This window comes from Bacteroides intestinalis (genome assembly GCF_003464595.1).
GTDB classification, from domain to species: domain Bacteria; phylum Bacteroidota; class Bacteroidia; order Bacteroidales; family Bacteroidaceae; genus Bacteroides; species Bacteroides intestinalis_A.
In genome coordinates this window covers 1-57,671 of record NZ_QRZF01000016.1, presented here as the reverse complement: position 1 = coordinate 57,671, position 57,671 = coordinate 1, and the positions used below count along the sequence as shown (strand labels likewise).

The following is a 57,671-nucleotide window of genomic DNA, read 5'->3' as shown; positions in this document are numbered from 1 at the left end:
ATTTGGCAGGCTGAATACCCCATACATCACATGCACCCTGTTTATTGTCATTCAACCAACGATAATTAACACAAGTTACGTTTAAACGTTGGTCTTGTTTGTCGAAAGAACAAGCATAGTACGGAGTCAAGTTCGTATAACTGGTTCCGGCACCTCTTGAACTTGCTACTACACTTAAGCCGTGACACCAGCCAATGTCACCCCCAGAGTTAGGTACAAAACCCATTTCAAACAGTACGTCACCATTAGCAGGATTACACCCGTTGATTTCATTATCGAAAATTGTCTTGAAGTTTGTTTCCAGACTACGATCTTTCAATTTGATTAATTTAAGAGCATATGCTTTCGCAACTTTGTAATAATCGTCAGCAGAAGATGCAGTTTGGCTAGCTCCGTTTTCATCGATATAATTGATAGTATATTCTTCACCAGTTTGTGTGCAGCGTGCCATTGTTCCATCAGCCTGCATAGAATATCCTGCACGGAACATTGCCAACTTAACAATGAAACCTAGTGCAAACTCGCGGTTCATATATTCCACGGTCATATCATTGCTCCACATCATTTCTTCTTCTACATTAATCAAATCCTGAATACATTGAGAATAGATAATGTTTTTGTCTGTACGTGGGTCGTTATGCATATTATCTTTGGTAGTCGGAGTAGTTGCATATGGAACGTCTGCCCAGAAGTTACACATTAACCAATACCAATATGCACGTAAACAATAGGCTTCACCGTGAAGTTGTTTCATATCTTTATTTCCTTCCAGATACATAGCACTGTTTTCAATACCTTCTATACATTGGTTAGCAAAGTCGATAGCTTTTAAGCTATTATCCCAGCAGTTTTTTATATCAGAGAATTGTTTCATATCCAATCCCCACACACTACGACGGTCGGCAACTGCGACTTGTGCTTTTGTGATGAAACCGATTTCAACGTCTGTATTTTGCATCCAGTTGGTACTCATACGTGAAGTATAGGTATCCTCACAGAAAAATGAATAAACGTGTGCTATCATTTTGCGAGTATCTGTAGGATTGGAACAGAGATATTCCAAGTTATCGGTTGAAAGGGACTTTGTATCCAACATATCTTCACAAGAGGTTGTGAAGGACAATCCGCAGATTAAAGTTACTATATATAAAAATTTCTTTTTCATGTTATTTCTTTTTTGGAAGTTAGAATGTGATATTAACACCGGCTGTCCAAGAGAATGATTTAGGATAGGCTGAATAGTCGGCACCAGGGGTTAATCCGCTTGTTTTACTGTTGCGGATAGCAGAGTTTACTTCTGGGTCGTAGCCATCATAACCGCTTAGGCAGAATACATTGTTTAAAGTGCAATATAAACGGAGTTGGCTGCATGCGAACTTTTTAGTCCAGTTCTTTGGCATGGTGAATCCTACTGTTAGATTCTGTAAACGCAAGAATGAACCGTCTTCAATAGCCCACGATGTAGGAACTGGATTATTGTCTGACATTGTTGCACCAGACCAATATGTTGCATTGGCATTCATCATTTTCAATGTTGCATAATCGGTAATGATTTCTCCTGTTGCATGATCCAAGTATGTCCATGCTTTTCCACCCAATGTTACTGGCACCATATCGGCACGGAGGCTTGCATAAGTATTACGATAGGATTGAGAAGATACCATCTTATCCATGTTATATACATCGTTGCCAACAACAAAGTTGAAGTTAGCAGCAATATCAAACCACTTGTAAGTGGCATTCAGACCGAAACCACCAGTGAATTTAGGTTGTGTTTTACCGATAATAGTACGGTCTTTGTCTGCTGAAATGCTACCGTCACCGTCTAAGTCTTTTATTTTCATAGCACCTGGACGTAAACCACCGTAGGAACCACTTGTTGTATAAGAATTGTCAACTTGGCCTTCTTTTAATATATAGTTACCAGACTTGTCGAATTGGAATTGAGTGTTTCCATTGGCGTCTACATAAGTTTCGAAATCATCAACTCCATAAATGCCATCATATACGAATCCCCAAACCAATCCTAAAGGTTGACCTACAATTACACGATAGTCATCCTGTCCACGCATATCTGTTGAGAATGCACCAGAGTTGAAAGCCATAGAAGTTACACCTTCGGACAGTTTATCAACTTTGTTTTTGTTGAAACCAATGTTGAAGTTGAAGTTCAAAGAGTAATCTTTCTTCTGGAGGATGGCAGCGTTCAATGATAATTCGACACCACGGTTAGAAGTTTGACCAATGTTCTGTTGCATGGAAGTATATCCAATAGCAGTGATAGGTATTTCAATTAACAAATCTTTCACTGTATTCCAGTAATAATCGATACTACCTGAAATCCGTTCATTGAAGAAACCGAAATCCAAACCAACGTTACGGGTAATTGTTGTTTCCCATTTCAAGTTAGGATTAGCAAGCTGAGAGTTATTCAACGTATAATGCGGATTCTGTTCATTTCCGGCACCATAGTATTTGCCACTTGAATAGGCTTTATAAGTTGTTTCGAACATAGCACTTCCGATACGATTATTTCCTGCTGTACCATAGGAAAAACGAAGTTTTAGATTAGACATGAGGTCTTTCGCATTTTCCATGAACGGTTCTTCCAAAACACGCCATGCTACGGCTGCTGCAGGGAAGTATCCCCAACGATTTCCTCTGGCAAATTTAGAAGAACCGTCAGCACGCATTGTTACGGTTAACAAATAGCGATCAAGTAAGCTATAGTTTGCACGACCGAAGAAAGATATAGTTCTGTCTTCCTGTCCCAAGGTTGAAGATATGGTTTGAGCACCTGTACCTTTAGAATTGTTAGCCATGCTGGCAAACATTTTGTCCGGTTGAATATCTTTCTGAAAATATTTACCAATCATATTGTTCGTTTCACTGTTGGAAGCAACATATTCCTGGCCTAACATAACATTCACATCATGAATCTTGTTGAAAGTTTGTTTCCATGTCAAAGTATGTGCAGCACGCAATTTCCAGGAATCTTTCTTTTGCCATTCACCCATAGGTAAACTACCGCCATCTTGAACGGCTTTATTACTTTTAGGACCAAACCAGTCTTTCTGTTGGAAGAACGTATAGTCGTATCCACCTTCGGCACGGTAAATGAAATTCTTGGTAATATCCCAGTTGATTGCAGCGTTGAAGTTATAACGGCGCTCATTTTTTCTTCTCCAATAATCGTTTACCTGATCTTTCAATGTACGTGTTGCATTGACATATTCTTCGTATTCTTCTTCGGGAAGAGTAGAAGGATCAATATCTATCTGATCATACAGTCCGAAAACAGGAGCCTTCATAATAGCGTCGTATGAACGTATCTTATAGGTTCCACCACCAGTTCCCATACCTTGGGTTTCAGTATCAGCTACACGCGCACCAAAATCTAAATTTAGGTTCTTATACAACTCATGTCTCAGTTTAAAGTTCATGTTATAACGTCTGTAACCATTGCCTTCCATCAGACTCTTATCATTGGCATATGAACCACTTAAAGTGAATTTGGTCTTATCGTTGCCACCAGTGATATTGATGTTATGTGATTGGGAAAGTTCGTCATTACCAAACATTTCTTCTTGCCAGTCATGACCTGACTGATATTTGTATAAATCCAAGTCACCATAAGCACCATAGCGTTCTTCGAAGCCTCTGATTGCAGAAGAACCTCTGAGAGCCTGTCTTTCATAATTGTACATTACGAATTGGTATGGGCTCATTGTATCCAATTTCTTGCTGATACTTTTCCCTTGTATATATCCGTTGTAACTAACAACTGTCTTTCCTCCCTTAGCACTTTTTGTAGTAATCAAAATTACACCATTGGCACCTTGTGCACCATAAATAGCAGTTGAAGCTGCATCTTTCAACACTGTAATATCTTCGATATCCGATGGGGAAATATCCCCCATACTTGAAACAGGAAAGCCATCAACGATGTAAAGAGGGGAGTTATCACCAGTGATAGAACCACCACCACGTACTTTGATAATCATTTCAGCATCCGGAGATCCATCTGTAGTAGTAATTTGCACACCCGCTAATTTACCGGTTAATGCTTCTGCTACATTAGTTACAGGTACTTTAGCTAATTCTGCACCTTTCACCGTGCTGACCGCACCAGTCAAGTCTTTCTTCTTAGCCGTACCGTAACCAATAACCACAACTTCTTCCAAAGCCTGGGCATCGTCTTCCATTACAACATTGATTTTTGTTTTGCCTTTTAGGGCTATTTCCTGAGGTGTCATTCCCACATAAGAAAATACTAATGTGGCATTGGCAGGAACACTAAGGGAGAAATTACCATCGATATCGGTAATAGTACCGTTGCTGGTATTTCCTTTCTGTACTACGGAAGCACCGATAACGGTTTCTCCCGTCTTGTCTGTCACAGTACCTGTTACGGTTACATTTTGCGCTGATACGCTAAGCGATATCACGGCTACTAAAAAGAATAGTAGCGCGGCGCGCATGTTTTTCATCTTGTTAGACATTCTTTGCATGTTATTAATTAAGTATGATTTTTTTCGTTAGTGTGTTCGTGCACACTGTTAATTCTTTGCTGCAAATGTATATGGATGTAAAAAGATAAATGTGTAATATCTGTTTTTAGGGTGGTATTTTTTGTTATTTGCTGTCTAATATGCTTTTGTGAATAACCTATATGATGTTATATAACAGAAAAGAGGGGAATTTATTGTTCCCCTCTTGACACTTTAACATATGAACGGCTCACTTGAGTCGCTATCTCCATGTTTTTGATAACTATTTATTTTATTGCTCTTTTGATGTTAGAATGTACTCATTCCCTGCACTTGTTTCAATGTCATAGACATAAGTCTGTGCATATTCCGGTATGCAAATTGGAGCATTAGCGGCAATTAATGGCTTACGGATGCTCTGTGATTGCAAAAGCGGGTTGTCGGACACTTCTTGCGTAGTTGGGCTCAATTTTTCCCCATTCAGATACAAGGGAGTCTGAGTGCGGATACGGAGTGTACCACCAATATTGGAGGCGATAACGGCGGTTTGTAACTTACCGTTTTCCCACTTCATTTCATTCACAGTAAATCCACCACGGCAACGGATACCTTTCAGCGTTCCTTCTTTCCATACGTCAGGTAGAGCAGGAAGAAGATGGATAGCACCGTCATGGCTTTGAACCAGCATTTCGGCAATACCGGCAGCACAGCCAAAGTTACCGTCAATCTGGAAAGGCGGGTGAGCATCGAACAAGTTTGGATAGGTGCCACCATTTTGCCCCTTTTCATCAGTGGTGGGGTGCAGTTGGTCTGTAATCAGTTTATAAGCATGGTTACCATCCAGCAGACGAGCCCATAAGCAAACTTTCCATCCCATCGACCAGCCCGTAGAATGGTCACCACGTCCAATCAAAGACTTCTTGGCAGCTTCAAACAGGACAGGGGAATGATAGGCGCTGATCTGGCGTCCCGGATACAGTCCCCAGAGATGGGAAATATGGCGGTGACGATCTTTAGGATTATCCCAGTCGTGCATCCACTCCTGTAACTGCCCCCAACGGCCTACCTGCATCGGTGCTAAATTGTCGACAACAGTCTGCAGACTGTCGGTGAAAGCGGTTGTTTCGTTCATTAGCTTGGCTGCGGCAATGGTGTTGTAGAAAAGATCGTAAACCATCTGATTGTCCATAGTGGTACCGGCAACAACGACAAATGTGCGTTGTCCATTTACTACAGGACTATTTTCCGGAGAGTAGGAGGGGGCAACTACCAACCAGTTGTTTTCCGGTTCGCGTACCAAAAAGTCGAGGTAGAACTCACAGGCACCACGCATCAGAGGGTATGCTTCGGAGAGATAGTTCTTATCACCGGAGAATAAATACCGGTCCCAAAGATGCTGGCAGAACCAGGCATTACAGGTAGGCCATACACCATAACTTGGTCCGTCGACAGCACCTGTGCTGCGCCAGATGTCTGTGTTGTGATGCAGCGTCCAGCCACGACAACCGTACATGGCTGCACTTTCACGTCCTTGTATGGCTACTTCTTTCACTAATTGCAGGAAAGGTTCGTGCATTTCGGGCAGAGAAGTGCTTTCAGCTGGCCAATAGTTCATTTCAACGTTGATGTCAGTGGTATATTTGCCATCCCAGGGAGCACGCAGTTGGTAGTTCCAGATACCCTGCAGATTGGCAGCCTGTCCACCCGGTTGGGAACTGCATATTAAGAGATAACGTCCGAATTGGAAGTACAAGGCAGCCATCTGCGGATCGAAACTACTGCTGAACTCTTTTACACGTACATCCGTCGGCTTATTGATCTGAGCATTACTTCCCAAGTTCAGAGATACACGGTTGAAGTATTTCTGGTATGCATTGATATGTGAAGTCTTACTCTTTGTGTAGTTCTTATTAACCTGTTTCAGATATTGTTGTGCGCTATTGAGGGCATCACCCGAAACGTCTTTATAATTCACGAAGTTGGTTCCGATGGAAACATACAGTACAACACTGTTCGCGTCTTTTACCTGTAGAGTGCTGTCTGATAGCATTTCCAACTTTCCACCGTTGTTTTCTATACGGGTAAGTGCGGTAAATTCTACTTTTCCTTCAATGCCTTCATGATCGTTGGCTTTTCCATTCAGTTGCAATTCCTTGCGGGGGGAGATACAGCGTACCACACCACTTTTATAAGGAGTGCTGTATTTAACTGTGAATGAGATACTTTTCTTTTGTGAAGCCGTCAGCCGGATCACTAATACCTGATCGGGGAAGGAGGTATAGGCTTCTCGCGTATAAGTCACACCATTGGCTGTGAAGCGGGTGGTAGCAATTGCCTTTTCTATATCCAGATCGCGGTAATAGTCATTATATTCATTGATACCGTCGAAGTCCAGATGCAGTGAACCTACTGTCTGATAAGGCATTCCATTGGCTGATTGCGAGCAAATGGTAGGGCCGCAAAGCGCTTGTGCTTCTTTGTTCTTACCTTCGAAGATGAGCTGGCGGATACGAGGCAGGGCATCTTTAGCTTTGGGGTTGGTGTTGTTGTGGGGAGAACCGCCCCACACAGTTTCTTCGTTCAACTGGAACTGTTCGTGTACCGGATCGCCGAAAACCATGGCGCCTATACGTCCGTTACCTAATGGCAGAGCTTCCACCCATTGTGTGGCGGGTTTGTCGTACCATAGTTTGAGGGTTTGATCTTCTTGCTGTGCCTGTAGATTAGTTCCGGCACAAACAACTGTGAAGCATGCTAATAACCATTTCTTTATCATTGTTTTTCATTTTTGGTATTTCGATTGCAATGTTAGGCAGTTTAAGGCATTCTGAGGGGTAATAATTGGCTAAAAAGGAGTAAAAATGACGCAATACGGAAAAGAAAGGAAGTTGACAAGGGGACAAGTTGACAAGGGAACAAGGGGCTGCGCAATGCTTCTATGCCGCATGGAACCTTGTCCCCTTGTCAACTTGTTCCCTTGTCAACTTTCCCTCATAACCCATAAGAAACGAATATAGATCCCCTTTTATCTAAAGACTATTTCCAAAACCTCTTCAGCCTTATCTATAATATAATTCGGGTGGAAAGTTTCCAGTTCGGCACGCGGGCGGAATCCCCAGGTTACACCGCAGGAAGTCACTTCCGCATGAATGGCAGTCTGCATATCCACACCGGAATCTCCTACGTAGAGAACATCTTCTTTGGAAATCTGTGCTATCTTCAGGATATCATATACCACGGTAGGGTCAGGTTTCACATTGACGCCTTCACGTTGGCCGAATACTGCGGTAAAACGGATATTGGGGAAATAGTGGGCAATAAGTTTTTCGGTAGCCGCTTGGTACTTGTTTGAAGCAACGGCCACTTGCAAACCTTTGGCTTGCAGTTCGTCCAAAAGTTCTGTAATGCCGGGGTAAGGACGACTCTTGTCGGCATTATGCTGGTCGTAATAAGGGACAAATTCTTTCCGTACACGCAAAACATTCTCTTCCGTTTTCTCCCCTTCGGGCAAAGCGCGTTCAAACAGCTTATTGATACCGTTGCCAACCATAAAGTTGTACTCTTCTTCTTTGTGGGTGGGGTATCCTAATGTTGCTAATGCATGGTTTGTACTTTGTGCCAAATCGGCGATGGTGTTTAGTAGGGTTCCGTCTAAATCGAATATTACTAATTTCTTCATACTTCTTTTTCTTTAATGAACACAAAGATACGACATTTCGTTCAAACAACCTGTTGATACAGATCAAAAGACGGTAACCCTACAGGGGAACTTAGGTTACCTTACAGTATAACTTTGTTAACCCCACACGGTAACTCCATTTACATATCGAGGTAAAGGTCGTTACATCCCGGGGTAAAGAGCGTTACATCCCGGAGTAAAAGCCGTTACATCCTGCGGTAAAAGCCGTTACATTATGTGGTAAATAGAATGTAAATGCAAGGCTTTGATAATTAGCTATATAAGCATTGTGGTATAGATTGCGGTGAATGTAAAACAGAGTGGAAATGAAAATTCCTCCTTATTGAAAACAAAGTTTCAATAAGGAGGAATAGATTGATTAGCTAAAGAGCCGATTATTATTTCTTTGTGATACGGAACCAGTCTACATCCGACCATCCGCCATCATTGGTCGTAATTGCCGGACGTGTACAGAAAGTACCTACCTTAACGCCGATCCATTTACCTTCTCTTGCCTGGAAGGGTTTGCCAAGTGACTGGTATTTCTTACCGTCGAGGCTGTAACTGAAGTCGCACATTACCAACAGGTCGTGTCCACCTTCGCTCTTGGAAATCTTTTTGCCGTCGCTGGTGAATTTTACTTTCAGGTAAATTGTGTTATCTGTCAGGTCTACTGTACCGTTTACTTCTTCCGGTGTGCCCTTGTCAGCTTTCAGGCAGGATACTTGTGAGAGTACCAGACCTTTATCCGTATTCTCAAGGATCAATCCGGCGTAATCCATACCCATTACTACCAGTCCGGTACGTTCACCTTTATATTTCTCTACCGGTTTGAAGGTCAGCTTCATAGTAGCGGTGAAGTTAGGTGCAGGAGCTTTTTGTAATAGCAGATTGGCTACATCAAACAGGTTCTTGTATTCCTTTACAACGGGGTAAGAATAAAGACGGACCATACTCTGATCACCGGCATAATATGCCCATTTCTCATTGATATTAGCATGCCATTGCCACTGTGGTGACAAAGTGTATCCATCAAATTCATCACTTTCCTGCGGAGTACAGATAGGATATGTCTTGCCTACATTCGGTTTCTTGTAAGTCATTACAGGTTCACCACAACCGTCACCGTCTTTATCAATGCCGATTACGGGCCAGTCATTTACCCACTTCATAGGTTGCAGATGTACCAAGCGGCCATAAGCGCCTACATCTTGGAAGTGCAGGAACCAGTCTTCTCCGGTCGGAGTATCTACCCATGCACCTTGGTGAGGACCGTTGACAGGGCTATCACCTTGTGCCAGCACTGTTTTCCATTCGTACGGGCCGTATACGTTCTTGGAACGCAGTACTACCTGCCAGCCTGTGGGTACGCCGCCTGCCGGATGGAAGATATAATAATATCCGTTACGTTTGTAGAACTTCGGACCTTCACAAGTCTGGTGTGCTTCATGACCGTCGAATACAATGCGCGACGGGGTGATGGCTTTAGTTGCCTCGGCATTTAGTTCGCAGATGGTGATCACACTTTTCAATTCGGCGCGGCTGCCTGCATAAGCGTGTACCATGTATACTTTACCGTCCTCGTCCCAGAATGGGCAAGTGTCGATGATACCTTTTCCCGGCTTCACCAGCACAGGCTCGGTCCACGGACCTTTCGGGTCTTTGGCTTTCACCATGAAAGCACCCTGATCGGGGTCTCCCCAGAAGATGTAAAACTCCCCGTTGTGATGACGGATGGCGGGCGCCCATACGCGGTTACCGTGTTCGGGACGTTCGGGAGTTTCAATAGGTGGCAGTGCATAGGGTACGGCAGCACCAATGATACTCCAGTTCACCAAATCTTTGGAGTGAAGTATCTGAAGTCCGGGCAGACAGTTGAAACTGGAAGATGTCATGTAGAAATCATCTCCTACACGGCAGGCATCCGGGTCGGAATAGTCTGCATAGAGTACCGGGTTCTTGTACTTACCGTTTCCTTGGTCGGCTACCCATACTTCGGAAACATAGTTCTTTTGCTGTGCCGCCAGTGGCAAGGCGAGCAACAGACAGAGACTCATTAGGGTCTTTCTTGCTTTCATGTTTTTAGTGATTAGTTATTAGTGATTGGTTATTTATCACTTTTTCACTTTCACCACTGCCGGATGTTCCAGCTCGTCCTTCCACTCGCGGATGTAGGCAAACCAATCTTCGGGTGTTTTATATCCGAAGGTTTCCTTCATGGAAGTAAAAGTGATGTTGTGCGTGAAATAGTTGTTACCTTTGGCGCTGATGGTGTACAGATAATTAGCTTTATCTTTCACTTCATCCTTTACATATTTCTGGGGGATGTATGTGGCCAGGCCTACGGTTTCTTTGGCATACTTTACGGTGTCATTCACCGGCCAGTCAGTTCCCCAGCAACCTATCAGACCTTTGTGGTCGGAGTAAGATACGGAACCTTTGATATCTACCACACCTGTGCAGAAGACTTCGTCCTTCAACGGTTCTTCAAAGAATGTTTCTACGAATACATCGCGGTGTCCGCCGTAAAGGGTATAGCGGTTCGTCATATTCAGTTCCGAACCCTGATATTGCCAGTCGGCTACTTCAATTTCGGAGATCGTGCGCACCGGGCCATAGGCGATGATACGCTCAGTGAGTGTGGCAACGGGGGTGATATGGGTAGCTTTTTTGCCGTCCCAACCTTTCAGTGCACCTACACCACAACTGCCTCCTACCATGAGGACATCATCACCAAAGCCGCGTGCCAGTTGTTCGTCGGTTGGGTAGAATTGTGATTCTTTGATTTCAAAACCTTTGTTGAATTTACCATAGATGTCAACAGTCTGTTTGTGGTCGAAATACAGACGGTATGCCACCAGTTCGGATTCGAAAGCCGGACCGTGGTGGTGCATCTGGTTGTAAATGTTGCTGGTGCCCGGGATGGTTACCGACTGCACAGGCACATGTTTTCCTCTTTTGTCGCTGACCAGCATTTCTGCATATACGCGGGCCGGATAAGTCTTGTCGCTTTTGGCGGAAGATAAGGTAACGGTCAGCGTTTTTTTACCTTTGGCAGGCAGGTCGACGAGGAATGCCAGTTCGTCCGGACGGCGGTCGCCGTTCAGGTCATCCAGTTGCGAGGGGATTTCTTCATTACCGTTCATGACAACAGCCGAGCGTACACGAAACTGAGGATTGATTTCACTCAGTTTGATCACTACCGGTTCGTCTGCTTTTGCCTTGTTCCAGGTGTTGCTTACTTCCACTGTAAAACTCTTTTCTGTCTCTTGTGCCTCTGCTGCTATAGAGAGAGTACACAACAACAGCAATGCTGTAAAGATTTTCTTCTTCATGGTTTTTAAGTATATAACTAATTTGCTACAAAATTAGTGCAAACCTCGCGTAATTCCTTTTTTATTTTGATATAAATACTATCAGCTTTGGGGGTTATTCCTACCAATCAGCTTCCTCAAATGAGGTGACTTCCAATTGTTGTGGATCAAGGCAGGCATATTTGATGCGTTGCCTTCTCCAAGTATATACAATGTGTACTTTCCCGTCTTTGCCTTGTATGACCGAGGGATAAGAGTATTGATTGATAGGAGAATCCTCCAAAATGGTTGCTACTTTCCAATGAAGTCCATCGTTACTGATGGCTACATTGATAGGGGTGCGTTCTTTTCGCTTTCCTTTGATGTAACGGTAATGATTGTATACCAATAAATGGCGGCCATCTTTTAGCGTGATCCCATCTATTCCGGAATTGTTATTGGGCAAATCTATAAATGTAATTTCGCTCCATGTCTCTCCGTTGTCATAGCTCCAACTTGTGGCAACCGAACCATTATTCTGAGTGCGGCATAAAGCCTGTAGTTTCCCATCCTGATGTACCAGGATAGTGGGCTGAATCACTTGTATTGTTTTCTGTTTCGGATTGCTGAACTTTACTTTGTCTGTTTCCACAATTTCAGAAGCCGGTATCGGGCCTGTTGTTCGCCAGGTTCTTCCTTCATCGTCGCTGATTTCAAAGTGAATACGCCAACCATTCTCATCTTCCGTACTGCTGGGGCAAATCATTCGTTTCCCTATCCATACAGGTTTGTTCTTGATAGGTCCGAGGAAACCTTCGGGTAATGCTCTGGAACTACTCCATGTTTTTCCTCCGTCTTTAGAGGTAATGACATGGCCGCTCCATCCGGCTACATTGACTCCTATCTTATAATAAAGTTGCAGTTCTCCTTTCGGGGTTTCAGTCAGTACGGGATTCCAGCAAGCATACTTTGTACCATTCAGTACACCATCTGCTACCATTTGTGGTTCCGTCCATCCTGTCCGGGTCTTGCGACTCACCCAAATGCAGCAATCGGGGTTTTTCTCTTTTGTTCCGCCAAACCAGGCTGCTACTATCCCGTGTCGTCCTTCTACTATTGTTGCGGCGTGACTTTCGGGGAAAGGTGGTTTCCGGCAGATAAATGCATCTTCAAGAATCCCTTTTCTCCCTTTTCCGTATGAGATGTTTTTCTCTATCAGGAAATTGTAGTTTCCTGAACCTATCTTACAAACAGTATATCCGTTTTCTTGGCGGAGCACTTGCAATCCTTCGGCTTGTTTCAGGGATTTATTGTTTTCTTTTATGGCTTTCGTATCTTCATTGGGTAGCCAGATTGTGGCTGTACTATTAGCTGGCACACTGATTTCCCAGGAAAATCCAGTATCTGTTTGCGACCAGTTACTGATTACTTTCCCGTAAGACGTGATATGGGAAGCGCGAACATACCCCACTTCTTCCTGTTCAAAGGCAGGCTTCATATCTATTTCTTTAAAACCGGGAGCAGCACTCCGGATACCAGCCAGATGTTGATAACAGTAAGGAAGTAAGTCACCCAACAACATGACGTGATTACCACTGTTCATGGCCGGGTCGGCTGTATTCCCATTCCACAGTTCCCAGATAGTGGTGGCTCCGTTGGCAACCATATATCCCCATCCGGGGTATTGAGTATGGGTAGCCAGAACGTATGCCACATCTGTGCGTCCCATTCTTACAAGTTCCCTCATCAACCATTGCACGCCGATGACCCCGCATTGAATGGTGGCGTTGTAATAATTGACTGTTTTGTGAATGATCTGCCGGGTCACAGTTTCTCTTTCCGCATCCGGTATCATGTCGAATGCCAATGGGAGCAGATTGGCTGTTACGGTGTTATTGCTATAATATCGCTTCTCACTGTTCCAGAAAGTCTTGTTAAAACCTTCTTTTACTTTCTCTGCCAGTGTCTGATATCCCCGGATATCTTGTTCTAACTGTTGACGATGCAATGCTTCGGATCTATCATCCCTGCAAGGCATGTCCAGCTGTAACTGTGCAAACTTTATCATGTATTGCAGCAACTTGTAATAATAAGCGGTAGCTATTAATTTTCCGTCAGTGATGCGTGCCGGATCTTTGGAGTGAATCAGTTCGGGAGCTTCGGGAGGAAGACACCAGTCTCCGTAACGATCACGGGTGATGATATACGATTGATCCATAAATTCCGTACGTATATGGTCCATCCATAACTTCATACCGGGATAGTGCTTGCAGATAGGTTCCGTATTTCCGTATTGTTCATACAACATATTACTGATCAGTATGAAAGCTGATGGCCAGGTTACGTTATCCGTATAGTAGTAATAGTATGCCGGAACCACATCGGGGATACATCCGTCTATTCGCTGTGCATCGCGGATATCATCCATCCATTTGGCATATAACGGTCCGTTTTCCATCAGGAAGCTTTCTCCTAATGCTCCGGTGGTACGGTCGCCCAACCAGGGTTGGCGTTCATCCCGTTGGGGGCAGTCGAGTGGCATCCCTTTGTAATTACCACGGATTCCCCAGAAAGCATTTTTCACCAGTTGGTTCAGAACAGGATTGTCACATTCGAATGTTCCGGTAAGGGGCATATCATCATTCACTACTTCCCCCACGAAATTGGTAAGGGTAGGAGTACTCGGAAATTCGCTGACTTCCACATACCGGAAGCCATGATAAACAAAGCGGGGAGCCCATTCTTCGGTTCCTTCGCCTTTTAAAATATAAAGGTCGGTTGCTTGAGCATCCCGTAAATTGGCGGTATAGAGTTCACCGTTCTCCTGCAAGGTTTCTGCAAAGCGCAGACGTACAGAGTCACCGGCTTGTCCTTTGACCTGAATGCGTACCCAGCCTACCATGTTTTGTCCCATGTCGAGGATATATCCTTTGGCAGATTTGCGGATGGTTTCAGGATGGATTCTTTCTACTACCTTGATGCCTGGCATCATTTGTCCTTTGGGATAACCGGAAGGAATAGAAACACGCTCTGCTTGCATCCAGCGGCTATCATCATAACCGGGCTCAGACCATCTGCCCAATTCTTTACGTGCATCATATTCTTCACCATCAAATTCGTTGTTGCTGAGGATAGGGCCATCGGCTGTCAGTTTCCAGTCCGTATTCGTATCGACTGTTTGCCTGCTGCCGTCTGTATATTCCACTATCAGGTTCATCCGCACTTTGGGATAACCGAAATTCTGGATTTTGTATGTGCGGTAATGTTGGCGCATAAAGTGATAACGACCATTGCCCAGAGTGATACCTATGGCATTGTCAGCTTCGGAACGGAGTAGATCCGTTACATCATAGCTGTTATAAAATACGGTCTTCCGGTAATCTGTGGGGGCGGGTGCCAGTGCCAGGTCACCCACTCGTTTTCCATTGATGAGGCATTCGTAAACTCCTAACCCACTGATGTGCAGGGTCGCTTCCTTTATTGTTTTATTGAGTTTGAATTCTTTGCGTACGTACCGGGCGGACAGGCGTGAAAACATCGTTTCACTATCCCAGGACATAGGACGGTCAACGCCTATCCAGCGTCCTTTCCAATGGGTTTCTCCCATCAACCCCATTCCCCAGAATGCAGTTTCGCTCCAGGTACTCTCATCGGTGTTGGTTTTTACCCATACTTTCCAGTAGTAGCGTTTGTTGGGTTGCAGGGGAAGTCCCTGGTAGTTTATCCAGATGGATGTGTCAGAACATACTTCTCCCGTATCCCACACATCCGCCTGATTCTCGTTCAGGAGTTCTGGAGAAGATGCAACCAGCAAACGATAGGTTGTCTGTATTATGTTGCGTTTCTCACTCCCGATACGCCAGCTGAAACGGGGCTGTGGGGTGTCCAGACCTAAAGGATTAGTAAGTTGCTCCGTGCGAAGGTCCGTTATGAAAAGAGTATCGCCCTGTGCTGCTTGGATAAACAGACAGCACAGAGCGACTAGTATGATTACTTTCTTTTTCATACGGTATTATACATACCTGGTTATAAATCTATATTCAGAGCTTTAGCCGCAGAGTTATTGTATGTCTTTCCGTTTACTTTCAGGCCTTTGGCTTTCTGTACCTGCAAGGGTGTACCTTTAGTCTCTATCTTTACATTTTCGATAGATATATTTTCAGCCTGACTGATGACGATACCTTGTTTGGCATCTGTAACTACAACGTCTTTTACATGTACATTGCGGATAGGCATTTCGGGCAGACCATTGAAGAACATGGCACGTCCGGCACCTTTACAGGTGACATTCGTAATGTGAATATCACGGAAAGCAGGAGTCTCCTCTGTAACAGCCGGAATAGATGATTTCATTCTTCCTTCCAGATCCTCTTCCGATTCTTCTCCCGCACCTTTACCGCCATAGAAAAGGTCGAACAGCAGTGCTTCGTGAGGAATGTCAATCATATTGATATTGTGGATGTAAATGCCTTCCACTACACCACCGCGTCCGCGAGTACTCTTGAAACGCAAACCTACATCTGTGCCGAGGAATGTACAGTCAGTTACATAGACATTCTTTACACCACCGGACATTTCACTTCCTACGACGAAACCACCGTGACCATGCAATACGGTATTATTCTTAACAATCACATTCTGGCAAGGCTCGCCACGTTTGCGACCGTCTTCGTCTTTTCCCGACTTGATACAAATAGCATCGTCACCGGCATCAAAGATATTGTTGATGATCAATGCATTCTTGCATGATTCCAAGTCCAGCGCATCTCCGTTCTGAGAATACCAGGGATTGAATACTTTCACATTATGGATGGTGATATGTTCGCAGGATAGCGGATGCAGACACCAGCTGGGGGAGTTTTTGAAGGTAACCCCTTCTAGTAACACCTTTTTACTCTTAACGATATTCAGTAATACCGGACGCAACCATGGACGGATTTCATTCCATTCTTCATCCGTTTCAATGCCTTCGGGATTATTGAAGTCCTTGGTAGCCATAGCGCCTTTCAGTGCACCTGCAGTAGGGTACCAGATACTACCTGCTTCATCGACTACTCCACCCGAACTAACCAGGCTATTCCATTGACTGGAAGTTAGTTTACCCTTCTTTACCGGGCGCCAGCTATCACCTGAACCATCGAATACACCATTTCCTGTAATGGCTATGTTTTCTGCATTCCAGGCGGAAATAGGAGATTGACAACGACGTGTATTTAATCCTTCGAAAGAAGTTTCAATAATAGGATAAGCTTCAAAATCATCAGTAAACAGTATCAGAGCATTCATTTCCGTATACAGATTGACATTGCTCAACAATTCGATAGGACCGGTCAGCCATAAACCTTCGGGGATGACTACCTTACCACCACCTTTGGCATTTACCGCCTTGATGGCATCGTTGATGGCCTTGGTATTCAATACGATACCATCTCCTTTTGCTCCAAAGTCTATAATATTGACTGTATAATCCGGAAAAGCAGGTTGTTCTACTTTCGGCATATCGAAAGGTAAATTCTCATAGATACTTTCATCTATATAGTTTCCGTTTTGGGCGTTTACCGTATTCTGTACAGGTAATAACGGAAGGGATAGCGCTGTTAGCACCAATAGTTTTTTGACAAATGTGTTCATCCGTGATACTATATTTTAGTTATAAGTTATTCTTTATAAGTTATTCGTTGCGGATTAACAGGTTTCTTCAATTTCCAACTCTTCATTTTTATTATCCTCCCGCAAACGGCTCTCCCGAGTGGTTTGCGAAAGAAATAATAAGTTAACCTAATTCTAACCTTAAATAAATATTATGAAAAAACCTCTTAATTACCGTTTGCAAATGTATCGGGCTTTAGCTGAAACCATGTGCACAATTTGTTGGTTTAGGTGGATTTTTTGTGGTTTTGGCCTTTTCTTTGCACACTTTCGGGGTTTTTATGCAGGAAGTTCATATCTTTAAATAAGATAGGCGGCATTTCAGCATAGCAAAAATAAGCGAGCTTATTTTGCTATGCGTTCAATTTGCACTATCTTTGCGGCCTCAAAAAACAGTAAACGAGGTGATAAGATACAAGTCGACGGGGAAGGGTACACAAAAGTAATACCTTGTTGGCTTGCCTGCTGAAATCTCGCAAACTTTAATATTATAGGTATGAGTTACAATTTGTTGAAAGGAAAAAGAGGCATTATTTTCGGTGCTCTGAATGAGCAGTCCATTGCCTGGAAAGTAGCTGAAAAAGCTGTAGAAGAAGGTGCAACAATCACCTTGTCAAACACTCCGGTAGCAGTTCGCATGGGCGAAGTTTCTGCACTGGCAGATAAATTGCAGTGTGAAGTTATCCCTGCTGACGCAACCAGCGTAGAAGATTTGGAAAATGTATTCAAACGCTCCATGGAAGTATTGGGCGGTCCAATTGATTTTGTACTTCACTCTATCGGTATGTCTCCGAACGTTCGTAAGAAGCGCACATATGATGACCTGGATTATGATATGCTGGGTAAGACTCTTGATATTTCTGCCGTATCTTTCCATAAGATGATACAAGCAGCTAAGAAACTGAATGCAATTGCCGATTATGGTTCAATCCTTGCATTGAGCTATGTGGCTGCGCAACGTACTTTCTACGGATACAATGATATGGCTGATGCAAAAGCATTGTTAGAGTCTATTGCACGTAGTTTCGGTTATATCTATGGTCGCGAACATAATGTACGTGTCAATACCATTTCACAGTCTCCTACGATGACAACTGCCGGTTCCGGTGTGAAAGGTATGGATAAGCTGTTCGACTTTGCCAACCGTATGTCTCCATTGGGGAATGCATCGGCAGACGAATGTGCTGACTATTGTATCGTAATGTTCTCCGACTTGACTCGTAAGGTAACTATGCAAAACCTGTTCCATGATGGTGGTTTCTCCAGCGTCGGAATGAGTTTGCGTGCTATGGCTACTTATGAAAAAGGACTGGATGAATATATGGATGAGAATGGAAACATTATATACGGTTAATATATAATGATTAACGGTTAGTGATGAGTGATTAGTGACTATGCAACATGATGTTGTAGGGAAATTAATCACTCATCACTTCTTTTTTATCACTTATCACTAATAATTAATCATTTATCAACGTGGAAACTGCTCTTTATCTTTTGCCCGTTACTTTGGGTGATACACCGATTGAAACGGTATTGCCTTCCTATAATAAGGAGATTATTTTAGGTATTCGTCATTTCATCGTGGAGGATGTGCGCTCTGCACGTCGTTTTCTGAAGAAAGTGGATCGGGAAATAGATATTGATGCATTGACTTTTTATCCGTTGAATAAACATACTTCGCCTGAAGATATTTCCGGTTACCTGAAACCATTGGTAGCAGGGCAGTCTATGGGAGTGATTTCTGAGGCCGGTTGTCCGGCTGTGGCTGATCCGGGAGCAGATGTGGTGGCGATTGCACAGCGAAAGAATTTAAAGGTGGTTCCTCTGGTGGGACCTTCTTCCATAATCATGTCTGTGATGGGGTCAGGCTTTAATGGACAAAGTTTTGCTTTTCATGGTTACCTTCCTATCGAACCGAGCGAACGTGCTAAAAAACTAAAGACTTTGGAACAACGGGTCTATGCTGAACAGCAAACCCAACTTTTCATTGAAACTCCTTATCGCAATAATAAAATGGTGGAAGACATCCTGAGTAACTGTCGTCCGCAAACCAAACTCTGTATTGCTGCAAATATTACGTGTGAGGGAGAGTATATCAAAACCAAGACCGTGAAAGAGTGGCAAGGCAAAGTACCTGATCTTTCTAAAATTCCTTGTATTTTTCTCTTGTATAAATAACATCTTTCAGGTGTTCGTATTCGTTCTCGAAGCAACAACTGAAAAAGTTCTTGTCTAAATTGTGTTCTATTTGCTGGAAGGTCCAGAGCTTTCCATCTCTGGTTTGTTTGTCCCGCAAAAGATTCTCGTCTTCTATTTCAATAAGGAAAAGATAAATCAGGCGGTTAGTCACTTTATTCTCGAAATGATACATGATGTTGAACTGCAAATCCTGTATGGGAGCTTGCGGAAACGATTGTTTAACAAGTCGCACAATGGCTTGTTCCAAAGTCTCTCCATATAAAAGATAACATTCTAAGGGTATATCTGTTTTTCCGGCATCCAGCATACAACGCTGAGGTCTCGGACGGAGATACAACATGCCGTTGTGGGAAACGGCGATACGGATCACCGGGTTGATATATTCATTCTTCCGGTTAATGGCATCCACTGCCAGACTTCTGCCTATTACATCTCCTTTGGTATTCACTATAGGAACAAAAGCTGTATGCTTCATCATGATATTGAAGTACAGAATACCAAACTGGTTGCACAATATGCTTAACAGGAATACAGCAGGTGGGCAATAGCGGAACAAGACATTACGGGATGTTTCGCTCAAGGGGCCTGGTAGTAGAATTGCGATGAAAATGGCAAAGAAATGAAGGAAGGCAATGATTATGGTTACCCTTGTAGAGACAATAGCGGATTCTGCCCCTTGTGCAAAAAGTTGTTTGCTACATTTTTTTGATTGGGAAATCTGGTGGGCGAGAAATCTTTTTCTATTCAGGAAGATGACAACTATCGGTATCAGAGCACTGATTTCCAATGTCAGTGGTAGCATTTCATGCGAACTGCAATCGCCAAATAATAGGGTCGTAAAAGTTAATAGCAGGAGCATTCCTGTAGTACAGTAAAGCAGAAAGTTTGGAATCTTGGCCCCTTTACCCCATATTGTATATAGGCTATAGAGGACTCCAACACCTGCACCGATGTAGATGGAAATGTCCTGAGTCGTAAATTCGCATAATACAATGGATACGATAACAGGGATGAATCCCAAAGACATGTTAAACTTTGATGATAGAACTCCTTTTTTAGACATTGCTAACTTTATTTTGCCGTTACTTCATACATAACAAATAAGTAGAGCAATTGGTTTTTATTCTGTTTCTTTTTTATAGAACCGAATTTGTTTCTCGGCATGATAAGAAGAACGCACCAGCGGTGCACTCTCCACCTGGTCGAAACCTTTAGCAAGTCCTTTCTCTTTATACGAAACGAATTGTGCAGGAGTAACGTATTCTGCCACAGGATAATGCTTATGCGAGGGTTGCAGGTATTGGCCGATAGTCAGTATCTGGCAGCCCGTCTGGCGCAAGTCATCCATCAACTCTTCCACTTCTTCCGGTGTCTCTCCCAGTCCTACCATAATACCCGATTTAGCAGTTGTTCCGCTTGCAGCTACCTGGCGTATAACTTCCAGACTTGTTTCATAACGGGCAGCACTGCGAACCAGGGGACTGATGCGCTTTACAGTCTCCATGTTGTGGGAGATGATTTCCGGTCGTGCTTCAATAACTTGGGCTACCAATTCTTTTCTTCCTTGGAAATCGGGGATTAGTACTTCTACCGTCGTCTCCGGGTTGAGGCGTTTGATTTCCCGAATGGTACGTGCCCAATGTGCGGCTCCGAGATCAGGTAAATCGTCCCGGTCCACGGAAGTGATTACTGCATGAGATAGCTTCATCAATGCCACGGATTCAGCCACATGAGTGGGCTCATTCGGATCCAATGGCAAAGGTCTGCCTGTTTGTGTGTTACAAAATTTACAGCAACGGGTACAGATATCACCTCCTATCATGAAGGTGGCGGTTCCTTTTCCCCAGCATTCGCCCATATTGGGGCAACGTCCACTGCTGCAAATGGTGTGCAGGCAGTGGGAGTCAACGATACGTTTGGTTTCTGTATAACGTTCGTTGGCTCCAATGCTTATCTTGAGCCATTCGGGCTTACGTACTCTGTCTTTCATTTCAGCTCTCTTTCAAAGAAATTCGTCAGTTTCGTATACAGATGATAACGGGTGTTTCCACCATAGATACCATGGTTGCGGTTGGTATACACCTGCATATCGAACTGCTTGTTCAGTTGTACCAGATGTTCTGCGTATTCTGCACAGTTCTGGAAGTGAACATTGTCATCAGCCATACCATGCACCAGCAAGAGGTTTCCGTTCAACTGATTGGCACGGGTGAAAGCGGAGGAACTTTTATAGCCTTCGGCATTTTCTTTGGGAGTACGCATGAAACGTTCTCCGTATATCGTATCGTAATAATTCCAATCGGTAACGGCTGCTACGGCAACTCCGGCTTTGAATACGGGAGTACCTTCACTCATACTCATGATGGTCATGTATCCGCCATAGCTCCATCCCCAGATACCGATATGGTTCTTGTCTACATAGGACTGGCTACCCATATACTGGGCTGTTGCTACCTGATCTTTAGCTTCCTTCACACCCAGGTTCAGGTAAGTGCATTTCTCGAAGTCTGCACCACGTCCGCCTGTACCGCGTCCGTCTACACAGACCACGATGAAGCCACGGCTTGCCATATAGGTTTCCCAACTGATGCTCCATGTGTCGAGCACTTGTTGTGAACCGGGGCCGCTGTATTGATACAGTAATACGGGATATTTCTTGGATGCGGAGAAATCAGTAGGTTTCATCATCCAGCCGTTCAAAGTTACTCCGTCCTGAGTCTGGAAGGTAAAGAATTCCTTTTGAGGTACGTTGTATTGTGCCAGGGTCTTTTTCAGATTATCATTGGTAACAAGTGTGCTCAGCACCTTACCGGCATTGTCGTTCAGGGTAATGACGGTAGGAGTGCTCAGATTAGAGTAACGATTCATATAGTACTTCATGTTCGTACTGAACTGGGCAGTATTGATACCGGGTTGTGCAGACAATTTGGTCTTTTTCCCTTTACGGTCTATCTTGTATACAGCTTTCCGCAGAGGGCTTTCTTCATTACTGGTGTAGTAGAAACTGTCATCGTCGGCATCCCAGCCTAAAAAATCTTTCACTTCATAGTTTCCGGCAGTAACTTGCTTAAGCAGGTTGCCACCCATGCTATACCAATATAGATGATTGTAACCACTCTTTTCGCTCACAAAACTGAAATTCTCCGGATAGAAAATTATATTATCAAATACGGCTTCCTTAATATAAGCATCGCTTTCGTCGCGCAGCACTTGTTTGCAAACAGTGGAACGTGGGTCACCAAAGTACATGTCAAGGCGGTTTTGGTGACGGTTCAGCGTTATAATAGCCAATTTGTTAGGATCATGTGTAAAGCGGATGCGCGGAATATATCCATCGGCATCCATCGGCACCTGCATTTTACGTGTCACTTTCGATTTGATATCAAACGTATGTACGGACACTTTAGAGTTAGCTTCTCCGGTCTTTGGATATTTATAGGTGTAATCTCCCGGATACTTTTCGAAAGCTGTGATATGAGGATTGCTTCCTGCGAAGACGGGAAAACTGTAAGAGGGCACCTCTGTCTCATCAAAACGGATATAAGCAATCATCTTGCTGTCGGCACTGAATTCCAGTGCACGGTTGAAGGAGAACTCTTCTTCATATACCCAATCGGGGATACCATTCAGTACGGCATTACGTTTGCCATCCTCCGTTACCTGGCTTTCGCTGTTGCCAAACAGGAACTTGACCAGATAAATATTATTATCTCTCACGAAGGCAACCATAGTTCCATCCGGTGAGAATACCGGCACCTGCTGCGGACCACCGTCTGAGAGCTTTTCTACAATGTTATTGATTTCTCCGTTGATATTTCGTTTCAGACTGTATATATAATGTACAGCCGTATAAGAATGGCGATAGATTGGTGTTGTTTCTGTTGCAATAAGTAATTTGGTGCCATCCGGTGAGAAACTATAGCTATCGAATGTCTTGAATGTGCACTCACGGGCAGTGGCAGCATCAAACAATACTTCCACCGGTTTGCCTGTTTTGAAAGAGTATTTGATGATCTGTGTTCCTTCCGGATTCATCTGTGAATAGTGTTCTCCGTCTCCGGGAATGGGAATGACTCCGTAAATGTTTTCTGCGCGGAATTTCCCCGATACAATGTCTTTTAAATCAAGTGCCTGGCCGCCTTGTGCGAAACTTGCCAATGTGCAGAGGCAAAGAAGAATTGCAATACTTATCTGTTTCATAATTCTGATTGATTTCTTTAGGGGAGCAAATATAGGGATAAAAACCGAAAAGATATAGATAAATAATGTTTCCTGATGTGTAAGGCCGAAAAAAGCCCGTCCAGCTTTGTGGGGGCAAAGCTGAAACGGGCTACCGTCACTCATAGATAATGATTGAATTTTCTACTGGTTAGAGGATTTTTACTTTCTTTTGATATTCGGCAATAGCGGCATCCAGTCGTTCGTGGGCTGTCGTGTCTCCCGGAACGTTATGAGACGGATGGATATATAGATGCACACCGCGATCTGCCAGGATCTCGGCAACTGTGGTGATAGTCATCCATACCATGGTAACGAAACTCAGGGTTGACAACGGACCTACTTTATCGAAATGATTCTTCAAAGGTACGGAAGCGTCTACTAAGGGCACGCAAGAGTCTACTACAATATCAGCAAGCTGGAACAGGTTCTTACCGCTGGAATGGCGGCTTGCTTTGTCACCTGTTTCTCCTGCCGAGCCGTAAACAATTACTTTCATGCCACGTTTCTTGGCTTCCAATGCGATGTCGATATTTACTGCATTGATACCTGTGTGAGAAAATATCCAAATGCAATCTTTAGCGTCGAAATCATAGTTCTTCATAATTTCCTGTCCGTATCCTTCAGCTCTTTCCAAGAACAGAAACTGGTGGATACCCATCTGGCCGATGATTTGTGTAAAGAATGTCAGCGGGAGTTCGCACAGCGGGTGGAAACCTACGAAACTACCGATACGCGGATACATTTCCTCAACAGGGATAGTGGCATGGCCGCATCCGAACGTGTGTACCCAACGACCGGCTTCGATAGAATCTGCCATAACGGTGGCTGCCTTTTTGATATTCTCCAATTGCGTGGCTTCCAGTTTTTCCATGATGCCATGCGCGTTTTTTAACCATTCAAGTGCTAACATAATTTTCTGTTTTTTAGGGGGTAAATAATTTCTTTTATTTGAGTGAACGTTTAAACAATAGAAGCATAATCAGCAGTGAAACTATCATCATATATGGGTATACAACGATGCTGTATCCCTGTGAGATAATTCCGGTGAGGCTGTTCAGCAGTGTCTGTCCGATAAGAGCGATAACAAGGGCTACACTGAATGCCGTTCCCGATAAGGAGGCATAACGACTGCCGATAATGCTGAGTATGACCGGGAAAGTGGATGCCAATCCTGCCCCGATAAGTATCATACCTATGGCAGCACGTGCAAAACCGGGTGCGAATGTCAGTAGTGCAAATCCAATCACAGCCGTAATTAAGCTGGTTCGCAGAACCGTCTCTTGCTTAATCTTCTTGAAAAGGACTACCAGCAACAAGCGGGCAACGGTCAATCCGGCTACCATACAAGTCAACGCTATAAGTGCCCGGTTTTCGGGGATGCTGGTGGTTTGTCCCAAATAAAGGGTAGTCCAGTTGTTACAAACTCCTTCGATGCCACTTTGGAAAAAGAGGATGAAGCTAAGCAATAATAAACTGCTTTCCTTTAATAGTCCCAATCCTTCCTTAATAGGAAATCCTTGCGGTTGTTTCGGGGCGGGGAAACGTATGCCAAGACAGAATAAAATGCCAATCAGCATGACCATACCTGTACCTTGCAGGATGATTTCAAAAGAATAGTATTCAGACAGGAAGCTTAACAGTACAGGAATCCCCAATGCACCGATGCCATAGAACGCCCCGAGCAGACTGAGACGTGAGCCTTTTTCTGCTTCGTCGGAGATGTCTGCTACCAAAGCATTGGTTTCACCATTCAGGATGCCACCTCCCAATCCGATTCCTATAATAGAGACCTGTAATAGCGGAATACTTGTGAAGAAAGCGATTCCTTCCAGTCCGAGGAGCACAACCAGACAACTGAGTAGTAGTAGCGCTTTATGGCCGAAGCGGTCTACAATAGGACCGAAAAGCAGGGAACCTCCCAGTAAGCCGAGAGGCAGGAACGTCACCAGTGCAGTTGCCTGGAGGTTATCCAGAGCCAGTTTAGTGGTGAGGGATGGTAGTACCGCCCCCAGGGTGATCATCGAAATGCCAAAGAAGCACATGCCGATGCACGCAGCCGTAAATACCAGATTCTTGTTGTAACTACTCATATCAATAAAGATGATAAAGTGATAAAATGATAAGGTGATAAGGGGATGAGATTACTCATACAGGTGCTTTTTGATAGCAAGAAAAGCAGCTCCTATCAGTCCGGCATTACCGGACAATTGAGAGGCAACAAATTCCACCTGTTTGATGCTGAGCGGTTGTGCCCATTTGCAGGCTTCTTTGTAGATATCGTCTATGAAGATGGAGGCAGGACCGAATACACCGCCTCCCCAGATTATTTTCTGCGGGTTTAGTAAGCTGACCAGGTTAGCCGAAGCCATTCCCCACATTTCTATTGCCTTGTGCAAGACAGAAACAGCAATCGGGTCACTTTCATTGTATGCACTGAATACATCATAAGCAGAAATCCGGCAGATCGGTTTCTGGCGCAAGCGCCCTTTATAAGCTTTGTTTGCACGGACTGCATCCCGCACTCTGGCTCCGATTCCATTTCCTGAGGCGTAATATTCAAAACAGCCGCAGGCATCATATGCTTCTTTATAAGGTGGTTGCAATGCCATCCAGCCGGTGGCGCCGATGATATCGTTTGCTCCGTGCAATACGTGTCCGTCAATGATGATTCCTGCACCTATACCTGTGCCTACGGCAATGAACACTGCGCTGTGGCATTCTTTGGCTGCTCCCTGCCACATTTCTCCATACATATAGCAGGTGCGGTCACTGTCGATGTAAATTTCAATACCCGGCGCAGTCACGGTACGCAGCACTTCCTGTAGTGGATAGTTTTCCCAGCCAGGGATATTCGGAGCCCACACGCGTCCCGTTTGCGAATAAACGATGCCGGGTACACATACGCCGACACCATCAATTTGAATACGGCTTCTGCGGGCAATGGTCAGGAGTTTGGCAAGAATTTCTGCAGCAAGCTTGCCTACTTCATGTCCTGTTCTTCCTTTCAGCAGGCGCTTCCGGTTGAACAACATACTTCCGTCGGGGAGGAAAATAGCACTGGCTATTTTGGTGCCGCCTATATCGAGAGCGATAGTAGCCATGGTAATTATAGTATTAATAGGTTGATTGATCGAGGTTTTAGGCAAAGCTATGAATTTATTTCGTTTTCCATGCCTGTAAGTGGAGGAAAATGTGTGTAAAATACGTCACCAATCATTAAATAGTATTTAATGAAGATACTCTCCTACGTATGTTCTATAAGGCAGAATGCTGATAATCTGTAGGGATAACATTTTTTAGTACAGGTGAAAAAGAATCGTTTTATGTTCGTTAACAAATGAGTGGTGCGCGTTCTATGAGATTATGATAGGGTGGTGTCTAAGCTATAAAATCTATTCCTGACTTGTTTTCTCTATACCTTCTCCCTACCTACTCCTTATCTACTCCCTACCTACTCCTTATTTGCTCCTTCTTTATAGGAAGGAGAAGGTAGGGGATAAGTCAGACTTAAACACAGTTTAAATCTGAGGAAGGTATATCGCTGTGAACACTTCTGAATTATTCCTCTATTTGTAAACACAAAATAGCCTACTATTCGAAGAAAAGCCTTATTTTTGTCATTAAATAACAGGGGTATGGACACCGCACCTATATTATATAATGAATTTCCACTCTTTCTGAAGCGTTATTTTCCGTATAAGGTACAGAAGATATCGCTCAATGCCGGTTTCACCTGTCCCAATCGAGACGGTTCAAAGGGATATGGTGGTTGTACTTACTGCAACAACCAAACTTTCAATCCTGAGTATTGCCGTACGGAAAAGTCCGTTACCCAGCAACTGGAAGAAGGGAAGATATTCTTTGCCCATAAGTATCCTGAGATGAAGTACCTTGCTTATTTCCAGGCGTATACTAATACTTACGGTGAGTTGGAAGCCTTGAAGCGGAAATACGAAGAAGCGCTCACTGTTCCCGATGTAGTCGGTCTGGTCATCGGTACCCGGCCGGATTGTATGCCGGATGCCCTGCTTCATTATCTGGAAGAGGTTAATAAACATACTTTCCTGTTGGTGGAGTATGGTATTGAGAGTACGAATGATGTTACACTTCGTCGTATCAATCGAGGACATACTTATCAGGATACGGTAGATGCAGTAGAACGCACTGCCGGCTGTGGTATTCTTACCGGTGGGCACGTCATACTGGGACTTCCCGGAGAAAGGCATGAAGATTTGGTGGCACAAGCTTCCACTCTGTCACGTATCCCCCTTACCACCTTGAAAATGCATCAGTTACAACTGATACGTGGCACCCGGATGGCACATGAATATGAACAACATCCGGAGGATTTCCATCTGTTTGACGTAGAAGAATATATTGACTTGGTAGTGGACTACATAGAGCATCTACGCCCGGATTTGGTATTAGAACGCTTTGTCTCACAGTCTCCTAAAGAATTGTTAATAGCACCCGACTGGGGACTGAAAAATTATGAATTTAATCATCGTATACAAAAAAAAATGCGTCAGCTCGGAGCTTATCAGGGAAAGAAATATGAAATGTGAGAAAAAAGCCTTATTTTTGCGGCTGTTTGAATGTAGAATCAATCTAAATAAAGAAGTTTTATGAACCAGAAGACTATGATAAAAGGAAAAATACACTATGTGGGAGTAAATGACCGTAACAAACACCTGTTTGAAGGTTTGTGGCCATTACCTTATGGAGTGTCTTATAACTCTTACCTGATAGACGACGAAACAGTGGCTCTGATTGATACGGTGGATGCTTGTTATTTTGAGGTATATCTCCGTAAAATAAAAAGCATCATAGGCGAACGCCCTATCCAATACCTTATCATCAACCATATGGAGCCTGATCATTCCGGTTCTATCCGCCTCATTAAGCAGCATTATCCCGATATTGTTATTGTAGGTAACAAGCAAACTTTCGGTATGATCGAAGGTTACTATGGAGTGACAGGCGAACAATACATTGTGAAAGATGAAGATTTCCTGGCATTAGGACATCATAAACTACGTTTTTATCTGACTCCCATGGTGCACTGGCCCGAAACCATGATGACTTTCGACGAAACAGAAGGCGTACTATTTTCCGGCGACGGTTTCGGCTGTTTTGGCACTTTGGATGGCGGTTTCCTCGATACCCGTATCAATACCGACCGTTATTGGGACGAAATGGTGCGTTACTACTCTAATATTGTAGGCAAATACGGTTCTCCGGTACAGAAGGCTTTGCAAAAGCTGGGTGGTTTGCACATTACGACTATTTGTTCTACTCATGGTCCTGTCTGGACAGACAATATAAGCAAAGTGATAGGCATATATGATAAACTGAGCCGTTACGCTGCCGATGAAGGTGTGGTAATTGCTTATGGTTCCATGTATGGCCATACGGAACAAATGGCAGAAGCTATTGCTGCTGAACTTTCAGCACAAGGCATCAAGAACATTGTGATGCATAATGTAAGCAAGAGTAATCCTTCTTATATTATTGCAGATATTTTTAAATACCGTGGCTTGATTATTGGTAGCCCTACTTACAGTAACCAGATTTATCCGGATATAGAATCTCTGCTCTCTAAGATATTGATTCGTGAGATAAAAGGTCGTTATCTGGGCTATTTCGGTTCGTTCACCTGGGCAGGTGCTGCGGTGAAACGTATGGCTGAATTTGCTGAAAAGAGCAAATTTGAAATTATAGCCGATCCTGTAGAGATGAAACAGGCAATGAAGGACATTACTTACGAACAATGCGAACACCTGGCACGTTCTATGGCAGACCGCCTGAAGAAGGACAGGGAATAATTGACTGAAAATACCCCTAATTTATTAACCTGATAAAAAACAATTGCAATGAGATTAATCATTCAACCGGATTATCAATCCGTATCTAAGTGGGCCGCTCACTATGTAGCCGCTAAAATTAAGGCCGCTAATCCGACGCCTGAAAAACCGTTTGTCCTGGGTTGCCCTACCGGTTCATCACCGCTTGGCATGTACAAGGAGTTAATCGACCTGAACAAGAAAGGAATTGTTTCCTTCCGGAATGTGGTTACTTTTAATATGGATGAATATGTCGGCTTGCCGAAAGAACATCCCGAAAGCTACTATTCTTTCATGTGGAATAATTTCTTCAACCATATCGATATCAATCCGGAGAATACTAATATCCTGAACGGTAATGCTGCCGATCTGGATGCTGAGTGTGCCCGTTACGAAGAGAAAATTAAATCCTATGGTGGCATCGACCTCTTTATGGGTGGTATTGGTCCCGACGGACATATTGCTTTCAACGAACCGGGTTCTTCTTTGTCTTCCCGCACACGCCAGAAGACGCTGACGACGGATACTATCATCGCCAATTCCCGTTTCTTCGATAACGATGTAAATAAAGTGCCTAAAACAGCCTTGACAGTAGGTGTAGGTACAGTACTTTCAGCCAAGGAAGTGATGATTATTGTAAACGGACATAACAAATCCCTTGCACTCTATCATGCTGTAGAAGGTGCCATCACACAAATGTGGACCATCAGTGCATTGCAAATGCATGAGAAAGGTATCATTGTTGCTGATGATGCAGCTACTTTTGAATTGAAAGTAGGCACCTATCGCTACTTTAAGGATATTGAAGCAGACCACTTGGATCCGGCTTCTTTGCTGAAGTAATTTTTCATATAAAAGTAAATTGCGCAATTCGTTTTCCGCTGATAAGTGTGAAGCGGGTTGCGCATTTCTTTTCTGAATTGTCCACCTCTTATTAGAAAAATCTCCTTTTTAATAAGATAATGTGCTGAAAATTAATTGTCTTTTGGAAGTTAATTTTGTCCACTCTCTTTTGCTTGTTATTATCTTTATCGTTCCTATCTTTATAGCTTCGAAATGAATGAATCGTTTGAATATGAATGATGCGGATTGCCCTTTTGATGACTTGCTATGCCAATCTCTCTCATTATTCCACCAGTTCCGGTTGTATGATGACCGTATGGAAGAGGATAATGCTTTTAAATTCTTGAGAGAAGCGGAAAAAGTGGTCGCTGATAATAAAGATGGAGTCTGTGTGGCTAAATTGGGATGTGTAATAGAATGCCTTGCACACAGGTTTTATATAAATGATAATACAGACGGCATATTGGAAGAAGTGGATACTTTCCTGATTAAATTCTGGAAAGGGATAAAGCAGCCTTCTTCCGAGGCATTCATCGCTTCTTTATGGGTTGGAGAATATTTTCTGTTGCGTTTGAAAAATCCGGAATCCCGTTTCCGTAGCCGTAGTAAAAAGATGGTTTCTAAAATTCTGTCGTTTTTAGCAGATATGATTCGCAAACCGGAAAAGCAAAAGGCACTCACTCTCTCTTCTGTCGTAGTCCTTGAAGAAACCGTCGACTGGATTAAAGAAATATCTGATATGCATATTTGTGAAAAGCAGATTGTCGTTTTACTGGAGAGACTATATCATCTTCAGGAAATAGGGATGTTACAGCAAGGGGAAGATGAAACTAAAAATACTTTGAGGCGGCAAATGTGGGATTTTTATTATTGAATGTTATCTTTGTAACTTCTAACATTCTTATTAACTTTATCTATACTATGAAGAAGCCGATATTTTTGCTTTTTATACTTTTCTGTTTATTGTGTGTCATCCCGGTGGTCCGGGCTGCAGATACAATTTTTATCCGTGAGACACAAGTTCCGGTTTTGATAGAAAGAGTGGATAATGTATTGTTCTATTTGCGTTTGGATGCAAAGGAAAGTACGATGTTGAACAGAGTCATTCTGAGTTTTGGAGAAGATACTGATCTTTCTGATATCCAGTCGGTAAAGCTTTACTATAGTGGTACTGAAGCCCTGCAGGACAGAGAAAAAGGACGCTTTGCTCCTGTAGAATACATATCAAGTCATGCTGTCGGAAAGACTTTGGCGGCAAACCCTTCCTATTCCATTAAAAAGGCGGAAGTGATTGACCCCAAAAAACACTTTATTCTCGATGCTAACCAGAAGTTGTTTCCGGGGATTAACTTCTTCTGGGTCAGTTTACAGATGAAACCGGAAACTTCGTTGAATACTAAGGTCAGGGCAGCCATTGCTTCGGTTACTCTGGATGGTAAGGAAGCTCCTCTGAATGTTATTTCTCCGCAAAGTATTGAGCATCGGATGGGTGTAGGGGTACGTCATGCAGGCGATGATCTTTCGGTAGCGTATCGTATTCCGGGATTGGTGACTACTAATAACGGAACTTTATTAGGTGTTTATGATGTACGCTATAATAGTAGTGTCGATCTTCAGGAACATGTAGACGTCGGTTTAAGTCGTAGTACGGATGGAGGAAAGACGTGGGAAAAGATGCGTCTGCCTTTGGCTTTTGGTGAAACGGGTGGACTGCCCTCGGCACAGAATGGAGTGGGTGATCCGTCTATATTGGTAGATACGAAGACTAATAATGTATGGATAGTTGCTGCTTGGACACATGGTATGGGGAATCAACGTGCCTGGTGGAGTTCACATCCGGGGTTGGACCTGAATCATACGGCACAACTCGTCCTGGCAAAGAGTGCGGATGATGGTAAAAGCTGGTCAACCCCTATAAACATTACTGAACAAGTGAAAGATCCTGCCTGGTATTTCTTGTTGCAAGGGCCCGGACGCGGAATCACAGTGGAAAATGGCACATTAGTATTTCCTATTCAGTTCATAGATTCTACCCGTGTGCCGAATGCAGGTATCATGTATAGTAAGGATCAGGGGGAAACTTGGAAAATACATAATCATGCACGTACCAATACCACAGAGGCGCAGGTTGCTGAGGTGGAACCGGGAGTCTTGATGTTGAATATGCGCGATAATCGGGGTGGAAGTCGTGCTGTAGCAATTACGAAAGATCTGGGCGAAACATGGATTGAACATGAATCTTCGCGCAAAGCTTTACAAGAACCTGTTTGTATGGCAAGTCTGATTCATGTAAAAGCCGGTGACAATGCCCTAAACCGGGATTTACTCATATTCTCTAATCCCAATACAACGAAGGGACGTCATCATATTACTATTAAGATTAGTTTGGATGGAGGTGTAACCTGGCTACCGGAACATCAGTTATTATTGGATGAGGACAACAACTGGGGATATACTTGTCTGACCATGGTCGATAAAGAAACAATTGGTATCCTCTATGAAAGTAGCGTGGCTCATATTACGTTTCAGGCTATAAAATTGAAAGATATTGTTAGAGACTGATTCGCATAAATAGCTAAAATCACTATCTTTGGCACTGTTATAAAACAAGAAGACTTGAAACATGCGAAAGCACCTGTATCTGATATCTGTATTATCATGTCTATTAGGACTTCTCTGGGCTTGTACTCCTTCTGTCGATAAAGCAGATGTTCTTCTGGTGCATGCCGGAGAGTGTATGGAGACATATCCGGACAGTGCGCTATATCTTTTGCAACAAATACCTCACCCGGATAGGCTGCATGGTCGCCAGCAAGCAGACTATGCCTTCTTGCTGACACAAGCGCGAGATAAGAACTATCTGGATAGTTTGCAATCTGATTCTCTGATAAAAATAGCAATAGATTATTATGAAGACCATAATGATAAGGTAAAGGCCGGAAAGGCTTCTTTTTATTATGGAACTGTGCTTTCGTATCAGGATAAAAGTACGGAAGCTATGAATGCTTATCTGAATGCACAGATTTTATTGGAGGGAACTCAGGAGTATAAACTGCAAGGGTTACTGGAAGAAAATATCGGAATGTTGAATTATAACCAAAGAATGTATGATGCTTCTATTCTGAACTTCAAGAAGACGGTTGATTACTATAGATTGGCAGGGGATACTTTAGGTGTTGTGTATGGATACCGGAATCTGGCGCGTGGATATATGATGAAAGCCAGTAATGACACCGCCAGATGGTATGTGGATGAAGGATTAAAACTTTTGCCGGATACTACGCATCGGGTACGTTCCTCTCTTTTTCAGATACTTGGAATCATGGCTGAAAAAGAGAAAGATTACAAAGCGGCTATTGGCTTTTTCTGGAAAGCCCTTTCGAGTGATTCCAATACTCTTAGTCAATATCACTATTATATATCCTTAGGTAAGGCTTATCTGTCTATGGGAAATTTAGATGAGGCCGAACGATGCTTCAAGAAGGTGGTGAAGAGTAGTAAGAGGTATACACAGGCTGGAGCATATAATTATTTGTCTGGGTTAGAAAAAGCAAGGAAAAACTACAAGGATGCTCTTTTTTACAAAGAACAATCCGATTCTTTGTTGGAGATTGTACATAATGAAGACTTGCGGAAACAAATGTTAACCCTGCAAAAGAAATATGATAATGAGAAATTAAGAATGGAAAATGAACAGATTAAGCTGGAAAAAAAGAATCAGTTCTACTTAATACTGTTAATTACTATTATGATGGTAATTTCTATCGTAATAATCAGGACTAAATACAGAAGACGCTTTCAACGGAATATCGATACAATCAGAAAGAATCAAAAAGAAATAGAAGAATATGCATTCCGTATAGATGAGTATAAACAGAAGAGTGAAGAGGAACAGTTAGCAAAAAAGAAGAAGATAGCTGATCTGAACGGAAAAATAATATTATTGACTGCAGAAAATAAAGAGCTACGCGAAAATACATGCATAAAAGCTTCTTGCGTATTAGAACAGTTGAATAAAGGAGAACTGATCGTTCAAAGAATGACTTTGGAAGAGAAGCGGAACCTCTTTGATTTCATGGACTTGATCTTCGCAAATTTTATATCCCGTTTAAATTCAAACTATACTCTGACAAAAACAGATCTTATCTTGGCGACCTTACTGAAGGTAGGATTTACGACTAATCAGTTGATGTTTGTTTTCGATTGTGAGCGGAATTCTGTTTACCGAATGAAGCTAAGACTAAAGGAGCATTTGTGTATAGACAAAGAAAAGTCATTGGAAGAGTTTATTTTATTCTTTTAATGGGGGCGTTTTTTGTCCATACTTTCTTGAATGATTTTATTTTATTGCTTTGATTAACAGTGAAGTATCTTCCCATTTTTTGTCCATATTCAATTTTAGGTTATGTGGCTTTAGAGCTTTATCTTTGAGCCAAAATTAAACAATAAAAGCAATGAAACTAAAGTCTGTTTTATGTCTGGTAGGATTTTTCTTCCTGTTTACAGTTAATGCCCATTCATCCATGATTGGTGATTTGGAAATAGTAGGTGAGATTACTTTATCTGGTAATGATATTCCTTTTGAAACAAATTCTGATGATGGAAATAGGCACCGTTCAATAACCCCTGATATTCCTATTATTGCAACGTTGTGCGGGAATAATTTGGTAGAAATCAATTTCTTTGCCGCTGTAGGCGAAGTTGAAATAACCATTTCTCAAGATGGTGTTCCGGTGTATACTTCTTCTGAGAATATCACTACTTCTATTTTGAAGAATATTCAATTGTCATCTGATGTGACTGGAGCATTCTTGATAGAAATAAAAGGAGATAATGGGGCTTATGCTTATGGATGGTTCAATCTATAAGTCCCGGCATCACAGACACTGTTACTATATTTTCATTATAACTACTGGTTAGGGTGTTGGATACTCAACTATCTAAATACTCTACAGGCGGAAGTTCCTCTGTTGATAGAGGGATTTTCCGCCTTTGTTTTTTAATCTATTTCGACTTATCCAGATACTCTCTTTTAAACATATCTACGAACAGGAAGAATAATGAGAGTAATAGCGGTCCGAATATGACTCCCATGAATCCGAATAAAGACAATCCGATAACTACTCCGAAGATAGTGATTAGCGGGTGTATATCAGCCATTCTTTTTTGCAGGATAAAGCGTATCAGGTTGTCGAGCTGAGAGATAATCAGAGTTCCGAATATAGCCAGGCCGATGCCATTGAAGAGATCGCCGGATAATGCCATATAGACAGCAATCGGGAACCAGACCAAGGCTGTACCTACCATAGGGATGACTGTTGCAAGGCAGGTGAGAAATCCCGTTAACAGAATATCCGGAACATCAAAGAACCAGTATCCTATCATGGCCACTCCACCTTGTATGATTGCCAGTAAGGGAATGCCGACCGCATTGGAGTGTACGATCATTTTTATTTCTCTTACTACATGATCTGTATTCGCTTTATTAAAGGGAAGTATATCACTGATGTATTGCTCCATCTTTTGTCCGCCTATCAGCATGAAGTATAGAACAAATACCAATACAAAGAGATTGACAGCGAAGCTACTGATACTACCCATTACGAATTGTCCTATGGCAGGCAGTGCAGAGATAATAAAAGAAGTGGTATCTTTACCCAGAACATCATAGCCAGTCCTGTCTTTTATGATATTTGCCATATCTTCAATGGGGGCAATAATGCTTTGAGGATCCAGATTGATATCTTGTAATTTGCTGACTAATAGCCATACAGCCAATGCCAAAGGAACTAAGAAGAAGAGAATGGCTTCAGTGGTAATGAGGGTAGCAGCAATGCTTCGTTTCATGTTCCGCTTGTCGGTCAGATGAATCATCTGCTTTCTGACCAGTATGTAGATAGTCAGCGCACCTAACAGGCCACCCAGAAAGGGAGTAATCTGTAAAAACAGGATTATACCCAGCCCGATGATAATAGTAATTAGTGAATATTTCCAGTATTGTTCTTTTGTACTCATATCCTTTTTGACTGTTTTCTTAAGAAACAAACAAAATGGGTATTTGGTTGGTTACCCTTCATTCAACCAGCCTTTTCCTTGTCGCACAATCTCTGCCTCTCCATTGGTACAGTCCACAATGGTAGAAGATTCCGTGCCACCAATTCCACCGTCAATGACCAGATCGACAAGATCACCAAACTTTTCATTAATTAATTCCGGGTCGGTACAGTACTCCATGTCTTCATGTTCTTCGTGAGGCAGGGTAGTAGTCATAATAGGGGCGTCCAGAATACGGGCTATCTCCTGAATAATGGCATTATCAGGCATACGGATACCAACCTCCTTCCGGTTGCGGAATATTTTAGGCAAACGGGTAGTGCCGTTCAAGATGAAAGTGAAAGCACCGGGCAGGTTCCTTTTCATCAACTTGAATGTATTGTTATCTACTTTGGCATATTCACTGATGCTACTCAGATCATAGCAAATAATAGAAAGGTTGTTTTTGCGCGGATCAATTTCTTTTATACGGCAAATACGTTCGATGGCACGCTCTTTCAGCCCATGGCAACCAATGGCATACATGGTGTCGGTGGGATAGATGATAAGTCCACCGTCATTCAGAATATCCACTATCTGTTGCAGGTCTTGTGGATTGTTGTTCTTTTCGTACAGTTTCAGAAGCATAGGGCTGGTTATTAGTCTATATATAATAACACAAAAGTAGAGAATAAGTTTCTTATTATCAAATAAGTGTGGCTTATTTCTTGGATGATTTTTTTCGAAGTTCTTCTGCCAGCCTCCACTGTAATGCAGCTTCTACTTCTTTTCCTGCCTGCATCAGGGCATCGCCAAAGAGTTCGTGTGCTCCGGCATGGTCAGGTTTCAGGGTAGTAGCCTTGTCCAGATCGGCAATAGCGCCTTCTGTTTCCTGTTGTTTCAGACGTAGTTTGCCTCGGTTATAGACAGCTTTAAACTCTGCCGGGCGTAGTTTTACTGCCCGTGTGAGGCACTCTTCCGCTTCAAGATATCTTCCGTCATTAAAGAGGGTAATTCCTTTGCGTATCCATGCATCCGCATATTCGGGATAGAGTTCCAGCGCCTTGTCATAGTTGGCAATGGCGGCACGGGAGTCATGGGCAAGAGTGATAGACTCATTGCCCATAAGGTAATACTCTCGTGCATAGGCTTGCAGCCGTTTTTGCTGTTCGGCCATCTGGGCTTTTAGTTGATCGTTGTTGTCACGCAGCTTGTTGATAACGCCTAACTTGCGACGGATGAGGCGTTGTATAACAGGCTTTTCTATGTCGTATCGGGAGTGTATAGCCTTGAAGAAATGATTGAGAAAGACTTCGAAATCTCCTTTGTCAAAAGCTTTGGTGGCAGCGGCATATTCCACGTCGGCCTGTGCTTGTTTCAGGGCGCGGTCTATGGCTTGCCGGTTGTTAAATCGTTCGGCAAAGTTTACTATTTCCGGGCGGACAAAGATATCGGCACGGTTGACAGGTTTCTTTAGCTGGATGCCTTCCAATGAAGTGCAACGACTGAGGGCAACATAGGCTTGCCCGCCGGCGAACACGCCACCGGTGAAGTCGATAACCACACGGCTGAAAGTCAGTCCCTGACTTTTGTGGACAGTGATTGCCCATGCCAGCCGTACGGGGAACTGGGAGAAAGTACCCAGGACTTCTTCTTCAATCTCTTTTTTCTTTTCGTTGTATTTATAGCGGATATTTTTCCAGTGTTCCGGTTTGACGTCACATTCTTTTCCATCATCGGTGATGACGTAGAGAGTTTCTTCTATTTCATCGAAGCCGCTGACTATGCCAATAGTACCATTCACCCAGCGGCGGTCGAAGTCGTTTTTGATAAAGATAACCTGTGCTCCCGGTTTCAGTACCAGCTCGCGCGATGTGGGCAGGCTGCTTTCAGGGAAATCCCCTGTGACTTCACCCCGGAAGGTAACAGAGTCGCCGGGTAGTTCTGCCAGTTTCCGGTCGTTGATGTAGTCTACATTATCGCGACGTGTGGCAAGGGTGATGTACATATCTTCTTCATTCTCCTCGATGTCAGTGCCATAGCGTGTATTGAGTAATTGCAAGTCGGCTGCACCGGCGGTATTGCTGCGGATATGGTCCAGAACACTGACAAATACTTTATCCGTCTGACGATACACCTTTTGGAGTTCGATGGAAACAAGGTCTATCTGGCTGAAAACTCTTGCAGAGAAAAAGTAGGGAGTAGGATAGAAGCGGTTTAATATTTCCCGTTCATCCCCTTTAACGACAGGCTCGAGCTGGAAAACATCACCTACTAACAGAAGCTGTTTTCCACCAAAGGGTTCACGCAGGTTGCGGGAATAGACTCGCAGGATACGGTCTACGGCATCGATAATGTCCGCCCGTACCATGGAAATCTCGTCAATAATAATAAGTTCCAGCTCTTCCAGTAGCTTTCGCTGCGGCTTGGTATACCTGAAGAATTCGTGGATACGCCCGCGTTGCAAGCTCAGGTTCGGATCATCGGGTAGCAGAGGATGAAACGGTAATTTGAAGAAACTGTGCAAAGTGCTGCCACCGGCATTGATGGCGGCAATACCGGTAGGAGCCAATACTACATACTTCTTTTTTATATTCCCGCAAATATATCGCAGAAAGGTAGACTTACCCGTACCTGCCTTTCCGGTTAGAAATACAGACTGGCGAGTATATTGTATCAGACTCAGGGCATCCTGAAACTCTTTATTGTTGGTATCTATTGACTGCGTCAAAATTAAAAATTAATAATTAAAAATTAAAGGGGACTATATGATGGAGAAATGTTTGAGTGCATTGGCTATTCCGTCTTCGTCCACTGAAGTAGTGATGTAGTTGGCATGTTCTTTCACTTCATCCACTGCATTACCCATAGCCACACCAATGGCAGCATGGCGTAACATGCTTACATCATTGCCGCCATCTCCGAATGCCATCGTCTCTTCCAGGCGAATACCGAAATGACGAATAATTTCGTCGATTCCTTTTTGCTTGGTATTTCCTTTTGCGGTAATGTCGGCAAAAGCAGGGAACCAACGTCCGGCTTCACAACCGGGAAGTTGTGGGAGAATGACTTTCTCTTGTTCCAGGGTGATGAACGGCGTCATCTGGAAGATTTCCCGGCGAATGGCCTCTTCAGGAGTCTTAACGGGGAGTACATCTACTTTCAAGTAATCATTGAATATCTTTTTCACCATCTCATCCGGTTGGCAAACACAGATATCATGTTCGCTTACAAAGATACAGGGGAAATTCTGTTCGGAAGAGATGCGTGCCATGGTCTGTACGTCAGTGGTAGGAATTGCACTCTTGTAAATCACTTCTTCGCCTACGAAACAATATCCGCCGTTCATGGTTATATAACCATCTATGAGTCCACGGTCCTGCAAGGCAGAAAGGTTGTTGATGATAACAGCGGGACGTCCCGTAGCGATAAATATCCGAATGCCTTTGGCTTTGGCAGCGGCGATGGCTTCGATGGTGGTTTCGGAGATAGCATGTGTATCAAAACTCACTAAAGTGCCGTCGATGTCAAAAAACAGGGCTTTAATCATATATTTTTTTATTTTACTTGGATGCAAAAGTACTCAAAAGTGAGGATATTTTGTACTTTTGTCTCCTAAAGAAATCGTAAATAGTGACTATACATTAATAAAATAGCAAAAGCTGTTTTGAACATAGTTAAATCGTAGATGAAAAAGCATTCCTTCAAAGATTGGTTGATCGCTGTACGCCCTTGGTCATTCCCGGCGTCGGCAATGCCGGTGATTGTGACGCTGGCGTATTTGTATTGGGCATACGGGGTAATAGAGTGGGCGAACGGATTGCTGGCGTTGGTCGGTATTGTTATTTTCCATGCTTCGGGAAATGCATGGAGTGATTATTTTGACTTTGAACGAGGAGTGGACCGCGTAGATACCTTCGGTGTGAAGACCCTGACGAGTGGTCAATTCATGCCATTGGAAATACGCAACCTGGCTATAGGATTAATGGTACCGGCAGTGGTTATCGGCCTTTGGCTGGTTATGCGTACCGGACTCCCTTTGTTGTGGATAGGAGTTTGCGGGGCTATGTGTTCGTTGCTCTATCCGTGTCTGAAGTACCGGGCTTTCGGTGATTTTGTTATTTTCGTGGCTTATGCCATTCTGCCTACTTTGGGAATAACTTATATAACAATGGGGAAATTCCTGCCTGATGTATGGTTGATTATTGTTCCGGTAGGATTGATAACAGTAGCCATCCTGCATGCCAATAATACGCGTGATATCGGTACGGATGTACGGGCAAAGATCAGTACTCTTGCTATAAAGTTGGGAGTAAAGACTGATATTTACCTCTATATGTTTGAAGTACTGTTCCCATTCTTGTGGATTGTGATTTGTGTACTACTGGGCTACTTTCCATGGTGGTCTCTACTGACTATAATAGGAGTTATGCCGGCTATAGCCAATGCACGTACCATGTTACGGTTACCGAAAGAAGGGATTAGTGCAATCTCTAATCTGGATGAGAAGACGGCGAAACTGCAACTTTTGTTCAGCTTACTGTTTACGGTTACATTTTTAATATAGTATGAAACGAATTATTATCCCTTTACTGATAGCTGCTTTCCTGTGGTTTTTCATGTTCTCTCCCTGGACAAGCGGCATATTCAACTTCTGGACAGCAATGAGCTTTTCGGCAGTTATACTGATGAATATGTCTTTTGCACTTCGTCCGCAGTGGTGGGTAGAAGATGTGAGGTTCGATTGGAAGAATATTGCCGGAGGTGTGGCTTTGGCCGTTGTATTATGGGGAGTATTCTGGGTAGGAGATAAAGCTTCTGCCTGGCTTTTTGACTTTGCCCGCCCACAGGTGGAACTTATTTATGGTATGAAGACCGGGGAAAATCCCTGGCTACTCTCTATACTGCTACTCATATTGATAGGCCCTGCAGAAGAAATCTTTTGGCGTGGCTATGTACAGAATGCACTATCGAAACGTTGGAACCCGAATACAGGTTTCATTGTAACAACGCTGTTTTATGCCTTGGTGCACATCTGGTCGTTCAACTTTATGCTGGTGATGGCAGCATTGGTAGTTGGAGCCATCTGGGGACTGGCTTACAGGTTGTATCCGCAGAAGTTAGGGGCACTGATCGTGTCGCATGCGGTGTGGGATGTGGCGGTGTTTGTACTGTTCCCGATTTAATATGGTTATCTTGCAGTTGTTTTTCATCTGCAGATGAAACCTAAATTTTAATTTATAAGAAAATAGAATATAAAACAAACAGCGATGAAATACAATTTTGATGAAATCATTGAACGCCGTGGTACCAACTCCGTGAAGTGGGATGGCGTAAAAAATATCTGGGGACGTGATGATTTACTCCCTATGTGGGTAGCTGATATGGATTTCCGTACTCCGCCCTTTGTGATGGATGCTTTAAGAAAACGCCTGGAACATGAGGTACTGGGATATACTTTTTCCTGTGAAGAGTGGTATACTTCCATTTGTGCATGGTTGCACGACCGTCACGGGTGGGATATATCCCGTGAGATGCTGACATTTGTACCGGGAATTGTCCGTGGACAGGCTTTTGCCTTGCAGTGCTTCACTAATCCGGGCGATAGAGTGATGGTGATGACTCCTGTCTATCATCCTTTCTTCCTGGTGACCGAACGCATGGGCCGTGAAGTGGTATATTCGCCTCTGGATCTATGTGACGGACAGTATCATATTGATTTTGATCGTTTCCGCAAAGACATACAAGGCTGTAAAGTGCTCATTCTGTGTAATCCTCATAATCCCGGTGGGCGTGTCTGGACGGCGGATGAACTGAGAGAAATAGCTGCCATTTGTTATGACAGTGGTACTTTGGTAATCTCTGATGAGATACATGCTGACTTGACTCTGCCACCTTATAAGCATCATCCGTTTGCTACGGTTTCTGAAGAAGCTGCTGCAAATTCTCTTGTTTTCATGGCTCCCAGCAAAGCATTCAATATGCCGGGGTTGGGCAGTTCGTATGCAATCACTGTTGATAAAGGAATTCGTGAGCGTTTCCAGACATTTATGGAAGCCGGTGAGTTTTCCGAAGGACATTTGCTTGCTTATATCGGTGCGGCAGCGGCTTACATGCATGGTGCAGAATGGCTGGAACAGATGCTCGACTATATAAAAGGAAATATAGACTTTACTGAGAACTATCTGAAAGAATATATTCCGGGCATCAGTATGATACGTCCGCAGGCTTCTTACCTTGTTTTTCTGGATTGTCGCGCTTTAGGGCTGACACAAGAAGCACTGACCCGCCTTTTTGCAGAGAAAGCACACTTGGCTTTGAATGATGGAACTATGTTCGGTGCACCGGGAGAAGGTTTTATGCGATTGAATATCGGTTGTCCGCGTTCAGTGCTGGAGCAGGCTTTGAAGCAACTACGTGATGCGGTTGTACAGTGATTTAGAAAGAAAATTATACCTTTGGTGCCTGTAAAGGGCTATACTATATGAAGAAACTCTTATATCTTTTCATCATAAGCAGTATTCTGCTGTGTGCTTGCAGGCATACGGACAATACTACTTTGCTCCGTCAGGCGGATGCAGTGATTTATGGAAATTCGGATAGTGCTATGAAACTCCTGTCATCAATCAAGAATCCGGAGCGGTTGCCGTTTGAGGAAAAGATGTTGTATGGTTGGTTGCGTACGTTTGCACATAATGTGCGAGGGGCTTCCATGGCAGAAGATTCCCTGATTTTGCCGGCATTCAACTATTTTGTAGCCGGCTCGGATACGGTGAAGATGTTGAACTCATACGTTTTGAAATCCCAATACTTATATTGGCAGAAAAAACATGAAGAAGCTATGACTGTACTCGATAGTGGTATTGCAGCAGCTACAGCTTGTAGAGATACTTACCTGATAGTCCATATGCTTTCTCTGAAAGCAAGCAAACATGTATACGTTGAGAAGAATTATAAAAAGGCGATAGAAGCCCATCTCAGGGCGATTGCTGTTCGTGAAGATGAAGGGTTGTGTTTTTCTTTAGGTATTGCCATGGGATTACAGGGAAATGATTCTGCTTCTTACTATATGGATCGGAGTATCGAATTGGTTGGGCAAAAGAAGGATACGGTGCGTCTGGTACATTATCTGCGAAACTATGCACAGATGTTGTCTTGTATCAGCAACGATTATGAAAAGGCTGTAGCAGTTTCAAAACGTTTGCGGAGCTTGGCATCGGACGGAGGGCAGATTGCCATGACTGATATGGTGCTGACGGAATGTTTTCTAAAGATGGGAAAGTTGGATTCCGCTCAATATTACCTCGATCAGGGCAGAGCATTGCTTGCCAGCCGGGAGAAGTTTCTGACCACAGAAAATATGATAAATTATTATCAGGGATTGATAGATTATACCCGGCATCGTACGTTTGACTTCCTGAAAGTGATGCGATATAATGATTCTGTTCACAATGCCCTTTATGCCTTGCAAAGTACCATTCAGCGGAAGGACGAAAGCAAAGAGTCACTTTCGAATGCTAACTTGATGCTGACGGTGGAGCGGCAAGAAGCCCAACTGACATTATTGGGCTGTCTTCTGTTGTTGGTTATAGTAGGTGGTGGGGCCTTTTTCTATATCCGGGGGCGTCGTCATCGCTTGATTGAGGCGGAAGAACGTATCGAAACACTGAACCGTCTGCTGGCAGATGCTACAAAAGGGGATGGTGAACAGGGAGTTGCCGGAAATACTGATAAAGAAGTGGAAGATGGACAGTTCTTCCGAAAGATACTTTTGCAACAGTTGGGCATTATACGCTTGGTTGCTACACAACCAACATCTCAAAATCAGGAGTTGCTGCGTCGTATATCCGGTATCACGAACCGAGAGTTGCCAGTAGAAAGCCTTTTAGTGTGGGAGGACCTGTACCCTGTAATCGACCGTATATATGATGGGTTCTATACCCAAATGAACCGGCGTTTCGGTTCTGTGCTTATTGATAAGGAACAGCAGCTTTGTTGTCTGCTTTGCGCAGAATTCTCGACGAAAGAGATTAGTGTTGTGACACAACAAAGCATTCCAACCATTTATCAGCGGAAGACAAACATCCGAAAGAAACTTGGAATGGGAGAGAAGGAGGATATCGTTGGGTTCATTTTAGAGAAATAAGGCTTGTTCTCTCGTCAGCTAATTCATATCGGAAAAGGAAGGAATCAAAGAGTGATAAGGTGGTAGGGTGATAAAGTGGCTGCGCTATATATCGCAGGGATTTGTCAGAATTTATCAATAGTAATATGGGCTTTTGTAACTTTCTGATTATCAGTGTTGTTAAACCATGCCCTATTCAGTATACGACTGAACTCTATTCAGTATACGACTGAATGGCATTCACTATACGACTGAATTAGGTTCAGTATACGACTATTTTAGGAATATATATCATTTGTAAATAATATGCACCACTATCCTGCTTTTTTAGTTCATAACCCATCCCAAATGAACCCTTTCTTCAATGTATATAGATAGTATATAGACCTTAAAAAGGTAAATATAGAGAGTGAAGAATGTAATGCGCTGATAATGAATTATGTTGGTTTTGCTAATATAGAACTTTTATATCCCGATATAGACCGTTTGAGACACGTTTCACCCTTAAATTTGCATCAGGTAAAAACGAAAAGTGAAACATTAAAATCAATCAAACGATGAAAGCAAATTCAATGAAGTCTATCGGGAAAAGACTTACGTCCTTATTCCTTATGTTATGTGTAGCAGTTTCTATTTCTGCTCAAAGTTATCAACTCTCCGGTTGCGTACAAGATGAAAACAATCAGCCGATGGAAGTAGCAAACATCCTTTTAAAGCAAGCTAAAGACAGTACATACATTACAGGTATGCTGACGGACGCACAAGGTTGTTTTACCTTTACTCAGCCTAAAGGGGAATATCTGTTGCATATCACTCTAATCGGTTGTGAAGACATCTATCTGCCTGTCTCTTTACAGGAAAATAAGAATGTAGGTATGCTCACCCTGAAATCCTCTTCTACCTTTTTAAATGAAGTGACCGTTACGGCAGCCCGTCCGGTAATCAAACGTCTGGTGGACAGAGTGGTTTTTGATACCCACAATTCCATTGCCTCTGCCGGTGGAAATGCACTCGACCTTTTGCGCGAAGTACCTGGTTTGCGTGTGGGGCAGAATAGCATTGATATTATAGGTAAAGGAGGTGTGAAAGTGTATATCAACGACCGTGAAACGAAACTTTCCGGTGACGAGCTGATTGACTATCTCCGGTCTTATGACGCTTCACAGATACAGAAAGTAGAAGTGATCACCACTCCACCGTCCAAGTATGATGCAGCAGGTAATGCAGGTATCATCAACATACGCTTGAAATCACGTCCTAAAGATTACTTGGGAGGTACGGTATCCGCTTCTTATAATACCGGTGAGAAGGAAAACTACGGTTATGGTGGAGTAAACCTGAATATCAGTAAAGGCCGCGTTTCTTCCTTCATCAATGCAGGTACTACACAAGGTAACTATGAAACACGTGAAGCAAACCGCCGCTATTTCGCCAAGAATACCTGGGACGGACGTACGGATTATAAGACGTATATGCAGAGCTATTATGGTCAGGCAGGTGTGGACGTTGCTTTGGAGCGTAACTGGACCGTAGGTTTGCAAGCTGTTTATAACTATGGTAATCCTAAAGATGCCAAAGCTGTTTCCGTTACGGAAGTTTATAATGTAGCTACTACCCAGCTGGACTCTCTTCTGTTGTCAGATAGCAAAGAAGGAGGTAAGTCCGACCGTCTCAACTTGAACTTTCATACAGATAAGACTTGGGGTGATAAAGGCAAAAAGATGACTTGGGATGTGGACTACCTGCGTGATAACCGGGATAGTCATATGGGCTTCCTGTCCGAAACTCAGACTCCTGACGGTGTAGCAATACCCGGAACCAATTTCGATTATAGCTATCTGCAAGACCGTAAGGTAGACGTATTCTCTTCTGCACTCGACTTTACACTTCCGTTTGAAAAGTATAAGGTAACTGCAGGTGCTAAGGTCTCTTTCACAAATACACGCAATCGTATCGATTATGATACTTCGGATCCGACACTGGTGCAGGATGATTACTTCCACTATAAGGAACAGATTTATGCCCTTTATGCCGATTACAATCGTGCGTTCTCCAAACAGTTTTCTATGCAGTTGGGCGTACGTATGGAGCACACCCGTACTACCGGTATTTCCGAGTCGGCGAATAAGACAGACAAGCATGATTATACCCGTCTGTTCCCTACGCTCTACTTCTTGTACTCACCTAATGAACTGAATGCATTGAATCTTAGTTTATCCAACCGTATTTCACGCCCCTCGCAGAATATGGTGAATCCGTTCCCGTTTTACCAGAATAAGTACACTTATGCTTGTGGAAAGGAAGATTTGAAGCCGAGTTATACGTATAATGCCGAATTGGGATATACATTTAAGAACAATCTTAATTTTTCCGCTTTCTATTCTTATTCGGACGATGTATTCTTCCAGGTGGTAGGTTTGGACCCGGAAACAAATGTCAGTTCTTTCCTATGGGATAACTTTATGGAGACGCACTCCTTTGGATTGAATAATTCATATACATTCCGTACAGGGTGGATGCAGGCTTATGTACAGCACGGAGTAAACTATAGTCGTACGACTTCCAGTGCCGCTTCCACATCTGCCGAAGAGAAGGGATGGGCCTATAATGCCAGTCTGCGTAATACGTTCTTCCTCAATGCGAAGAAGACATTCATTGGAACACTTTCCGGTTGGTTCACTTCACGCCAATATAGTGGGGTTTATCTGATAAAGCCTAATTACGGAATCAGTGCAGGTTTGCTTTATCGTATGCTGGATAATAAACTCAGTCTTAGCCTGAATGTTAATAATATCCTGATTAGCCATTCGAAACTTGAGACGGTATCCAACGGTGTCCGGATGACGACGGATAATCAGTTTGCCTTTACCGGTTTCCGCATCGGTGTCTCCTACACATTTGGTGGAGATATCCGCAGCAAAGGGCAACGTAATAGTAACTCAGATATTCAGAATAGATTATAAGTATTGCTTTCATCGTTTTTACCTACTTGAAAGCACTCCTGTAACGGGAGACGGACGGCTTGTCGATATGAAACGGAGGTTTCAATCGGGAAGCCGTCTTTTTGTATGAATGCAGTTTGATAAGTGATTTTCGCCGTTTTATAGCATCAGTCCCCCTTTTCTATCAGTTTTTCCCCCTCTTTTTACTATGGATTCCTCACTTTTGCATCACATGAACCAATCTAAAAAGAGAGTATATATGAAAAACAAAATGAAAAACAGAATGAGAGGGGCGTACATTATATGTTTCTTATGTCTGGCTTTATTCCTGCTTCCAATCATACCGGCAGGAGCGAGTATCCTGCCTGATGACGAACAAACGGAAACAACAAAGGAATTGATAGCCTTTCCCGGCGCCGAAGGCTTCGGGCGGAATACAACAGGTGGTCGTGGAGGCAAAGTCTATCATGTAACGACTTTGGAAGATGGTCTGCAGGAAGGGACATTGCGCTACGCCCTTTCACAGGAGGGAACACGTACGGTTGTCTTTGATGTAGCCGGAACGATATTCCTGGATAAACGCCTTGATATCGCTAATGGAGATTTAACTATTGCCGGGCAGAGTGCGCCGGGACAAGGTATCTGTATAGCACGTTATCCGGTAACGATCAATGCTGATAATGTAATAGTCCGCTATCTACGCTTTCGTGTAGGCAACGAAGGAGGTGGAGAGCCTGACGGACTTGGAAGTACGGATTGCAGGAATTTAATCATTGACCATTGCTCTATCAGTTGGTCGGTAGATGAATGTTGTTCCATATATGGTGGTGAGAATCTGACTGTTCAATGGTGCTTGGTCTCCGAAAGTCTTCGCACGGCAGGTCATGCCAAAGGTAAACATGGATATGGAGCCATCTGGGGAGGGGCAAAAGCTTCTTTTCATCATAATCTGCTGGCACACCACGAGAGCCGTGTACCCCGTCTGGGGCCCCGTCCTTTTACTCAGGAACGCGAACACATGGATATGAGGAATAACGTGTTCTACAACTGGGCCGGAAACGGTTGCTATGGTGGAGAAGGCATGTATATCAATATTGTGAACAATTATTATAAACCGGGACCGGCTACACCGAAAAACAGCCCTGTCCGCTACCGTATTGCCGCCATAGGAGTACGCACAAAGAAGTATTGCACGAATGCAGACGGCACTCCCAATGCTTGGAAACCGATGGAACACGTATGGGGGAAACTCTATGTAGACGGCAATGTCATCGAAGGAAATGAGGAAGTAACCCAAGATAACTGGACCAAAGGAATTTACGGGCAAATCAATAATGCTTCTTGTGACAATACATTCACAAAGAAAGTGAAAAAGGAAATGCGTCTGTCCGAACCTCTGGATGCAGGCATTATCACTACTCATAGTGCAAAACAAGCTTATGAACTCGTATTGGACCAAGCCGGATGCTCCAGGCAACGGGATGCCATTGATATACGTGTTATAGAAGAAACCAGAAACGGTACGGCTACCTATATCGGTAGTGTGACAAAAGGAGCGGAAAGTGTTCCCGGCCTGATAGACTTGCCGGCAGATGTGAAACCGGAAGGAGCCACCAGCCCCTGGCCTGCATTGAGTGATGACGGCATTATAGTCGATGAACTGCGGGATACTGATGGCGACGGCATACCCGATGTTTGGGAAACGGCCCATGGACTGAATCCGGAAGAGGTTTCCGACGGCATTGCCACTACATTGAGTAAAGAAGGTTATACCAATCTGGAAGTTTATCTGAACGGCCTGGTAAAGTAAAATTCAAACCAATTATTAAATATATTAAGTATGAAGAAGATAATTCTTACAGCATTATTTATGGGCATTTTATTAGGAGGCCATGCCCGGAATACTGCATCGCCATTTCAGGCTGTAGTGGCCCAGGATGGCAGTGGTGACTACACAAGCATTCAGGCTGCTATTGATGCAGTACCCGACAACCGGCAAGAGCCGTGGTTGATTTTCGTAAAGAACGGTTCGTACCGGGAACACGTGGTAATACCCGAAACCAAAACGTATGTCCACCTCATCGGTCAGGACAAGGATAAAACCATCATTCATCATCTCCTGAATGTAGGTGGAAAGCCTGAAGAAGGTACAGAACCGGCAAAGACGGCTTTTTGGAAACATTCTGTTCATAATCCTTCTTCCGAAGTCTATAAGTTTGAGGGGAGCGTTGTTAAGGTGAAAGCCGATCATTTCTATACTGAGAATATCTCTTATGTGAACGATTGGGGGGTAGAGAGCCAGAATGGTCCACAGGCATTGGCTATGAGCAGTCAGGCAGATTGTGCAGCGTTCAATAACTGCATTTTCCGTTCTTTTCAGGACACCTGGATGACTTCTACCAATGATTCTCACCGCCACTATGTGAAAGACTGCTGGATTGAAGGTGCAGTCGATTACTTTTATGGCGGGGGAGATGCTTTACTTGAAAACTGTACATTATATAATGTACGTAGCGGTTCTGTAATTGTCGCTCCCTGTCATAAGGATGCAAAGTTCGGATATATTTTCCGTGATTGCATTGTGGATGGCAATGCCTCTGCTGCCGACGGTAAACAGAAGTTGGGACGTCCTTGGCACAACTCGCCGCGTGCTGTCTATATACATACCACTATGCGTATTCCCCTTGCTCCCGAGGGTTGGACCAATATGGGAGCTATTCCCGGACTATTTGCAGAGTATGATAGTCGTGATGCCGAAGGTAATGTACTCGACTTGAGCCTACGCAAAACAGAATATGACGGACGCGGACCGAATAACCCGCCGAAAGGCTCTTGTCGTGCTACCGTTACCAAAGAGGAGGCGGATAGCTATGTATACGAACGTATCATTCCGGGCAATGACGGATGGGATCCTCGTACAATGATGGAAAAACTACCGGCTCCGCAGAATCTGAAAAAACAAGGAACGAAGATTACTTGGAAAGCTGTATCCGATGCTGCCGGTTATATCATTTTCGACAATGACCAGGTAGTAGGTTTTGCCCAAAAGCCGGTTTTCGAAACAGGATCCGTGATGAAAGGAAATTTAAAAGTATGTGCAGTCAATCGTTATGGTTCATTAGGACTTGAGAGTGCTCTTTAAGTTAATGAATCGTAATGGCACTATAATACATTGACATTTTTTGCATGTGGGATCCCGGGCTTGTGAAAGTCCGGGATTTTTTGTGTAACCCCCTTGTATTTATTGGTATAACAGATATTTTCCTCTTTTTCCGATAGTTTTTACTCCTCTCTCCACCTACAAATTGTCACCTTTGCAACAGGAAAAAATATGTGAAACTAAATCCTTTATTAATGTGAAACAAAAATCTGTAGAAATGAAAAACAAGTGTTTTGTATGGCTAATGGCTATACTGTTGATGGTTCCTATCGGACTGTCTGCACAAGAGATTACTGTTAAAGGTAATGTGACAGACTCCACGGGAGAAGGTGTTATCGGTGCATCCGTTGTAGAAAAGGGTAATGCCGGTAACGGAACAATTACCGATATAAACGGTGATTTTACTCTGAAGGTCAGTGGCAAAGGTAAGAAACTGGTTGTCTCATATATAGGTATGCAGGCCCAGGAGATAGATGCCATTGCCGGGAAGATACTGAGTATTAAGCTTCAGGATGACTCTAAGATGTTGGATGAAGTAGTTGTTGTAGGTTACGGTACGATGAAGAAGAAAGACCTGACAGGTTCTGTTTCTTCTATGAACGACAAGGTACTGAAAGATATCCCTGTAACTTCTGCCTTGCAGGCTATGAGCGGACATCTGGCAGGTGTGAACGTAACGGTAACGGATGGTTCTCCCGATGCTGAAATCAAAGTACGTGTACGTGGTGGTGGTTCTATTACTCAGGATAATTCTCCGCTTTATATCGTAGATGGCTTTATCGTGAAGAATATTAATGATATTCCTCCCGGTGACATTCAGGATATCAGTGTATTGAAAGATGCTTCTTCTACGGCAATCTATGGTGCCAAGGGTGCTAATGGTGTGGTTCTGGTAACTACTAAGAGTGGTAAAGCCGGTAAGACGGTGGTAGATGTGAACTCTTATGTTGGTATAAAGAAGACCTATAATCTGACGGATGTCCTTTCTCCTTATGAATATGTATATTATCAGAAGGAAATCGACTCGAGCCCGAATGTATCCAGCGCAGGCTTCTATAGCATGTATGGTATGTGGGATGATATAGACCTTTACAAATATCGTGAAGGCATCGACTGGCAGGATCAGCTTTACGGCAATACCGGCGTACAGAAGAATTTCAATGTATCGCTTTCGGGTGGTACGGAAACCATGCGCTACAATATCAGTTATACACGTGATGATGAAGATTACATCATGTTGAACTCTAACTATGTACGTGATAACTTCAACATTAAGCTGAATAAATCTTTTGGTAAAGTCATTGATCTGGACGTTACAGCCCGTACCACGAATACGGTAATTGATGGTCCCGATGTTTCCGGTGGCCGTAAGCTCCGTGATGGTGTCAAGTATGCTCCGATAAAGAGTATAACTACTTTGTCTATGGAGAATCTGGTGGGTACCAGCGAGGAACTTGACTGGGCAGAATCTGCCAGTATGTTGAATGACCCGATTTACAACATTACCAATGAGTTTAAGAAACAGTACTCATTTGTTAATTCTTATAATGTCGGTTTGACATTCCATATCATCAAAGGTTTGGATTATCGCGTTCAGGGTAGTTACTCTTACGAGAAAGCACATACGGATAATATCTGGTTGAAGAAGACCGGTGAATCTAATGCTAATGGTGGACAGCCCGTTGCCAAACGTGAATATACTGATGGTTACCGTTTCACGATACAGAATCATCTGACGTATGACTTTACGGTTGCAAAAGATCACCGCTTCAATATTATGGTGGGACAGGAAATTTTCTCCGGTAAATCGGACAAGATGACCCTGCAATCCAAATTCTTCCCGAAAGACTTTACAGCAGAACAAGTATTGGCTATGTGGAATTATGGTGAACCATTGCCTACTTATAATGATATAGGTGAGCCGTCACGTACCTCTTCTTTCTTCGGTCGTCTGAACTATACGTTGAAAGACCGTTACTATCTGACTTTCACAGCTCGTGAAGATGGTACAAACGTATTTGCTCCGGGCAAACAATGGGGTTTCTTCCCCGCCGGTGCTTTGGCATGGCGTCTGTCTGAGGAGCCTTTTATGGAGGCTACTAAAAGTTGGCTTTCTAATGCTAAGCTTCGTTTAAGTTACGGACAAGTAGGTAATGCACGTGTAGGTTCTTACTGGCGTCAGCAATACAGTTTCGAAAGCTCTGCAAACAGACTCTACTATATCGGTGAGAAAGTGCAAAGTGGTTTGAAACCAACCAATACACTCCGTAACGAGAACCTGACTTGGGAAACCAAGACTTCTGCCAACATCGGTTTGGACCTGGGTTTCTTTAATGATAAAGTGAATGTGGTAATCGATGCTTATAAAGATGTAACTAAGGACTTGATTCTGGCTGTGGATATCCCGACTCATTCCGGTTACGGTACTCAATACCGCAACTTGGGACAGACTACTAACAAAGGTGTGGAGTTGACTGCTAACTGGTATGCCGTTGAAACTAAGGACTTCAACTTGTCATTGGGTTTCAATATCTCTTTCAACCGCAATACTGTTGACAAACTGGATGGTTCCGACTCTATGATCGCTACTTCCGGTTGGGGAGTAAGTATCGGTTCGGATGATTATCGTGCCATTGTAGGTAAATCCATTGGTCAGATCTATGGTTACAAACAAGATGGTTTCTATTCTTTCGATGACTTTACTTTTAACGAAGAAACGAAACGTTGGATCATTAAACCGGGTGTAGCCGATTGTAGTGATATTATCGCAACCAGCGGTAACTGGTTTGGTCCCGGACACATGAAACTGAAGAAATTGACGGATGATGGCTCTGATAAAGTCACTACGAATGACCGTACCGTCATTGGTAATGCCATGCCGAAACATACCGGTGGTTTCAATATCAATGCGGACTATAAAGGCATCGATTTTGGTGTACAGTTCAACTGGAGTTATGGTAATGATATCCTGAATGCCAATAAAATAGATAATACTACCTATGCAGGTTCCAAAAAGTATCAGAATCTGAGTAGCGATATGGCTTTGGGTAAGCGTTTTACCACTATCGATCCTGAAACCGGCTACAATATCATGTATGGTGAATATGCGAATCCGGCACGTTTGCAGGAAATCAACCAGAATGCTACGATCTGGCATCCGTTGATGAACTCCACGGTCATGACGGACTATGCAATCGAAGACGGTTCATTCCTTCGCCTGAGTAATCTTACAATCGGTTATACTTTACCGAAGGCTTGGACTAAGAAATTCCTGGTTGAGAAGTTGCGTGTGTACTTCACTGGTTACAACCTGCATTGCTGGACAAAGTATTCCGGACAAGATCCTGAGGTAGATACCCGCCGCAGCACTCCATTGACTCCGGGTGTTGACTACTCTGCTTATCCGAAAGCTCATTCATTCTTATTTGGTATTAACCTGACACTCTAAAAAAAACTAATGATCATGAAGAAATTATATATATTAACTTTGGCAGCTGCCATGCTGATCACTACTTCATGTGATGATTTCCTGGCAACTGACACCCCCTCCAAACAAAGTAACACAAATGTGTTCAATACCGAGGCTATGGCCGAGGCTGCCCTGATGGGAGTTTATGCTACTATGTCCGATACGTATGTTTATGGACAGAAAATATCTGTGAACTGGCAGAATATCAGTGATACGGAGACTTGTAATCTTTATCTGACTAACTATAAAGAAGTAAACAGCGACTATGGTCAGAACCACTATTATGGTAATTCCGGTAACTCTACCACTCGTTGGAATAATATCTTCCGTTTTGCAGAACTTGCTTCCGCTGCCGTAGAAGGAATGCGTGAAGGTGAATTACTGAAGACAAACCCGACTGTCGGCAAGCCGTTACTGGGTGAAGCTTTGACTCTGAGAGCATTGGCTTATTTTGAATTGGTGCGTATCTATGGAGATATTCCTTATAAGAAAACAACTTCCAATTCTGACCTTTCCAATGTATATATCGGTAAGATCGACCGTGATACTGTATACTCCGATCTTGTGAAGAACTTGCAGGAAGCTATCGAATATCTGCCTTGGTTAGGTAGTGGTAAAGCTTCTACTGCGGAACGTATCAGCAAAGGTTTTGCTAAAGGCCTGTTGGCACGTGTGGCTTTGTTTGCAGGTGGCTGGTCACTGCGTGATGGTAATCAATTCCCGGATATGCAGCTGGAGAAACATCCTACCATCCCCGAAATGAACGGATATTATGTAGGTCGTGTGAAGAACTACAAAGAGTACTATGAAATAGCAGCTAAACAATGTGCTGAAATCCTGGGTGATCCTGAGAATCCGCATCAATTGGACCCTGACTTTGAGAATATCTGGAAAACAGTAAATCATCTGGATCAGAATCCTTATAATGAAAACCTTTATGAAGTTGGTTTAGGTGTAGGTAATACCGGTGACGTAGGTACTCTGATGGGTTGGGAAGTTCAACAAGGTTCTATGTACGGACAGCAAGGTATGGGTAGTAGCTATGTAACTTCTACAATTTATTACTTCTATTCTTTCGGTAAGACGGATAAGCGCCGTGATGTAACGTTGACTTTCGGTCGCTGGCGTAAAGAGAATTATGAGGATTTCAGTCTGAATGCTACGAATGTACACTATGCTAAATGGCGTATGTACTGGACTAGCGAAACCTATCGTGCCCTTCACCTGGCTGCTGCCGGTCGTGTGGCTACCGGTATCAACTGGATTGTAATGCGTTATTCTGATATTTATCTGATGTTTGCTGAGGCTATGAATGAGCTTTACGGACCGGATCATCAGAATACAACGGCAGGTATGACTGCCCGTCAGGCTCTGGAAAAAGTACGTGAGCGTGCATTTGGTTCCGGTTCTTCTGAAATTGCGAAGTATGATTCTGATTTCTTCAATGCTATTGTGAATGAACGTGCCTGGGAATTTGGTGGTGAAGGTGTACGTAAAATGGACCTGATTCGTTGGGGACTGCTAGATACTAAGATTGAAGCTATGAAAGAAAGTCTTTGCCTGATGCTTGATAACCAACATCCGGTGACCATCTTTGATAAGACTTATCAGCCTTCGGATTTCCCGACTGTATTGTACTATAAGATGCGGACAGACGATAAGCTGTATGTGGATTATTCATCACCTAATTATTATCAGGAACTGGGTACGGCTCCTGCAGGTTATGAAAAGATAGACTGGTTCCCGAAAACTTATGCGAAACCTGAAACCGGGTCAGGTACTACTTATCGTGACGAACTTGCCAAGATTCTGGTAATGGCTACCGGTATCAATGCATCTTACGACTATAGTGCATTACTTGGAAAACTGAAGAATGGTGGTGAGATTGGTGATATGTTGAAACAATATCCTATTGGCAACGGAACATGTAACTATCGTCATCCTTATGCTATCTATGATACGGATATTTATCAGTCCAAGGGCTTTTTGGTAAATTCCTATGGTTATTAATAAACGGACAACAGAATTAAAAAATGAAGATTATGAAACTTAAAAGCATATTCGCATCCCTTGTCATGGCAGCCGCACTCTTTTCTTCGTGCGACCGTGACGTAAACGATTGGGAAGTGGCTACCGGTGAGAACCGTTTGTTTAAGCCTTTGATTTTCGAGGCAAGTACGTTGAAGCCTACTTCCATCCAGATTAAACACACCAGAGTGGTTGACGCAGCTAACTATATATTTGAATTCAGTAAAGATGCCGACTTTGCAACGATTGAAAAATCTGTTGTTATTCTGGCTGATACTCTGACTCCGTTTGCTGATTCAAATACAGCGATGAAAGTAGAATACCGTACTTGGTTTGAAGGGCTTGATGGTACTACCAATTATTGGGTACGTATGCATGCTGAAAATGCAGATGCATCATTAAAGTCAAAGTTGAGCTCATTTACCTTTACCACTCCGGCGGAACAAATATTCAGGAGTTACAGACCTACAGTTAATAGCCTGACTTTCCTTTGGGAAGAGACAGATCGGGTTACGAATCTCGTATTGATGAATGAAGATAGTACAGTAGTTGAAAACCGTGCGCTGACTACTGCTGAGATACAAAATGCTGCTGCTACATTTGAAGGTCTGGATATGGGAGTACCTTATATTGCTCAGATTTTCTATAATGAAGTATTGCGTGGAACGCTGAATACGAAAACTTCAGGTTCGTCCGGCAGTCTGATTTTTAATATCAATATTCCTGGTATTACTGCTGAGGATATATCAACGGCTTTGGCGGGGCATGCTGCTGAAGGGACTAAAAAAGTTACTGTGAATTTTGCATCTGGAATGGAATTTAATATGGAGGGAACCATTACAATTCCAATGGGTATACAGGATATTAGCTTCGTTGGTTCGGAAAATGCAAGTGGCAAGTTGTCTCAATTGAATAAAGTTTATTTTGCTATCGAAAGCGAAGTGAATGATGTTAATTTTGAATACCTCAGCATGAACTCCGATGGTGGATTTATGTTCCAGGTAGGTGCGCAGAAGTTCCACGATATTACTTTTGAAGGCTGTGAAGTGAAACAAGTTAATTCTGCTGTCCGTCTCCATAGTGGTGCAGAAGGTAATAGCGTTAACTTCAATAACTGTTGGGTATCGAATACTGGTGGCTGGAGTTTCCTCAACGTAGGTTCAGGCTGTACAATTCCTGCTATCAATGTTACGAATAGTACATTGACTGAATTCAACACCCGTATTGCCGATATACGTGTGAAGACTGATATCAAATTCAAGAATGTGACTTTGGTAAATATTGCAGAGAAGATGACTCACCTTTGGTTACTTGACAACAACTCCAAACCGACTGTGACTATTGAAAACTGTATTTTTGCCGGTCCTAATGGTGGTCAGAAGCTACACTCTACGAATGGTAATTATAGCAATGTTACTATTTCCTATGGTGGCTCTTACAAGACCAATGATTTAATAGAAGATTCTCGTCCGCTGGATGATATTACGGTTGTAAACCTAGATATCTATGGCTTGTTTGTGGATCCTGCCAATGGTGATTTCCACATCAAACAAGGTGCCGGATTTGCAGGAACCGGAGTGGCGGGAGACCCGAGATGGTTTTAATAAGTAGGTATTAGATTTAGGATAAGATTCTCTCAAAAAGGAAGAGGTTGAATTCTAAGTCCTCTCCAAGCAATATCTATAAAATCTTAC

Annotated in this window: 37 protein-coding genes (1 of these 37 running past the window's edge); 19 read left to right on the top strand and 18 right to left on the bottom strand. The window is 43.2% G+C overall.

The features are described from left to right. From DWW10_RS18885 to DWW10_RS18850, 8 genes are all read right to left on the bottom strand, one after another. Positions 1–1,165, bottom strand: the 5' portion of a protein-coding gene (locus DWW10_RS18885) for a RagB/SusD family nutrient uptake outer membrane protein (protein WP_022392867.1). 896 nt of this gene lie to the left of the window's left edge; 1,165 of the gene's 2,061 nt are visible here — the first part of the coding sequence; it begins with the start codon at positions 1,163–1,165; the stop codon falls past the left edge of the window. A gap of 19 nt (positions 1,166–1,184) precedes the next feature. Further along, on the bottom strand, positions 1,185–4,511 hold the full coding sequence (locus DWW10_RS18880; RefSeq protein WP_118422082.1) for a SusC/RagA family TonB-linked outer membrane protein: 3,327 nt from the start codon (positions 4,509–4,511) through the stop codon (positions 1,185–1,187). 271 nt (positions 4,512–4,782) lie between these two features. Further along, a complete protein-coding gene (locus DWW10_RS18875; protein WP_022392865.1) occupies positions 4,783–7,266 on the bottom strand; it encodes a glycoside hydrolase family 95 protein in 2,484 nt (827 codons plus the stop codon). A gap of 249 nt (positions 7,267–7,515) precedes the next feature. After that, the gene (locus tag DWW10_RS18870; RefSeq protein WP_022392864.1) at positions 7,516–8,169 is read right to left on the bottom strand and encodes an HAD family hydrolase; all 654 of its coding nucleotides are present in this window, start codon (positions 8,167–8,169) and stop codon (positions 7,516–7,518) included. Between the two features lie 398 nt (positions 8,170–8,567). Beyond that, positions 8,568–10,247, bottom strand: a complete 1,680-nt coding sequence (locus DWW10_RS18865) for a glycoside hydrolase family 43 protein (protein ID WP_118422081.1) — start codon at positions 10,245–10,247, stop codon at positions 8,568–8,570. Between the two features lie 36 nt (positions 10,248–10,283). Then, positions 10,284–11,504 carry a DUF4861 domain-containing protein gene (locus tag DWW10_RS18860; RefSeq protein WP_118422080.1) on the bottom strand — a complete coding sequence of 407 codons (1,221 nt, stop codon included), beginning with the start codon at positions 11,502–11,504 and terminating at the stop codon, positions 10,284–10,286. A gap of 100 nt (positions 11,505–11,604) precedes the next feature. After that, positions 11,605–15,468 carry a family 78 glycoside hydrolase catalytic domain gene (locus tag DWW10_RS18855; RefSeq protein WP_118422079.1) on the bottom strand — a complete coding sequence of 1,288 codons (3,864 nt, stop codon included), beginning with the start codon at positions 15,466–15,468 and terminating at the stop codon, positions 11,605–11,607. Positions 15,469–15,488: 20 nt separating this feature from the next. Beyond that, positions 15,489–17,093 carry a glycoside hydrolase family 28 protein gene (locus DWW10_RS18850; protein ID WP_118422078.1) on the bottom strand — a complete coding sequence of 535 codons (1,605 nt, stop codon included), beginning with the start codon at positions 17,091–17,093 and terminating at the stop codon, positions 15,489–15,491. A 514-nt stretch (positions 17,094–17,607) separates the two neighbouring features. Between DWW10_RS18850 and DWW10_RS18845 the strand changes: the two genes are divergently transcribed. Both DWW10_RS18845 and DWW10_RS18840 read left to right on the top strand, forming a co-directional pair. Beyond that, positions 17,608–18,465 carry an enoyl-ACP reductase FabI gene (locus tag DWW10_RS18845; protein WP_022391855.1) on the top strand — a complete coding sequence of 286 codons (858 nt, stop codon included), beginning with the start codon at positions 17,608–17,610 and terminating at the stop codon, positions 18,463–18,465. A gap of 122 nt (positions 18,466–18,587) precedes the next feature. Continuing rightward, complete coding sequence (locus DWW10_RS18840) at positions 18,588–19,292, top strand: SAM-dependent methyltransferase (protein ID WP_022391854.1); 705 nt, start codon at positions 18,588–18,590, stop codon at positions 19,290–19,292. Here the strand turns inward: DWW10_RS18840 and DWW10_RS18835 are convergent. The 6 genes from DWW10_RS18835 to DWW10_RS18810 form a co-directional block, all read right to left on the bottom strand. Continuing rightward, a complete protein-coding gene (locus DWW10_RS18835; protein ID WP_118422077.1) occupies positions 19,258–20,376 on the bottom strand; it encodes a hypothetical protein in 1,119 nt (372 codons plus the stop codon). The two genes, DWW10_RS18840 and DWW10_RS18835, sit on opposite strands and share 35 nt — an antisense overlap. 57 nt (positions 20,377–20,433) lie before the next feature. Beyond that, positions 20,434–21,303: a lipoyl synthase gene (gene lipA, locus DWW10_RS18830; protein ID WP_118422076.1), complete on the bottom strand. Its 870-nt coding sequence runs from the start codon at positions 21,301–21,303 to the stop codon at positions 20,434–20,436. Then, on the bottom strand, positions 21,300–23,513 hold the full coding sequence (locus DWW10_RS18825; RefSeq protein ID WP_118422100.1) for a S9 family peptidase: 2,214 nt from the start codon (positions 23,511–23,513) through the stop codon (positions 21,300–21,302). Before DWW10_RS18825 ends, lipA begins: the two co-directional genes overlap by 4 nt. Positions 23,514–23,682: 169 nt before the next feature. Continuing rightward, positions 23,683–24,444 (bottom strand): sugar isomerase domain-containing protein, encoded by a 762-nt coding sequence (locus tag DWW10_RS18820; RefSeq protein WP_007666871.1) that lies wholly within the window; start codon positions 24,442–24,444, stop codon positions 23,683–23,685. A 34-nt stretch (positions 24,445–24,478) separates the two neighbouring features. After that, on the bottom strand, positions 24,479–25,624 hold the full coding sequence (locus DWW10_RS18815) for an MFS transporter (RefSeq protein ID WP_022391850.1): 1,146 nt from the start codon (positions 25,622–25,624) through the stop codon (positions 24,479–24,481). A gap of 51 nt (positions 25,625–25,675) precedes the next feature. Further along, positions 25,676–26,635 carry an ROK family protein gene (locus DWW10_RS18810; RefSeq protein WP_118221955.1) on the bottom strand — a complete coding sequence of 320 codons (960 nt, stop codon included), beginning with the start codon at positions 26,633–26,635 and terminating at the stop codon, positions 25,676–25,678. 534 nt (positions 26,636–27,169) lie between these two features. Between DWW10_RS18810 and mnmL the strand changes: the two genes are divergently transcribed. From mnmL to DWW10_RS18775, 7 genes are all read left to right on the top strand, one after another. After that, positions 27,170–28,099 carry a tRNA modification radical SAM protein MnmL/YtqA gene (gene mnmL, locus DWW10_RS18805; RefSeq protein WP_022391899.1) on the top strand — a complete coding sequence of 310 codons (930 nt, stop codon included), beginning with the start codon at positions 27,170–27,172 and terminating at the stop codon, positions 28,097–28,099. 60 nt (positions 28,100–28,159) lie between these two features. Next, positions 28,160–29,359: an FprA family A-type flavoprotein gene (locus DWW10_RS18800; protein ID WP_118221957.1), complete on the top strand. Its 1,200-nt coding sequence runs from the start codon at positions 28,160–28,162 to the stop codon at positions 29,357–29,359. Between the two features lie 48 nt (positions 29,360–29,407). Further along, the gene (nagB, locus tag DWW10_RS18795) at positions 29,408–30,220 is read left to right on the top strand and encodes a glucosamine-6-phosphate deaminase (protein WP_022391896.1); all 813 of its coding nucleotides are present in this window, start codon (positions 29,408–29,410) and stop codon (positions 30,218–30,220) included. A 217-nt stretch (positions 30,221–30,437) separates the two neighbouring features. Beyond that, entirely contained in the window at positions 30,438–31,094 is a 657-nt protein-coding gene (locus DWW10_RS18790; RefSeq protein WP_022391895.1) for a hypothetical protein, read from the top strand. 47 nt (positions 31,095–31,141) lie between these two features. Further along, positions 31,142–32,782 (top strand): sialidase family protein, encoded by a 1,641-nt coding sequence (locus DWW10_RS18785; protein ID WP_118422099.1) that lies wholly within the window; start codon positions 31,142–31,144, stop codon positions 32,780–32,782. 61 nt (positions 32,783–32,843) lie between these two features. Then, positions 32,844–34,523 carry a tetratricopeptide repeat protein gene (locus DWW10_RS18780; RefSeq protein ID WP_118422075.1) on the top strand — a complete coding sequence of 560 codons (1,680 nt, stop codon included), beginning with the start codon at positions 32,844–32,846 and terminating at the stop codon, positions 34,521–34,523. Between the two features lie 151 nt (positions 34,524–34,674). Then, on the top strand, positions 34,675–35,088 hold the full coding sequence (locus DWW10_RS18775; RefSeq protein WP_022391584.1) for a DUF3244 domain-containing protein: 414 nt from the start codon (positions 34,675–34,677) through the stop codon (positions 35,086–35,088). Positions 35,089–35,224: 136 nt separating this feature from the next. On the opposite strand, the gene DWW10_RS18770 is transcribed toward DWW10_RS18775, so the two are convergent. From DWW10_RS18770 to DWW10_RS18755, 4 genes are all read right to left on the bottom strand, one after another. Beyond that, the gene (locus tag DWW10_RS18770) at positions 35,225–36,235 is read right to left on the bottom strand and encodes an AI-2E family transporter (RefSeq protein ID WP_022391583.1); all 1,011 of its coding nucleotides are present in this window, start codon (positions 36,233–36,235) and stop codon (positions 35,225–35,227) included. 51 nt (positions 36,236–36,286) lie between these two features. Beyond that, positions 36,287–36,901, bottom strand: coding sequence for an L-threonylcarbamoyladenylate synthase (locus DWW10_RS18765; RefSeq protein ID WP_022391582.1), 615 nt, complete (start codon positions 36,899–36,901; stop codon positions 36,287–36,289). A 73-nt stretch (positions 36,902–36,974) separates the two neighbouring features. Beyond that, positions 36,975–38,984, bottom strand: a complete 2,010-nt coding sequence (locus DWW10_RS18760; protein ID WP_118422074.1) for an AAA family ATPase — start codon at positions 38,982–38,984, stop codon at positions 36,975–36,977. Between the two features lie 33 nt (positions 38,985–39,017). After that, positions 39,018–39,803, bottom strand: coding sequence for a Cof-type HAD-IIB family hydrolase (locus DWW10_RS18755; protein WP_118422073.1), 786 nt, complete (start codon positions 39,801–39,803; stop codon positions 39,018–39,020). A gap of 138 nt (positions 39,804–39,941) precedes the next feature. On the opposite strand from DWW10_RS18755, the gene DWW10_RS18750 reads away from it, so the two are divergent. From DWW10_RS18750 to DWW10_RS18705, 10 genes are all read left to right on the top strand, one after another. After that, positions 39,942–40,820 carry a prenyltransferase gene (locus DWW10_RS18750; RefSeq protein WP_022391639.1) on the top strand — a complete coding sequence of 293 codons (879 nt, stop codon included), beginning with the start codon at positions 39,942–39,944 and terminating at the stop codon, positions 40,818–40,820. Between the two features lies 1 nt (position 40,821). Next, positions 40,822–41,439 (top strand): CPBP family intramembrane glutamic endopeptidase, encoded by a 618-nt coding sequence (locus DWW10_RS18745; protein ID WP_022391640.1) that lies wholly within the window; start codon positions 40,822–40,824, stop codon positions 41,437–41,439. An 84-nt stretch (positions 41,440–41,523) separates the two neighbouring features. Then, positions 41,524–42,690, top strand: coding sequence for a MalY/PatB family protein (locus DWW10_RS18740; protein ID WP_118422072.1), 1,167 nt, complete (start codon positions 41,524–41,526; stop codon positions 42,688–42,690). Between the two features lie 47 nt (positions 42,691–42,737). Further along, entirely contained in the window at positions 42,738–44,399 is a 1,662-nt protein-coding gene (locus DWW10_RS18735; RefSeq protein WP_118422071.1) for a helix-turn-helix transcriptional regulator, read from the top strand. Positions 44,400–44,935: 536 nt separating this feature from the next. After that, the gene (locus DWW10_RS18730; protein WP_022391331.1) at positions 44,936–47,341 is read left to right on the top strand and encodes a TonB-dependent receptor domain-containing protein; all 2,406 of its coding nucleotides are present in this window, start codon (positions 44,936–44,938) and stop codon (positions 47,339–47,341) included. A gap of 238 nt (positions 47,342–47,579) precedes the next feature. Continuing rightward, the gene (locus tag DWW10_RS18725; RefSeq protein WP_022391330.1) at positions 47,580–49,130 is read left to right on the top strand and encodes a pectate lyase family protein; all 1,551 of its coding nucleotides are present in this window, start codon (positions 47,580–47,582) and stop codon (positions 49,128–49,130) included. 30 nt (positions 49,131–49,160) lie between these two features. Beyond that, positions 49,161–50,462 (top strand): pectinesterase family protein, encoded by a 1,302-nt coding sequence (locus tag DWW10_RS18720; protein ID WP_022391329.1) that lies wholly within the window; start codon positions 49,161–49,163, stop codon positions 50,460–50,462. Between the two features lie 235 nt (positions 50,463–50,697). Further along, positions 50,698–53,928, top strand: a complete 3,231-nt coding sequence (locus DWW10_RS18715) for a SusC/RagA family TonB-linked outer membrane protein (RefSeq protein WP_118422097.1) — start codon at positions 50,698–50,700, stop codon at positions 53,926–53,928. A gap of 9 nt (positions 53,929–53,937) precedes the next feature. Continuing rightward, positions 53,938–55,959 carry a RagB/SusD family nutrient uptake outer membrane protein gene (locus DWW10_RS18710; protein ID WP_303793048.1) on the top strand — a complete coding sequence of 674 codons (2,022 nt, stop codon included), beginning with the start codon at positions 53,938–53,940 and terminating at the stop codon, positions 55,957–55,959. Between the two features lie 32 nt (positions 55,960–55,991). After that, a complete protein-coding gene (locus DWW10_RS18705; RefSeq protein WP_022391326.1) occupies positions 55,992–57,581 on the top strand; it encodes a DUF5123 domain-containing protein in 1,590 nt (529 codons plus the stop codon). Positions 57,582–57,671 lie beyond the last annotated feature (90 nt).

What these genes read in the sequence shown, in the direction of transcription:
- mnmL (WP_022391899.1), top strand. Translation starts at nt 27,170, where the DNA reads ATGGACACCGCACCTATATTATATAATGAATTTCCACTCTTTCTGAAG.
- DWW10_RS18865 (WP_118422081.1), bottom strand. Translation starts at nt 10,247, where the DNA reads ATGAAAGCAAGAAAGACCCTAATGAGTCTCTGTCTGTTGCTCGCCTTG.
- DWW10_RS18880 (WP_118422082.1), bottom strand. Translation starts at nt 4,511, where the DNA reads ATGCAAAGAATGTCTAACAAGATGAAAAACATGCGCGCCGCGCTACTA.
- DWW10_RS18710 (WP_303793048.1), top strand. Translation starts at nt 53,938, where the DNA reads ATGATCATGAAGAAATTATATATATTAACTTTGGCAGCTGCCATGCTG.
- DWW10_RS18780 (WP_118422075.1), top strand. Translation starts at nt 32,844, where the DNA reads ATGCGAAAGCACCTGTATCTGATATCTGTATTATCATGTCTATTAGGA.
- DWW10_RS18845 (WP_022391855.1), top strand. Translation starts at nt 17,608, where the DNA reads ATGAGTTACAATTTGTTGAAAGGAAAAAGAGGCATTATTTTCGGTGCT.
- DWW10_RS18765 (WP_022391582.1), bottom strand. Translation starts at nt 36,901, where the DNA reads ATGCTTCTGAAACTGTACGAAAAGAACAACAATCCACAAGACCTGCAA.
- DWW10_RS18785 (WP_118422099.1), top strand. Translation starts at nt 31,142, where the DNA reads ATGAAGAAGCCGATATTTTTGCTTTTTATACTTTTCTGTTTATTGTGT.
- DWW10_RS18730 (WP_022391331.1), top strand. Translation starts at nt 44,936, where the DNA reads ATGAAAGCAAATTCAATGAAGTCTATCGGGAAAAGACTTACGTCCTTA.
- DWW10_RS18735 (WP_118422071.1), top strand. Translation starts at nt 42,738, where the DNA reads ATGAAGAAACTCTTATATCTTTTCATCATAAGCAGTATTCTGCTGTGT.
- DWW10_RS18855 (WP_118422079.1), bottom strand. Translation starts at nt 15,468, where the DNA reads ATGAAAAAGAAAGTAATCATACTAGTCGCTCTGTGCTGTCTGTTTATC.
- DWW10_RS18825 (WP_118422100.1), bottom strand. Translation starts at nt 23,513, where the DNA reads ATGAAACAGATAAGTATTGCAATTCTTCTTTGCCTCTGCACATTGGCA.
- DWW10_RS18755 (WP_118422073.1), bottom strand. Translation starts at nt 39,803, where the DNA reads ATGATTAAAGCCCTGTTTTTTGACATCGACGGCACTTTAGTGAGTTTT.
- DWW10_RS18810 (WP_118221955.1), bottom strand. Translation starts at nt 26,635, where the DNA reads ATGGCTACTATCGCTCTCGATATAGGCGGCACCAAAATAGCCAGTGCT.
- DWW10_RS18770 (WP_022391583.1), bottom strand. Translation starts at nt 36,235, where the DNA reads ATGAGTACAAAAGAACAATACTGGAAATATTCACTAATTACTATTATC.
- DWW10_RS18835 (WP_118422077.1), bottom strand. Translation starts at nt 20,376, where the DNA reads ATGTCTAAAAAAGGAGTTCTATCATCAAAGTTTAACATGTCTTTGGGA.
- DWW10_RS18775 (WP_022391584.1), top strand. Translation starts at nt 34,675, where the DNA reads ATGAAACTAAAGTCTGTTTTATGTCTGGTAGGATTTTTCTTCCTGTTT.
- DWW10_RS18745 (WP_022391640.1), top strand. Translation starts at nt 40,822, where the DNA reads ATGAAACGAATTATTATCCCTTTACTGATAGCTGCTTTCCTGTGGTTT.
- DWW10_RS18800 (WP_118221957.1), top strand. Translation starts at nt 28,160, where the DNA reads ATGAACCAGAAGACTATGATAAAAGGAAAAATACACTATGTGGGAGTA.
- DWW10_RS18790 (WP_022391895.1), top strand. Translation starts at nt 30,438, where the DNA reads ATGAATCGTTTGAATATGAATGATGCGGATTGCCCTTTTGATGACTTG.
- nagB (WP_022391896.1), top strand. Translation starts at nt 29,408, where the DNA reads ATGAGATTAATCATTCAACCGGATTATCAATCCGTATCTAAGTGGGCC.
- DWW10_RS18740 (WP_118422072.1), top strand. Translation starts at nt 41,524, where the DNA reads ATGAAATACAATTTTGATGAAATCATTGAACGCCGTGGTACCAACTCC.
- DWW10_RS18820 (WP_007666871.1), bottom strand. Translation starts at nt 24,444, where the DNA reads ATGTTAGCACTTGAATGGTTAAAAAACGCGCATGGCATCATGGAAAAA.
- DWW10_RS18870 (WP_022392864.1), bottom strand. Translation starts at nt 8,169, where the DNA reads ATGAAGAAATTAGTAATATTCGATTTAGACGGAACCCTACTAAACACC.
- DWW10_RS18720 (WP_022391329.1), top strand. Translation starts at nt 49,161, where the DNA reads ATGAAGAAGATAATTCTTACAGCATTATTTATGGGCATTTTATTAGGA.
- DWW10_RS18815 (WP_022391850.1), bottom strand. Translation starts at nt 25,624, where the DNA reads ATGAGTAGTTACAACAAGAATCTGGTATTTACGGCTGCGTGCATCGGC.
- DWW10_RS18705 (WP_022391326.1), top strand. Translation starts at nt 55,992, where the DNA reads ATGAAACTTAAAAGCATATTCGCATCCCTTGTCATGGCAGCCGCACTC.
- DWW10_RS18715 (WP_118422097.1), top strand. Translation starts at nt 50,698, where the DNA reads ATGAAAAACAAGTGTTTTGTATGGCTAATGGCTATACTGTTGATGGTT.
- DWW10_RS18725 (WP_022391330.1), top strand. Translation starts at nt 47,580, where the DNA reads ATGAAAAACAAAATGAAAAACAGAATGAGAGGGGCGTACATTATATGT.
- DWW10_RS18850 (WP_118422078.1), bottom strand. Translation starts at nt 17,093, where the DNA reads ATGAACACATTTGTCAAAAAACTATTGGTGCTAACAGCGCTATCCCTT.
- DWW10_RS18875 (WP_022392865.1), bottom strand. Translation starts at nt 7,266, where the DNA reads ATGATAAAGAAATGGTTATTAGCATGCTTCACAGTTGTTTGTGCCGGA.
- DWW10_RS18860 (WP_118422080.1), bottom strand. Translation starts at nt 11,504, where the DNA reads ATGAAGAAGAAAATCTTTACAGCATTGCTGTTGTTGTGTACTCTCTCT.
- DWW10_RS18750 (WP_022391639.1), top strand. Translation starts at nt 39,942, where the DNA reads ATGAAAAAGCATTCCTTCAAAGATTGGTTGATCGCTGTACGCCCTTGG.
- lipA (WP_118422076.1), bottom strand. Translation starts at nt 21,303, where the DNA reads ATGAAAGACAGAGTACGTAAGCCCGAATGGCTCAAGATAAGCATTGGA.